The sequence below is a fragment of the Natrinema sp. LJW11 genome, assembly GCF_056135975.1.
In genome coordinates, this window is sequence record NZ_JBWBDM010000003.1 from 111,805 (window position 1) to 163,174 (window position 51,370).

Genomic DNA, 51,370 nt, shown 5'->3' on the forward strand with positions numbered 1-51,370 from the left:
GCTTCTCCTCCCTTCTGCTGTGGAGTGTCACGTCTACTACGAGGGCGACGACGACCCCGAGAAGTGTACCGCGCGTCGCCTCGAGAAGTTCGACAAAGCGACCCTCTATCGATCGATGGGGCAGGTGCCCTACGGGGTCGTCCTCAACCCCCACGCCGAGCAGGCGCTCTCGCCGGCCGATCTCGAGGAGGGGCTGGGAACGCTGGTCGCCCTCGATTGCTCGTGGGAGTCCGCCGAAGCGGCGTCGTTCGAAATGCGCGGCGTCCACCGGGCGCTCCCCTTTCTCGTCGCCGCGAACCCGATCAATTACGGCCGACCGTTCCGGCTGACCACCGTCGAAGCGCTCGCCGGCGCGTGCTGCATCTTCGACGAACGGGAGCGCGCCGAGGACCTGCTCGAGCCGTTCCGCTGGGGCGAGACATTTCTGACGCTCAACGAGGAGCCGCTCCGGCGCTACAGCGAGTGTACGGATTCGAGCGAGGTCGTCGCGGTGCAGGAGGACTATCTGGCCGACGAAGAGACGGAGTAACGGAATAACGGATCGACGCGGTGATCGGTTTCCACCCGCAACTCTCAGGAGACGGTTCATCGGTACCCGTCCGAGACCGTTTCGAGAGTCGATCTCGCCGATCGGATCACAGCGATTAAATGCACCACGAGCGAAGGCCGGGTATGGCCAGTTTCGACGCCGCTGAGAAACGGACGCTCGAGAAGATGATCTGCATGCGCTGTAACGCTCGTAACTCCAAGCGAGCCAACCGATGCCGGAAGTGCGGCTACAAGAAGCTTCGCCCCAAGGCGAAGGAAGCGCGCGCCGCATAATCGACCGCGACGGATCGGCCGTTTCGATCCGTCTTCTTTCGATCCGCTATCGCGCCCGCAGTTGCAACACCGTCCGAGAAGCGGCCGTCGAACAGTCGCTACTCGTCCGGATACTTCGGCTCCCGCTTTTCGGCTCGCTCGAGCGCCGTCGTCACCACGTCGCGCACGTCGCCGTGGAAGACGCCGCCGTGGCCCGCGTACATGTGCTCGACGCCAGCAGACTGACTGCCGTCGGGCATGCGCTCGAGGAGGTCCCGGATGCTCTCGATGAGTCGCTCGCGGGACTGACCGGCCATGTCGGTGCGGCCGAAACTCCCGTACTCGAACGCGCCGTCGTCGTGGACGACCACGTCGCCGGAGAACAGCGACGAGTCGGAGACGAACGAGACGTGGTCGTCGGCGTGCCCCGGCGTGTAGACGATGTCGAAGTCCTCGTCGCCGATCCGAACCGTCTCGCCGTCGTCGATTTCGTGCGTCCGCGTCGGATGATCGTCGTAAGCGTACACCTCGGGATCGAAGGCATCGACGACGGCCTCGAGCTGGGCGACGTGATCGCCGTGCTGGTGGGTCATGACGACGGCCTCGAGGTCGTCGGTGTGCTCGCGGATCTCGTCGACGACGCCGTCCATCGCACCGGCGTCGACCAGCGTCGTTCGATCGCCGACGACCAGATAGGCGTTGCACGTGAACGTCTCCGCGTCCTCGGTAACGTGGTGAACCTCCATACGGGGACACTCGCGGGCCGACGGCAAAAACGGTGCCCTCGATACCGTCGGAGCTCTCCTCGAGAATCCTCTGACGGACGCTCTCGATTCCCGAGCGACGGTCGTCCAGCAGTAGTTGGGAGGACGGATTCTTCCCTTCGAACGGGGCTTCGAATGAGGCTGAAACGCGGAAAGGAAGTTATTTCGGGAACCAGTTGTACCCGTTCGTATGTTACTTTCGGGCACCGTTATCGTCGATGCGTCGACGACTATCGAAGAGGGGGCGGTCGTCACCGAGGGCGATCGTATCGGAGCCGTCGGTGACCGTACCGACCTCATCGAGCGATACCCCGACCACGAGCGTCGCGAGTTCGATATTCTTCTCCCGGGGCTGGTCGGCAGTCACATTCACTCCGTTCAGTCGCTCGGCCGCGGCGTCGCCGATGACACTGCGTTGCTCACCTGGCTGTTCGATTACGTGCTCCCGATGGAGGCGGAGATGGACGCCGACGTGATGTATACTGCGGCAACGCTCGGCTACCTCGAGTGTATCGAGTCCGGGACGACCGCAGTTATCGATCACCTCTCGGTCCATCACGCTGACGCGGCGTTTGATGCAGCCATCGACGTCGGTATCCGCGGTCGCCTCGGGAAGGTTTTGATGGATAAAGAATCTCCGGCGGGGCTTCAGCAGGGGACTCGGACCGCTCTCGACGAAACGGAGGAACTCATTCGGGCGTATCACGATGTGAACGACGGCCGCATTCAGTACGCCGTCACGCCGCGCTTTGCGGTGAGCTGTACTGAGGCGTGTCTCCGCGGGTGTCGTGACCTCGCGGACGCGTACGACGGCGTTCGGATCCACACGCACGCGAGCGAGAACCGCGACGAGATCGCGGCCGTCGAGGAGGAGACGGGGATGCGCAATATCTTCTGGCTCGACGAGGTCGGCCTCACGGGCGAAGACGTCGTCCTCGCACACTGCGTCTGGACCGACGAGGCCGAGCGCGAACTCCTCGCCGAGTCCGGGACTCACGTCTGTCACTGCCCGTCGTCGAACATGAAGCTCGCCTCGGGTGTCGCACCCGTCGTCGACTACCTCGAACGTGGTATCAACGTCGCACTCGGTAACGACGGGCCGCCCTGTAACAACACGCTCGATGCCTTCACCGAGATGCGACAGGCGAGCCTTCTCCAGAAAGTTGAGACGCTCGATCCGACGACGACGGCCGCGGAAACGGTGTTCGAGATGGCCACGCGAAACGGTGCGGCGGCTGCCGGATTCGAGCGGACCGGCGAACTCCGTGAAGGATGGAAAGCCGACATCGTCGGGATGACGACCGACGTGACACGCGCGACGCCGGTAAACGACGTGTTCTCTCATCTCGTCTACGCCGCACACGGTGACGACGTCGAGTTCACGATGGTCGACGGTGAGGTCCTCTACGACGGCGGCGAACACGTCGGTATCGACGCTGCAGGCGTCCGCGAGCGAGCGCGTGAATACGCGACCGAACTGAACGCGACACTGAAGACGTAGTTAGCGCAGTCCGAGTTCGTCGAGCAGATCGAAGCCGACGTCGAGACGTTCGACGACAACGTAGCCGAGATAGATACCGACGATGCCTATCAGGCCGGCGAAATTCGGCGGGACGGGCGACGGAACCCGAACGGTGAACCCCGCTCCAACGACGAATCCCGCGAGGAGCGGGAGACCAACAGCTCTCGTATTCATAGCGTGAGATGCGTTCATACCCGGAAAAACGGCTCGTTTTCTGCGAGCGGCACCCCGTCGATGCGCTCGGTAGACGCACGGTAGTGCTGAAGAAAGAGACCGTGCTACTATCGACTGGTAGCGATTCGGGTATCTCCGAAAGAGATCAATTGCCGCCTTCACAGCGGCTCTTCCTTCCAGTGTTGGATAGACGGCGAGAGCTGTCAGTTGCGCTGAAGACGCTGAGAGCGCAATTACCGTCGAATTTTTCAATCGGAATCCCGTAGGTGACATCGTATGGGATTCGGGAGCTACGACGAATCCGAACAGCAGGATGTCGACGCTGATTTTGACGACGAGGACGCAGTGACATCGGAAGAGAACAGCCACGACGGAACGATCGAATTCGAGAACGGCGCGTCCAGCGACGAGTTGCTCGACCGACTCAAAGCGATCAAAGACGACGACGGCGACGGCGATCCCGACGGCTGATGAAGTCCGGGGTGCGGGCGCTGGGCATCGCCGAATCGTACCGCGAGGATCGGACCGACGGCCGACCCCGAAGTACGCTCGCCGGCGCCGTCGTTCGCGCCGACCGCGTGTTCGACGGGCTCGCGTACGGTTCCTGTCGCGTCGGCGGTACCGACGCGACCGACGCCGTCGTCGACCTGATCGACGAACTCGAGCGACCGGACGTCCGATACGTCCTGCTCGGCGCCGTCGCCCCCGCCTGGTACAATCTTCTCGATCTTTCGATGATACACCGCGCAGTCGAACGAGCGGTACTCGCCGTGACGTTCGAAGCGAGCACCGGCCTCGAGCCCGGGCTCCGTGACGCGTTCTCCGGAGCCGAACTCGAGGCCCGACTCGAGCGCTACCGGGCGCTGCCGGAGCGACGCGAACTGAGGGTCAACGACGAGACCGTCTACGTGAGGTGTGCGGGGCTCGAGCCCGCCGACGCCGACGAGGTCGTCCGAGCGTTCACGCCCGCTGGCGGCCGTCCGGAGCCGATTCGAGTCGCGAGGCAGGCGGCTCGAGCAGCCGATTCGTACGCTCGATCCGTGTAGCAGTCCCTCCCCGAAACGAGCCCTATCAGAGAGCATGTGATCGTCGTTTTCTACTACTGCTATCGGTTTCGCAGCACCGGGTTCCGAATTCTCCTACCAAAAAACTTTCGTCCTTAGAGTCCGAATCTAAGCGATAATGGATACTAGTACAGTTCTCCGTTTCGTCGGTGCTTTTCTCTTCGTCTATATAGGATCCGCAATTTGGGTCGTTCTTTTCACTGACGGAGACAACTGGGTTGGAGTATTGTTCGATCCTGCATATGTGTTAATCGTACTCGTCGCGTTAGGGATAGCTGGGGCAGGATACTGGGCCGGTGAGAAAATGGATCTCGGGGAGTGAACGGCAGAATCGGACCGGCGCCATCCGTCTACCCGTTGGGCGATACGTCCTATAAGTAGGGCTGGCAGTTTTTCACAACCCACGAACAGTTCCCTGACACATAGATCAAAGCGACATTTGGAAGGAGAAAGTCCGCAGCGATGACGAGACAGCCTAGGGAAGCAAGTCCAGTGACCGAACAACCGAGTCCGATAAGAGCGAAATGGGGAGCAGCGGCCAAGATATCGGCAAAGCAATGTGTCCCCGTTTCAACACATCCTGGACCGTGTCCGCTAATTGAGACGCCACCAGAAGCACCGTCAGTACCCTCCTCGATACGTTCGATCTGTTGCAGGTTCTGATCAAGATGGTACGTCGCATCACGATAGACGACCCGATACTCACCGGGCCCCTTATTCTGTGGTCGTATCGCTTCGACAGTCAACGGATCCTCGGATCGATCAATTAGCTCAAGGCTTCGTTTCCGTTCGATGTCCGTTACTGTCCGTACAAAAATGGTGGACTCGAGGGATTCCGAATAGGCTAGAATAGCCTCTGTTCCATCGGGCCAACCCATGTTGCGTGATAGCCGCCGAGTGTTTTGGCCTGATTCGCGATCTAAAAGGATCGCCGCTTTTAGCAGGGTCGAATCGGAATACGTTACGCTAAGTACCCCTTTTTGGGTTGGCAGTTTAAACGAATGGCCAATTAAGCTATCGTCCAAATATATGTCAATTCGAGTTGCAGCATCTTTTTGAAGTTCGGTATCACCGATATCGGCGAGAACACGCTGCACTTCATCAGTTTTCAGAGTAGTCTCAATGGCGTCGGATGAAGCGGGTTGCTCCTCCTTTCGGAGTTCGACTTCCGTTCGCGATCCGCCTGCTGATGCAGTACTAGTTAAGGGTATGGAGCCGGCACCGGCCGCGCCAGCGAGTTTCAAGACGCGACGCCGATTTATATCGTCACTCTCTGTCTTGGTTCCATCCATCTCTCCGTTTTCCGGTTTGTCGTGAATATCTCTCTTCATTTCATATAGCAAATTGAAATAGACTATAATAAATGTTTCTGGTAGTGAGATATTAATCAGACAGAGAATGAATCAATCAATTTCTTACAATTTATAAATAGTTTCTCGTTTGATGTACAGAGTTTATCTCGAAATATTCATTATAAAATAGTGATTCGAGATGTTTTGTCTATTCGCCACCACCGACCGGCATCAAAGGAGAAAGACGTAGTAGGTGGCCGTTCGAGCCCCATATATGGGAGAGATGGAGGATCTCTGCGTCACGGAGTGCACGCGCTGTCCGGCGCTCGTCGACTCTCGAAGCCGGATCGTCAACGGTACCGGACCCGAGGATACCGACCTGCTCTTCGTCGGCGAGGGGCCCGGAGCCAAGGAGGACGAACGGGGCGAACCGTTCGTCGGCCGCAGCGGCACCGTTCTGGACGACGGGCTCCGAGACGTCGGCCTCGAGCGAGGCGATATCCGGATCACCAACTGCGTGCGCTGTCGGCCGCCGGAGAACCGCGATCCGACGAAAGACGAACTCGCGAACTGTCGAGGCTACCTCGAGCGGGAGATCGATCGCCTCGATCCCGAGGTGATCGTCACGCTCGGGAAGGTGCCGAGCGAACACCTGCTCGAGCGGTCGGTCGCAGTGACCAAGGAGGCGGGCGACCTCGAGGAAGTTCGAATTGACGACACGCCACGACGATTGCTGATCTGCGTGCACCCGGCGGCGACGCTGTACGATCGCAGCCAGGAGGAGACGTTCGAGAACGCCCTCGAGCGAGCGGCGGAACTCGCGGGCGTCGCCGACAGCGAGGGCGGGCAGTCGCGACTCGACGGTTTTTGAACTGACGAGCGTAACATCGTCGGGAGGCGTCGATCGATGACCGCAATCGGCGGCGAGACGGCGTACTTCGACGGCTCGCTGGACGAGGGACGACAGTTCATCGAATATATTATAATTCGTTGGGAGGTAGTGCCTGGCTATGTCCCAGTCCTCCGCTCCGGAATCCGCTGCCTCCACCGACCCGTCGTGGCGGTACGGCGTGTATCTGTTCCCGCTCGGGCCCCTCTCGCTGCTCTGTTCCTACGCAGGCCTCTGGCTCTTCACTCGAGCGGCCGACGCGGAGTCGATCGGCGTCGCGATCGCTGCCTTCGCCGCGACCGTCCTCGCGGGATGGCTGTCGTACCTGTTCGCCGCTATCGTTGCGATAGCGCTATCGATGGACGCGCGTGCGCTTCGCGATCACCCGACGTGGAATCCCAACCCGTGGCTCGCGGTCGGGGCCGGACTCGTCCACTTCGCCGGGGCAGTACTGGCGGGTCCGTATCTGCTCTCGGTCCCGGCGATCGCGTACTACGTCTATCGGCGGCGACAGCACGTCGGCAGTGACCGCGAGCGCGGGTCGACCGGGTCGGCCCGTGATCGGCCGACACTCGAGTAGCAAGCGATTGCGCGAACGGTAACGCACTTTAGCGCCCTCCACTAAACACCAGTATGAGCAGCGTCTCCGCTACACAGGAGCAGTCCCTCGCTTCCGTCGTCATCGTCGACTACGGACTGGGAAACCTCCGCAGCGCCACTCGCGGCCTCGAGCGCGCGGGTGCCGACGTCGAGATCACCGACGACCCCGCCGCCTTCGCCGCGGCCGACGGCGTCGTCCTGCCGGGCGTCGGCGCGTTCCGCGAGGGCGTCGAGAACGCCGACCCGCTCCGCGAGGACCTCCTCGAGGTGGCCGACAGCGGTACCCCCCTCTTCGGTATCTGTCTCGGGATGCAGATGCTACTCACGACGAGCGAGGAGGGCGAAACCGACGGCGAGTCGGCCGTCCGGGGGCTGGATCTGATCCCCGGAACCAACGTCCGATTCGCCGAGGGACAGAAGGTTCCGCACATGGGCTGGAACGAACTCCACGTCCAGCGCGATCACCCGCTCGTCGAAGGGGTCGACGGCAACTACGCGTACTTCGTCCACTCCTACTACGCGGCCCCGGACGACGAGAACGCGACGGTCGCGACGACGGACTACGAACTCGAGTTCCCCTCGATCGTGTCCAACGAGGCGGGGAACGTCTTCGGCACGCAGTTCCACCCCGAGAAGAGCGGCGAGACGGGACTGCAGATCCTGCGGAACTTCGTCGAGATCTGCGCCGAAGCGTGATTTTGATCGCGACCGACTACCGGGACTGAGCGGTCCTTTTTGATCCAGATTGTTGCCGTGAGTGGTCGACGAAGCCGACCCGAACGGAAAAAGGTGGGCGAGTGAGACGTGACTGGCCTATCCTCGGTCTTCTGTTAGGTTACCAGATGGCTGGACTGAATCGAGCCAAGTGACGGAGCGACACACCCCGCGGTGCCGCTGTAAGTTCCCGGGACAATAGCCGAGGTTCGATATTTCGCTCGAACTGGACGTATCTCCGATTCGGCTGTCACGTCATCCGAACCGGGAGACGGTGCTGTTAAATACTACTGGTGTGTGACCACCCACTGAGTGTTTTGACCGCAAGTACGTTCGATCGGTTTTGAACGCAGGATTGTCTTTCGAGTCGATTCAAGCCAGTACCGCCATTCGCGGAATCGCTCTCCCAGACCCGTCTTTCAGTCGGTTTGCACGCTCGAACCATCGTTTCCGGTACGCCCCCACCGCCGCGTCGTTACAGCGGCACCACGGGGTGTGTGGCTCCGAATACAGCGGCACCGAGGGGTGGTAAACAGCTGTATCAGCCAATCTATAAACCGTTCCGACGATATACAGCAGAAATCCGGTATACGACTGTAGGTGAACCCGGCGAATCGGTTCTCGAGAGGAGAGATCAAGTACGATACAGCGAAATCGCACAGTCACGGACGGACAATACAGCGGAAATGCGGAGTTCTATTCCGGACATACAGCGGCATTGGGGGGTGAAAATTCCCACCTTCAACACCTCTAGAGCATATTTAGGCAATATACAGCGGCACTGCGGTTCGAATGGGTTAAGTGCTCTCCGACGAACCGTTCGACCAACTGAATGTCCGACTCGATGGATTACTTCGGCAGCGAAAATGAGATCTTCCGGAACAAGGAACTCCTGCAGGTCTCGCATCTTCCGGACGGCGACCGGATCATCGGCCGCGAGGACGAACTGACGAACCTCGCGAACGCGATTAAACCGGCCACGCGCGGGAACACGCCGAACAACGTTCTCGTCTACGGAAAGACGGGCACCGGGAAGTCCCTCTGTTCGAAGTTCATCACGAATCACGCCGTCGAGCGTGCGAAGGACAACGACGTGTCGATCGGCGTCGCCTACGTCGATTGTCTCCAGGAATCGACGGAAACACAGGCCGTACAATCGGCGGGTCATCAACTCAACGAGCAGACGGAAACGGAAATTTCGATCCCCCATTCGGGGTTGAGTACGGCCGAGTATTACCGTCGCCTCTGGCGCATCGTCGACACTCGGTACGACGTCGCGCTGATCATCCTGGACGAAGTGGACAAGATCGAAGACGACGAAATCCTGATGCAACTCTCGCGGGCGGTCGAATCGGGAAAACTCACCGAGAGCACGATCGGCGTCATCGGAATCTCGAACAAAGTCCGGTACAAGGACTCGCTGGACGAGCGGATCAAATCGAGCCTCTGTGAACGGGAGTACGTCTTCTCTCCGTACGACGCGACCCAGATACGGGAGATTCTTCGATCGCGCTCCGACGCGTTCCACGAGAGCGTGCTCGAGGACGGCGTCGTCCCTCGCGTCGCCGCGCTCGCAGCCCGCGAACACGGCGACGCGCGGAAGGCGATCGATATCCTCCGATTCGCCGGCGAGATCGCCGAGGAGAACGACCGCGACTCCGTCACGGAGGACTGCGTCGATCACGCTCACGAGCGCGAGGAGACCAGCCGCCTCGCCGAACTGATCTCCAAGAGCCCGAGTCACGCGAAACTGGTTCTCGAGGCGATGGCGCTACTCACCCAGCAAAAAGAGGGAGACGATGCACCGATAACGACGAACGAAGCGTACGACCTGTACAAACGGTTGTGCGATCGCGAGCAATCCGACCATCTGAAGCTCCGGCGCGTCCGAGACATCCTTTCGGAACTCGAGTTCCTCTCGATCATCGATCAGGAGCGCAAATGGGCCGGCAGGGGGAAAGGGAACTACATGGAGAATCGACTGATCGACGATCCGCAAGTCATCATCGCCGCTTGCAACGAATCCGACTGACGGAAACTGACCGATCGATCAACGATTCCAACCCGAAACGACGGCAGTGAAAGTGCAGTACAACGATGCCAAGCTACAGCGACATCTGAGCACAACAGTAACCGGTTACAGCAGTTCGCGCACCTCAGAGTACCACATATCGTGGTAGTCGACGTGACCGACCCGACGAGCGATCGCGACGGCCAGCGAGTGCCAGCACTTCTCGGTCGGGTCGTCCGCGTCGAGGTTGTACTCGCTGTCCTTACAGGTACAGCCGCCGTCCTCGACGATGTACTCGTCGTCGTAGCCGACGACGATCGTGAAATCGCGGTAGGCCTTCACCCGATTCTCGCCGACCGCCTCGATGGCGCGAACCCCGCGGTCGCCGTGGACCTGCGAGATGTCGCCGACGATCGCGGGCGTGAGTTCGCCGGCTTCCTCGAGGGCGGCCTGCCATCGCTCGACGGGGTTGGCCTCCGACACGTCCGTGACTGTGTACCCAACTGTAAAATCGGTTTGGTTGTGTCACCGCGGGAGTGAGACGAGCGACGGCCCGCCCGCGATTCGGACGCGTCGATCGGTATCCGGTGGTACCACCTCACACGTCGCGTCGCTCGGTGAGACCGAAGACGTGACGGAGAGCGCGAAAATCGGGCGAACTGATCGCTAGCACAACCCAAAAATAGACGCGATGCCGAGCGATACTAATGGTCAACTGGCGTCGAGTCCCGTTTCCTCTCCGAGGGAGATGGGCGATTGCAGCCCTCGGAACCCTCTACGCGGTGCTCGCGTTCGGATGGGCAGTGAGTCAACTGACCGCCGGAAACCCGGTTTCGAACGTCGCGCTCGTCTCGGCGTTCATCGGCGTCCCCGGACTGGTGTTGCTCACCGGGAGCTATCGATTACCGCGGACCGACGTTCGTCCAGAATTCTACCCCACGATCACGAACTGGTGTCTCGGCGGACTCGGACTGTTATTCGGTATCCTCGCACTCTACCAGCTCGAGCCCGCCGAGAGCGTGAGCGATCCGGTCCGGGCCGTCCTCGTTCTCACGGCGTTCGGGAGCGCCGCCGGTTTCGGCGTCGGCCTGCACGATTCATTGGCCAAGACGCGGGCGTTCGAAGTCGAACGCCGCAATCGGGAACTACGGCGAACGAAGGAGCGACTCGATGAAACGGTCGCTCGACTCGAGGCGGCCAACAGCGAGTTCGAGGCGTCGAACGAGCGGCTCGAACAGTTCGCCTACGCCGCGTCCCACGACCTGCAGGAGCCGCTGCGAATGATCACGAGTTACCTCACGCTCGTCGAAGACCGATACGGTGACGATCTCGATCAGGACGGCGAGGAGTTTATCGACTACGCCGTCGACGGCGCGGAGCGCATGCGCGAGATGATCGACGGGCTCCTCGAGTACTCCCGCGTCGAGACGCAGGGCGATCCGTTCGAGCCGGTCGAACTCGAAGACGTGTTCGCGGCCGTCCGGAAGGACCTCGAGGTGCGAATCGCCGAAAGCGACGCCACCGTGGAAATCGAGCCGCTGCCCCGCGTCGAGGGCGACGGCAATCAGTTGCGTCAGCTGTTCCAGAACCTGCTCTCGAACGCGCTCGAGTACAGCGGCGACGAACCGCCGCGAGTGCACGTGACCGCCGAACGAAACGGGTCGAACTGGCTGATCGCGATCGAGGACGAGGGGATCGGGATCGATCCGGACGACGCCGATCGGATTTTCGAGGTGTTCCGGCGCCTCCACGGCCGCGAGGAGTACGAGGGAACGGGGATCGGGCTCGCGCTGTGCAAACGGATCGTCGAGCGCCACGGCGGCGAGATCTGGGTCGACTCCGAACCGGGCAGCGGGTCGACGTTTTCGGTGACGCTGCCGGCTGCCGACGGCCGCGGGAAGTGACCCCCCGTCGATGGTGCCGGCGGTCGACGGCCGCGACGAGTGACGCTCACGTCGATGCACCGCGCGAGACCACACCGCTTTTCGCCCGCTACCGACGAGACGTGGTATGCGCGTCACCGAGGGCGGAGTCGAACTCGAGGTCCCCGGCGAACAGACCGAGGGCATCGAGGAGGCGGTCTTCTACAATCCGCGACAGGAGCTGAACCGGGATCTGACGATCGCGACGCTGCGAGCCTATCGCGACCGCGAGGAGCGCGCCACGTCGTATCTGGACGCGATGACCGCGAGCGGCGTCCGCGGCGTCAGAGCCGCCGCCGACGGCTGGGACGTCACCTGCTGTGACGTCGACGAGGAGGCGGTCGCCCTCGCGCGGGCCAACCTCGAGCGAAACGGCTGCGACGAGCGGGCGCGAGTCGAACAGCGCAACGTCTCCGCTCTCATGCACGAAGAGCCGTTCGACGTGATCGATCTCGATCCCTACGGGACGCCGATGCCGTTCGCCGACGCGGCCTTCGCGAACTGTCGGGACCTGGTCTGCGTCACCGCGACGGATACCGCGCCGCTGTGTGGTGCCCACTTCAACAGCGGCGTCCGCTCGTACTCAGCGATCCCACGGAACACGGACTACCACCCCGAGATGGGCGTTCGGATCCTCGTCTCGGCGCTCGCCCGCAGCGCCGCGCGCGTCGACGTCGGTATCGAGCCGCTCTTGACCCACGCGACCAGCCACTACGTCCGAACCTACCTCGAGCTCGAGCGCAAGCCCACCGCGGCCGACGCCGCGATCGACGAGTTAGGCCACTGCTACCACTGCGAAGACTGCCTCTACCGCGAAACCGATCCCGGGCTGATCGCCGATCCGCTCGAGACGTGCCCCCACTGCGGCGGGAATCGAATGCTCACCGCCGGACCCGTCTGGCTCGGTTCCATACGAAATTCCGAGTTCGTCGCCGCGGTCCGCGACGAAATCCCGTACACGTTCGATACCGCACCCGAAGCTCGAGAGCTCTGCGACGCGCTCACGGCGGAACTCGACGAGCCGACCCACTACGACCAGCACAAGCTCTGTCGGAACTGGGGGCTGCCCGCGAACGCGATGGACGAGTTCCTGACCGACCTGCGCGAGGCGGGGTATGCGGCCTCGAGGGCCCACTACGGGGGGACGACGTTCAAGACGGACGCCAGCGTGGGGGAGATCCGCGCGGCGACCGAAGCGAACCTCGACTGACCGTTTTCGGCTACTCGCATTACTCCACGTCCGCGTACAGGCGGACGAGCCCGCACTCCGGACAGCAAACGCCCCGAAGTTTCGTCGTGTTCTGCAGGCCGATCTTCCCCAGCAACCCGTCGCGTTTCCCCGTCGCGATGGACGGCTTCATGCCTTCGCCATCGCGGACGGTCACCCCTTCCATCGTCACGCCGCAGTCCGGACAGCGCCGTTGCTCCATGCGATCGAATTCGTCCGCTGACAGAAAAACGAGGTGGGTTCGACTCGCTCGACGGGACGGCCACGAACTAATCGACATCATACAACCGCTAACGAAACCGTACGAGCAATCATCGAGAAATCCGGGCGTCGGCGTCGCTCCTGCCTCGAGGAGCAAACGCCCGTCGCACCGTCGTAACGGCCTGTTGCAACGCCGTGCCGTGCGATTACATATTGCGGCCCGCCTCGAAGGGGCGCGCGTGCTCGATCACAGACGGGGACTCGAGGTGACGGGAGAAGCCGTTCGGCTCGCCAGGAACGAACAGTTGACGCTGCTCGCAGCGGGCGTGGCGTTCTACGGCTTCATCTCGCTCGTGCCGCTCATGTTGCTCGCGCTGGGGATCGCGGCGTCGATCGGGGGCGAGGCGCTCGCAACGCGGCTCACGGCGGCGGCGAGCGACGTGCTCACGCCGGACGCTCAGGAGCTGCTCGCCGAGACGCTCGTCGACGACACCGGCAGACAGGGAGCGACCGTCGTCGGCATCCTCGGCCTGCTCTGGGGCTCGAGCCGGGTCCTCCGCGGTCTCGACCGTGCCTTCTCGCAGGTGTACGGCACTGCGGGAGAGAAGTCGCTGCTCGACACCGTCTGGGATGCGACGATCGTCTCCGTCGGCATCACCCTGGGCCTGGTCGTCGTCGGCGCGCTCGAGCTGGCGATCCTGTTCGTCGCCGAATTCGCCGTCTCGATCGTCGGACAGCTGTTCGTCGTTCTCGGGCTGGTCGCGACGTTCCTGCCGCTGTACGTCATCTTTCCGGACGCGAACGTCGGCCTTCGCGAGGCCGCCCCGGGAACGATCGTCGCCGCGGTCGGCTGGTTCGCACTGAGTCGCACGTTCTCGCTGTACACCGGTCTGGCGACCGGATACGCGGTCTACGGCGCGCTCGGGGCCGTGTTCCTCGTCCTCGTCTGGCTGTACATCGGCGCGATCATCCTTATTTTCGGGGCGGTTCTCAACGCTGTCCTCGCCAACCGTGAAGTGGATCGGCAGCTACAAAGTCCCGGACATCGACAGATTTCGACAGAAGCGATGACCGACGACGCCACGGGTGCCGACGAGGGGGCCACGGAGGATCGCGCCAGTGACCGCGCCAGCGCGAGGGCGAGTCGAACGAGCGCTCGGACGCGCGACCGCGCGGACGACCCCGAGGTACTGCGCGAAGAGATCGAGCGGCTGCGCGACCGCGTCGACGCCTTCGAGGACGACGTCGAGGATCGAACCGTCAGAAAGGAGTCCCTCGAGGGGGAGCTCAAACGCTACGTTCGACGGCGACTGCGACGCGGCCACGCCCACGACTGGGGACCCTACCTGGTCTTGCTGTACGGGACGGCGATGTCGATCGCGGCGTTTTACTTCCTCGCGGGCGGCTGGTCGATCCTCGCGATGTTCGTCGTCTGGACCTCGACGCTCGGACTCTACGTGTTGATGGTGCTGTTCGGGTTCGGAATCTCCCTGCTCGGACTTCCCGGCCGGCTGCGCGATGCGATCGGCGATCGGCGTTCGTGAACCGCCGCGGCGGCCGACGCTCGAGCGCACGCGCCAGACGACGATCACCCCCGTTCTGTCTTACCGTTTCGTGGGGACGGTCTGCCGGACGAACCGCCGAACCCGGTCAGTGTACGTCGCCGGTCGGTGGAGGTTACAGATGTGGCCGGCGTCCGCGAGTACTTCCACGCGACCGTCCCGCGCAGCCTCGGCGTGGTCCCGCTCACCGCGGCGCATCAGCTTATCGTTCTCGCCGTTGAGGACGAGCGTCGAACCGGGATACGTGGAGAGTTTCGCTCGGAAGTCCTCGCCCGCGATGTCCGGCCCCGCGTCGCCGAACTGCTTCGGATAGAAGCCGGACTCGATGATTTCTCGCTCGATATCCGGCGGGAGGTCCCGGTTTTGTACCCAGCGCGTCGCGAGCTTCTCGACGGCGCGCTTCCCGACGTCGGGTTTCGTCAGGAGCCGCGACAGCCCCCCGGTCAGCCGCGTGCCGAGTTCCATCGACTTCACCGGGTTCACGCTGCTCCCCGACAACACCAGCGCGTCGACGTCGTCGGGATGTCGGTACGCGTACTCCGTGGCCGCGTAGCCGCCGAGCGAGAGTCCGACGAAGACGGCCGACCCGTCGGCGTGCGTCTCGAAGGCGTCCTCGAGGACGTCGATCGCCGGCTCCATCCGAAACGGCTTGCCGGCGCGAGTGCCGTGGCCCGGTAAATCGGGGGCGACGGTGTGGAACTCTTCGGAGAGGTCGCGCGTTTGTGGCAGCCACATTTTCCGCGTGAACATCGCGCCGTGTACGAACACGATCGACTGTGCGTCCGACGGGCCGGTGACGTCGACACCCTCGGAGCTGCCGCTTTCGTTTGTCCATGTCATAGCCCACGTAGCACCAGGAGGGGCTTAGTAGGCGACCCGGCGAACCACGGCAACGAATCCCGCAGTCGCAGTCGCGCGCGATTCCGCCGTCGCAACCAGACGAAGTCACTCGTCGCCGCGGTCGTCGGCGTCGTCGCCGATATCGACCGCGGCGTCCGTCCGCCGGTCGTCGGCATCGGGTTGCGCAGAGAGCCCGGAATCGCGGCCCGCCAGTTCGGTCGGATCGACTTCCGCACCGGGGGCCCGTTCCTCGACCGGATCCAGTTCGTCGGCCGCACTCGGATCGTCCTCGGGCGCGTCGTCGTCGATCTCCGTCTCTTCGGTCCCGCCCATTCCGCCGACCGGCTCCGTCTCCGGCGTTCGCTCCGACGGCTCGTCGCGCTCTGAATCAAGCTCTGTCGTCGAGTGGTCTCGTATCGGGAGGGCACCCTCGAGTCGAACGGCGTTCGCCGTGATCTCGCGAACCGATTCCCGCTCGAGCACGACCGTCTGCTCGGCCCCCTTCTCCCAGCCGAGCGACGACTTGATCGAGTCGACGACCGTCGGATCCGGCCTGACGTGGGCGACGCCCCCTTCGACGGCGGTGACGACTCCGACCGCTTCGCCGGCGGCGTTCTCGACGGATTTGTCGACGTCGTCGGCCGAAAACGTGACACGCATACCGTTAGCTATCGCGACTCGAGGCAAGCCGGTGGTGCCTGCAACAGCCAGTCGATGCCCAGAGAAGAACGATCGGGAACCGAATCGCCCGCCGGCGTGTTGAGCCGTCGTCGTTCGACCGGCTCCCGCCACCGGGTTCAGTCCTCGCGCTCGAGTTGATCGCCGCCGAACTCGTCGTCGCTCTGGATCCGAGAGGCCTGCGGGCCGTCCTGATCCTGGTACTTCGAGCCGCGCTCGCTGCCGTACGGCCGCTCCGCGGGCGTCTTGAGTTCGGTGAAGGTGAGCTGCGAGATGCGCATTCCCGGGGTGAGCGCGACCGGTGCGGAGCCGAGGTTCGATAGCTCGAGCGTGATCTGTCCTCGGTAGCCGGGATCGCAGAGCCCGGCCGTGGCGTGGACGACGACGGCGAGGCGGCCCAGCGAGGACCGGCCTTCGACGTGGGCGATCAGGTCCGCCGGGATCTCGACGCGCTCGTGGGTCGTCCCGAGCACGAAATCCCCGGGGTGCAAGATGAAGTCGTCGCCGTCCTCGACGAGCGTTTCGGTGACGTAATCGTCGACCTCGTCCTCGGAGTTGGGGTGAATACAGGGGATGTTCGTCCGCTGGAACTCGAGGAACTCCCGACCGAGTCGGAGGTCGACGCTCGCGGGCTGGATCTGCAGCTTCGGATCGTCGAGGGGGTCGACGACGAGGTCGCCGGCCTCGAGGCGCTCGAGGATGTCCGCATCGGAGAGGATCATACCGTGTCAGAGCGAGTACGGGGCCCTAAATTTCCCGGTCCGCAGTCGGGGGTCGACGGGAGCGCTGCGATCGAAGCTCGCAACTCGAGTGTTCCTCAAACGGAGCCGATACCCCGAAATAGAGACGGCATCTCTCGCTCGCGATGCGATCTAGGATCGTGTGAATTATCCGAAAACCATTCTCAGACGGCCTAATCGATTATAACGCTGTATCACGAATGCCGTCTCATGGATGGAGGACGGAACCGATTTAACGGCGACACGGCGATTCTCCATCGGCGCGCGGTCAGAACGCCGCTTCCGGACGAATCGGCCGAGCGAGTCTTCCACGAGAACATGCTTCTCATCGCGGACGCCCAAGATCGGAAGGCGGACCTGCTCGCAGACCCCGACATCCCGCTGTTAAACGCCTACGAACTGGAGATCGATCGAATCACCGAGAGCTTCGAGCGGCGACTCCGTCGGATCGCCGGTGACGATTATCGCGAAGCCGCGATAGCGTATAACCGCGGCGATCGCGACGACCGGATCGGGGCGCTCGCTGCGTACTACTTCGAAGGGCTGTGGCGGATCCAGCAGCGGACCACCGTGACGGACATGCTGTTCTGTCCGCTCATCCTCCGCTACCCCGATAGCTTCACGATAAACATCCGATTCGCTAGCGGACACACCACGGCGAAGTCGGTTCAGTACGAATCGCCCGAACACTCCGCCGAAGAACTGACCGCTGAACACGCGGAGACGTACTACGAGGAAAGCCTGTACTCGCAACAACAGGCGGCGACGTATCTCAGGAAGGCGGCGGATATCATCCGCGATGAGTTCCCCGATCCCGACGAGACCTCGTTCGAGGAGCGCAAGTACGGCGGAATCGTCTCGGCCGGCGGCCGCCGCGGCTCGGTCTTTTCGGCGATGCTCGAACCCCTCGACCCGGATCCGGATCGGTTCGCGGAGCCGGTCGACGAACCGACGCTCGTCGAAGCGGGGCCGGAGGCGAGACGAACGGAACGAAAACTCCGTTTCGACGGCGAAATCGTTTGCTGACCCGTCGCACCGATCTGCGAACTGATCGAAACGACCGTCGAACGGGTTCTCGGCCGTCCCGTCGTGCGCGCCGGTGATCGCTACTCGTTCCGAAGCGACGCTGCGAGGGACTCGAGTTCGGCTTTTCGGAACGGGCGCTCGGCGGAGTCCGGATCGGTCTCGTCCGCGAGACCGGTCCGTCGGCGAACGGCCGCTCGCATCTCCGATTTCGGGGGCAGCGGGGTCGTCTCGATATCGGCGTCCACGGCGTCACAGATCGCGGCGAGCGCTTCCTTGGTAAACGCGGTCGATTCGACGCGTTCGTACCGCCCCACGGCGAGTCGGATCTCGTTTCGGAGGTCGTCGACGGTCGGTGACATACTGTCGGAGAGGAGCCGAGCCGTGCTGTACATTTCGGTCGGCCGCCAACTCTCTTTCACCGTCACCTTCACCGTCTTCGTATTCGTCTTCCGCCATGATCCGCGTCTCCCGCCGTGACGGCGTGCACAGCCCCGCCGTCGAGAGGGGCCGCAGATAGTCAGGGCTAACACCGTCCCCGTCCTCGTCTCGGCCATGAAACAGGCGATCGTCGCTCGCACCGACATCGGCATGGGACAGGGAAAACTCGCGGCGCAGGTCGCGCACGCGTCGCTGTCGGCCTACGAGAAGGCCGACAGCCAGCTACAGGGCCAGTGGAAACAGGGCGGGCAGAAGAAGGTCGTCCTGAAGGGACAGAGCGAGCGGCAACTGCACGAACTCGCCGAGATCGCCAAGAGCGAGGGGATTCCGACCGCTATCATCCGGGACGCCGGACACACCCAACTCGAGCCCGGGACCGTCACCGCGCTGGCCGTCGGCCCGGCGGCGGACGACCGCGTCGATAGCGTGACCGGCGAACTCTCGCTGTTCTAATCGGTCGAGGCGCAGCGCGGAGACGACTCGAGCACGGACGGAAGAGTTAGTCCGAACGGTAGCCGCGCGGTTCATCCCTGACCGCCGACTCGTCGTCGGGAAGCGACGCGTCGGTGAGGCCGTCCGGAAACATCGCGTCGGTGAGGCCGTCCGGAAACATCGCGTCGGTGAGACCGGCCGGAAGCAGCGAGCGAACGTCGATGGACTTGCTGCCGAGCACCGCGAAGCCGGCGAAGATCGTCAGGAAGCCGGCGATCGCGAGGGCGTCGATGGTCTCGCCGAGCAGCGCCCAGCCGCCGAGCGTCGAGACGACGGGGACGACGTAGAAGATTAGATTCGCGCGGATCGCGCCGGCCGTATCGATGAGGCCGAAGTAGGCGATGTACGCGATGACGCCGGCGAAGATGCTGACGTAGGCCAGCGCGAGGACCGCTTCGGCGGACCACGTGATCGCGGCCGCCGACTCGCCGCTCGCCCGGGCTAGCAGATGGCTCAGCGCCGCGGCGAAGGGCAGTCCCCAGGCGACGCGAACCGTACTCGAGAGATCGCTGTCGGCCCGCCGGATGAGGACGGCCCCGAGCGCGGCGGTGATCGCGCCCGCGAAGAGGATTCCCTTGCCGACGGCTCCACCGAGCAGGTTCGCGGGGTCGGGACTCACGACGAGGCCGACGCCGAGCAGGCCGAGTCCCATGCCGGCCGCACCGCGGGGAGAGAGGCGCTCGTCGGAGAGCAAGAAGGCGGCGAACACCGGAGTCATAATGGGATTGAGGCTGTACATGATCGAGGCGACGGCGCTGGTAACGTACTCCTGGCCGACGAACAACAGGGCGTTCGTCAGGCCGATCGCGAGCACGCCGGTCGCGAGGATGCCGCCGACGTCGCCGCGGGTTCGCGGGATCAGTTCCGATCGCGACGACGTCAGGCCGACGTACGCCAGCATAACGACCGCAGCGACGTCGAACCGGAGGGCGACGAACAGCAGCGGCGGGAAGTAGGCGAGTCCGGCCTTCGCGGCGACGAACGTTCCGCCGAAGAACAGACTCGAGAGGGCGAAGAAGACGGCGGTGCGGCGAGAGACCATCTACGCCGTCACCTCCGAACGGACCGTGTGCGTCGAACCGAGAGCGGCCGACGCGCGAATTGCAAAGAGCATCGTACTACACCGTAAGGGAGGCGGGTTTATAGTTTTGTTCAGAAATAATTTCACGGCAAGAAAGGGGCGCGGGCGGGGAAAAAGCTGGAGACCCCGATAGAACGCCAGCCCGTGAAATCCTTTCACGCTACGAAAACGGTTTCCCACGGCGGGCCGGAGTGTCCGTATGGAATCGGCGCTCGAGGAGATCGAGTTCCTCGCGCTCTCGGCGAACCGCGTCGAGGTGCTCGGACTGCTTGCGGAGGGACGACACACGCGCAACGAGCTAGCGGCCGCGACCGGTGCGTCGCAGGCGACGCTGGGACGAATCCTCGGCGATTTCGAGGATCGGTCCTGGATCAGACACGACGGCAGCGAGTACGTCGCGACGGCGACGGGACGTCTCGTCGCGGCGGGGTTTACGGACTTGCAGGAAATCCTCGAGACGGAGGGGAAACTCCGCGATATCGTGGACTACCTGCCGACGCACGCGATGGATTTCGATCTCCGGCGGCTCTCGGACGCCACGATCACGGTCCCCAGCGCCACGCGGCCGAACGCGCCGCTGAGTCGGTTACTCGACTTCGTCCGTGACGGCGACGACGTCCGGACCTTTTCTCACACGTTTAACGGACAGACGCTGCGCGTCGTTCGAGATCGCGTGACCGCCGACGACCAGCGGTTCAGGGGGGTCTTCGGCCGCAGCGCGATCGACGCGCTGGCCGACGAGTCGGAGCTTCGCGACCAACTCGAGGCCTTGCTCGCGGCCGAGGACGCCGAAATCAGAGTCCGCGAGGAGGGCGTCCCGATCGCGATAATGATCGTCGACGAACTCGTCTATCTGCTCTTGCGCGACGAGAACGGCATCCTTCGAGCCTCCGTCGACACCGAGGACGCCGCCGTTCGCTCGTGGGCCGAGGACTCGTTGGACCACTACTGGCGGACGGCGACGCCGCTCGAGGGCGAGACGCTGTCCGACTGAGGATCAGTTGGAGGGACGGGTGTTCGGTCGGAACGCTACGCCGGAACCGGCTTCGTCTGTGCTGGGTCGGCCGTCACCGACTCGAAAACCGGCGCGGGCCGCGCGAGCGCGATCGGATCCGGTCCGACTCCGAGCGGTTCCGATCCAGTCCCGATCGACGCGGGTTCCGGCTGCGTCTCCTCCTCCTCGGTCTGTTCGATGACGTACTTCTGGCCGACCGTCGACGCCTGAAGGCTGTCGACGGGCGCGTGATCCTCGGTCAACACCGGGACGTCGTCGGTCCTGGGTTCGTCCAACGAGGCCTCGATTTCGGCGCTCAGGTCGATTCCCACGTCGCGGCGCTCGTTTCGCTCGGCGAGTTCTGCTTCGGTGAAGTCGGTGTCAGCTTTCGTCGCGACCACTTCGATGTTCTGGACCGAACCCGTGTTCGAGGTGCGGTAGCTGTAGGTCGAGGCGAACGCCTCGTCGATCGTCTTGTACTGCGCCCGGTAGAACTCGGAGCCGGCCCCGCTGGGCGAGGCGATGACGTTCGCGAGGAAAACGCCGTCATCGCTGAGTCGCTCCTCGGCCAGTTCCATGAACCCCAGCTGCGTCAGATGGATCGGGACCTGGTCCTTCTGATAGGCGTCGAGGACGATCAGGTCGTAGGTCTCGTCGGTATCCCGGAGGAACCGGCGTCCGTCTTCCGTGTGGGCGGTCATGTTCTCGCCTTCCTCGAGGCGGAAGTAGTCCTTCGCGGCCTGCGTCACCGCGGGATCGAGTTCGGCGACGTCGACGTTGACGTCGTATTTCCGTTCGAAATCCTTCGGCCCCGTATAGCCGCCCCCGCCGATGAACAACACGTTTTCGACCTCGTCGGGATCGTCGACCATCAACATCGGGAGGTGGAAGTACCGCGTGTACTCGAAGACGTGCCGGTCGGGATCGTCGAGATCCATCGCGCTGTGACGAGCGTCGTCCAGGTACAGCGTCCGGACGTCGTCGCTGTCGTCGATGACCTCGAGTTGCTGATAGGCCGTCTGGGTCTGGTAGACGACGTCGCCGCGATGGTCGAAGGTTACCGGCCCGAGACCGGCCGCGACGACGAGCAAGAGCGCGATGGCGACGCTCGCCGCCGCCGGCTTCGGGGAGAGGGCGGGGAGCGTGAGCGCGAACGCGGTCCCGACGAGGATGAGTCCGAACAGGAGCCCGATCATGTCGATGCCCAGCGTCGGGATCAAGAAGTACGTCGTCGCGCCCGCGCCGACGATGCTGCCGATGGTGCCGAGCGCGTAGACGTGCCCCGACGCCTCGCCGGTCCCCTTCTTCTCGGAGAGTTCGGCCGCGTAGGGGCTGATAAAGCCCAGCAGGTAGGTCGGCGGCCCGAAGAGGATGAGCACGGCCGGCAGCGAAGCGTAGCGGGCCGGGAGCGGCATCGCAGACGCGGAGAGCAACAGTTGACCGCTCCCGTAGACCACGATGGCGACGTAGGCCGCCGTCCCGAGCAGGATCCAGGTCATTCGACGGTTCGATGCCGTCTCCGCTCGCTTCCCGCCCTGCCAGTAGCCCAGGCTCAGCGCGGCGAGGAAGACGGTGATGATGCTCCCCCAGGTGTAGATGCTGCTGCCGAACTGGGGGGCGATAATCCGGCCCGCGAGAATTTCCAGCCCCATACTGGTGACGCCGGAGACGAACACCGCGACGTCGGGTTTCGTCGGTCGGTAGCCGGACGGCTGCCGCATACTCATTATCGGACAGTAGCGATCCCGTAATGAGAACTTGTCGCCTCACTCCGACAGTCGCCGGGACTCGAGCGATGGTCCTCGATCTCAGGGCCGAGAAACGACGTGAGTGAGGAGGAAGACGACGACAGCCACCGCTGCGACGCTCGTGGGCGTGAATACGAGGACGCCGATTCGGCTCGCGCCCCAGACGAACAGCGCGGCGAACAGCGTCGAGAGCACGGCGTTCAGGACGAGCAGGACGCGCGGATCGCCCTCGGACGACTCGAGGCCGGCCTGCAACCCGCTGTCTCGCTCGTCGTCGGGACCGCTCATACGACGAGAGGTGGACGGCTGGCACTTAGCCGTTTCCGTGCATGGCTACCCGAACGGTACCGACTGACGCGATCGAACCCGCCGGCGAGAGCGCCGTCGTGCGCGGGGTTTTATAGCAGCTCGGGCGCAGAAGTCGGGTATGCGCGAGGTGACGGTCGCTCGAGTCGTCGACGTCTCCCGAGAGACGCTCTCGGCGTGGCTCGAGCCCGCGACGATCGTCGAGGCCGAGGGGAGTTTTACGGTCCAGGCCGTCGACGAGCGAGCGGACGCCACGATCGTCGTCGCCAGCGGTCCCGGGCTCGAGTTAGCCCTGCGCTTCGAGGACCGCGACGGGACGTTCTACTACACGCAGGAGGGCGAACACGGCCCCTTTTCGCACATGGAGACGTGGCTCGAGTCCGAGTCGATCGACGCCGAACGGAGCCGGGTGACGATCCGGTCTGCGATCGAACTCGCCGCGCCGCTGCCCTTCGGCGATCGGATCGCGGCGTGGAAACGCCGCGGGGAACTCGAGGGAGCGCTCGACACGATCGAAACGGAGCTCAGCTGATGGGTCCGAAATCGACCGGCTATCAGGGTTCGCGAAGGACGACCGCCTCCTCGTCCTCGCTCGGAAACGGATTCTGCAGATCGTCCGCACGTTCCCACTCCTCGTCGGTGACCAGACTCTCCTCGAGTCGCGAGCGAAGCGTCGGTTCGTGCGTCTCGAGGTCGGTGCCGATGAAGACGAGTTCCGTCCGCCGATCGCCGTGTTCGTCGTGCCACTCGAGGTCGGGCCGGTTGGATCGGTACAGCTCCCGCTGGACCTCGGGGAGGGCGGCGATCCACGGCCCGCGAACGGTCGCGCGGACGGAGGGGCCGGCCTGTGCGATATCGACTTTCACGTCGCGGTCGGCGATCCACGCCGTCCCCTTCGATCGGACGACGTCGTCGGGGAGTTCCCGGAGGACCGACGCCACGCGTTCGGGGTGGAACGGCCGGCGCGCCCGGAACACGAACGAGTCGACGCCGTAGACCTCATCCGGATGGCGATGGGCGTGGTGGTCGTCGTCGTCGGAATCGTCGGAATCGTCGGAATCGTCCCGTGGTTCGTGATCGTGCGCAGTAGTGTCGTCCTCGGACAGCGCTCGCTGCCAGCCCGCCAGTTCCCCCATCCGCTCGGCGTCGAACAGGCCGACGCCCAGCAGGCGGTCCGGCTCCACCGCACTGAACTCCGTTCGAATCGTCTCGGCCGTCGGTTGGAGCGCGCGGACGAGGGCTTCGGCGTCCGCGAGTTCCGCGTCCGTGCAGAGATCCGCCTTGTTACACACGACGAGGTTCGCGACCTCGAGCTGTTCGATCAGCAGGTCCGAGAGCGGTCGATCGGCGTCGCCGTCGTCCCCCCGTCGCTCCGGGACCTCGTCGCCGGCGAAGGTGTCCAGAAAGAGTCGCGTGTCGAGGACGGTCACCAGCGCGTCGAGGTCGTATCTGGCTGCGACCCGCGATGACGTGGTGAAGAGCCGGGCGACCGGCGCGGGTTCCGAAATGCCGGAGGACTCGACGAGCAGGTGGTCGAACTCCCGCTCGCGGGCTAACCGGACGACGGCCGTCTCGAGGTCGTCTTGCAGTTCACAGCAGATACAGCCGTTCGAGAGTTCGGCCACGCCGCCCTCCACGTCGAGGTCGGAGCCCTCCGCGACGAGGTCGGCGTCGACATTGACCGCGCCCATGTCGTTGACCAGGACCGCGAGGTCGCGGTCGGCGGTCCGCAGGAGGTGGTTGAGCAGCGTCGTCTTCCCCGCGCCGAGGCCCCCCGAGAGGACGGTGACGGGAATCGTTGCCGATGACATAGGGGTTTGTTGTGACTCGAGGGGCAAGAAGCGTCGTATCGCGGACCCCGCTCGCGTCGTACGGGTCGCGACATATTTTTGTCTCCGGCACCGACCATGACGGACGATGACACTCGCCGATCGGATCGCGGCGTTCCGGGCCACGCTCGAGGAGTGGCTCCGCGGGCTCTACCACGGAATGATCGCCCATCCGGCCTACGAGAAGATCGAGGCCGAAGCCGAGGACCTCGAGGACGCGTTCATGCTGGCGTGTTTCCCCGACGCCTTCGGCATCCCGTCGCCCGTCTCTTACTACACGGCCGAACTCCTCCCCTACCTCGAGGACGAGTACCAGGCCTGGGAGCGGCGGCTGTGGGATCGGGGATCGATTATCGAGCGGAAGGGCCACCAGTACCACTTCTAATGACCGAGTTCACCTTCTTCGGCGGCAAAGGCGGCGTCGGCAAGACGACCGTCTCGAGCGCGTACGCCCTCGAGTGCGTCGACGCCGGCCTCGAGACGCTCGTCGTCTCGACGGATCCGGCCCACAGCACCGCGGACGTCTTCGATCAGGAGTTCGGCGACGACCCGCGGCCGGTCGAGGGATACGACGGGCTTTCGGCAATGGAGATCGATCCCGAGCGGGAAGTCCAGGATCACCTCTCGGAGCTCAAACAGCAGCTCGGCTCTCAGCTGTCCGCGACGATGGTCAACGAGGTCGACATCCAACTCGAGATGGCCCACCAGACGCCGGGCGCGTACGAGGCCGCCCTCTTCGATCGGTTCGTCGAGGTGATGCGCACCGCGGACGACTACGATCGCGTCGTCTTCGACACCTCGCCGACCGGCTCGACGCTCCGCTTGCTCGCGCTCCCGGAGCTGCTCGAGCGCTGGATCGACCGGCTGATGGACAAGCGCGAGCGCAGCATCGATCTCTTCGAGAAGGCCGCGATCGGCAACAACGAGCCCCGGCGAGTGATGGAGGGCGATCCGATCCTCGCGCGCTTGCAGGAGCGCAAGGAGCGCTTCGAGTTCGCCGGCGAGGTGCTCCGCGAGGACGCCGCATTCTACCTCGTGTTGAACCCCGACGAGCTCTCGATCCGCGAGACGCGGCGATCGGTCGAGACGCTCGCGGAGGCCGACCTCCCCGTCGAGGGACTCGTGGTCAACCGACTCACGCCCGAACCCGAGTCTCACGAGGAGGGGCGCGGTGCAACCTACCTCCGCGATCGCGTCGCGACCGAACGCGATCGCCTCGAGCGAATCGAGCGAGAGTTCGACGTTCCGATCGCCGCGACGATCGAGACGCGCGTCGAGGAGGTTCGGGGAAGCATTCTCGAGGACGTCGCCGCGGCGCTCGAGATCGAAGTGACGGACGACGATCGGACTCCGACGCTGTGAGACGTGGAACGACGATTCCGCTCCGTCACCGTCAGACGCCACAAATGGGTGTCCTTGTCTAGCACGGCATTAGTGCCGTTCGATTCGACCAGAGCGCGCCTTTAAATTGTACACATACGTCATTTAGACTTCAAAACTGAAAATTCGACCAGCGCTAGTCCGAAATGCAATGAATTATATTTATGTTCTTCCCGGGCAAGCCATCGTTAGGGTGCAAATAGCATGGCAGGTGTAATCTGGATCGTCGCACTGGTGTTGATAACGTTTTCCGTCTCGTACGTGGGGTACGGACGGTACCTCTCGCAGTTCGTAGGGTTAGACGATAGTCGGGAGACGCCAGCACACAAGTACCAGGACGGGCAGGAGTACGTACCGGCGAAGAAGCCGGTGCTACTGGGGCATCACTACTCGAGTATCGCGGGCGGGGCACCCGTCGTCGGCCCGATTACGGCCGCACTGGTCTGGGGTTGGGTGCCGGCCGTTCTGTGGGTCGCGATCGGTAATCCGCTGCTGGGTGCGGTTCACGACTTCATTTCACTGTCCAGCAGCCTCCGACACGAGGGGAAGTCGATCGGGTATATCATCGGAGAATACGTCGGGGAGCGCGGAAAGAACATGCTGCTATGGTTCGCGTTCTTGCTGACGATTCTGGTCGTCGCGGTGTTCGCGCTGGTCATCGGGGTCGTGTTGAACGCGTATCCGTCGGCGGCGACCGCGAGCCTGCTGTACGTGACGCTCGCGTTCGTCTTCGGGATCTGGCTCTACCAGCTAAACCTCCCGTTCTCGGTCGGAACGGTCGTCTTCGTCGGCGGCGTCTTCGCGTCCGTCTGGATCGGCATCCAGTACCCGCTCGCGATCGTTCCCGGCGATTATCCCGCCGGGACAACCGTGTTGCTCGATTCCGCGTCGTTCTTCCCGGTGTTGCTCGAGAGCGCGAACATCGGCGCGTGGGTGCTCGTGATACTCCTCTATGGGGGAGCCGCGAGTGTCCTGCCAGTGTGGATGCTGTTGCAACCGCGGGACTACCTCTCCTCGTTCCTCCTGTACGCGGGGGTCGGCGGGTCACTGCTCGCAGTCATCGTCGGGACGTTCATCACCGGACTGGGAAGTGACGCGGTCCATCCCGATACCGGTGCACAACTGAATCTCGACATCTCGACCGGCGCCTGGTACGGGTTCTTCGGGCAAGGTGGACCGCTCGCAGACGAGATTCTACTGATGCCACTGTTTCCGCTGTTGTTCCTCACGATCGCATGTGGAACCATCAGCGGCTTCCACTCGCTGGTCTCGTCGGGGACGACTGCCAAGCAACTGAACAAGGAAACCGACGCTAAACTGATCGGCTACGGTGGGATGCTCGCCGAAGGGCTACTCGCGGCAGTCGCACTCTGTGCCGTGACGATCATCGCCATCACGCCGTCGGGCGTCGACGGCGGTATCGGCCTCGCCTTGCCAAACTTCGCGACCGGTGGCGGCGCGATCCTAACCAGTCTCGGCATCCCGTTCGAGTACGCTGCGCCGTTCATGGCTCTCGTACTTGCGAGCTTCCTGCTGACCAGCATGGACACGGCTGTCCGACTGGGTCGGTACATGTTAGAGGAGATCGTCGGCACGCCCGAGACGACCATCGAGGAATACGCGGCCAACCGCTACGCCAACACGACGTTTATCGCCGTCGTCGCGTTCTTCCTGCTCGGCAGCGGTCGGTGGGCGGACCTCTGGACGCTGTTCGGCGGCGCGAACCAGCTGCTGGCGTCGCTGGCGCTGCTGACCGGCACCGTTTGGCTGGCGAACTGGAGCAAGTCCAAGCAGCTGCTTTCCACCGGCGGTCCGATGGCGCTGATGGGCTTTATCACGCTTATCGGTCTCAGCTGGGTCGGGATCTATCAGATCCTTGGTGGGCGGCTGCTCGGAATGACCGGCGATGCAGAGACGGAACTGCTCGCCCAAGTGTCGGCCGTCGTGCAGCTCGTGATCATCGCCATCCTCATCGGGCTGGCACTGTCACTGTTCAAGATCGGCTACGACAACATGAAGTCGGCCCGGAGAACGGACGACGGCGTCGCGGCCGATGTCAGTTCGGACGACGACTGAGTCGGATCGCGACTGCGGATGGCGATTTTCGACCGCGGAACTCGTTTTTGCGACGACTCGAGCCCACAAAAGTCGGTAACGCACAGCTGTTTCGCTACGGTTCACTCTCGAGTGACGCGTCTGCGGCTGGACGGCGTCGGGCTACAACTGTAGCCGCCGCGAAAGCAGTCCGAGCAGCCCCAGGTCGTCCGTCTCGATCGGCTCCCAGAGCCGGAAGGCGGTCGCGACATCGGCGTTCTCGCTCGTGACCAGATCCTTCGTGTCGGGCGAGACGACGGCCAGGTTGATCTCGTAGTGACCGTGATACCCGTACTTCAGCAGCGCTCGTCCGTCGAAGTTCGCAATGCGATCGCGAACTGCCTCGGGGATCGAGGGCGCGATCGCGACGAACGTAAAGTCCGTCGAGAAGTGCTCCTCGTCGGGTTCGATCCAGTCGTCGGCCAGTCGCTCGCCGAGGTCGACGAACCGATCGAGCGTCCGATCGTCGACGCGGTCGACCCGCCGCACGAACAGGTATTCGGTCGACTCGTGTTCGGCCAGCGAGAGCGCGGGGTGGAGGAAGTGCTTCTTGCTCACCAGTTCCATCCGACCGTAGAGCGTGAACCGCTCCCCGTCGACGGCGTAGTCCTTCTCGAGGTCGTAGTTGTGAAACAATCGGTCGCTCACCCGGTCGACGTACTCGTCGTCCCAGCTGGGAACGTTCTCGAGGGACGACGGAGAGTCCGGTCCGTCGCGACTATCGCGTTCGGGCCCCGAATCGCGATCGGCACTATCCATGGTTCGTTTTACCATGGAGACGAGAAAAGTGCGTCGGCACGGGCTCCACGACGACGGTCCGCTAACGGGAACCGGAATCCCCTCACAGTGTCGACGTTCACTTGGCGTGCACCGCCGACACCCCTCGATAGCCTACTGGGGCGTAGCTGTCGGACGACCGTCGCAGTCGTCCGAGTCGTCATTATTGCGTCCCTTCCGGCCCCTGTTGTCGCCATTCGGGACCCGCTCCGACGACGCAACGCGGACCGCGGAACGGGTGTCGAACTGTCTCCCGATGGTGGACCAGGAGACCGGAGGGAGCCACGAACCACCTACTCCTCGACGGTAACGACCACGTCGTGTGATTGGGAGAACTCCCCGTGTTTGTTGAATCCCGGATTATACATGCCCGTGCTCATGAGTCCGGCGTCAGCTTCACAGGTAACTTCGAATTCCCAATCGCCGGTCGGCACTGTTCCCCCCTCGACGTAGAAATCCAGTTCCCACTTCATTCCGACGCTCGTTCTGGAACCGAAATCTGCGTCGATATACGATTCGGCGTAGTTCTGCGAGACGTCCGGCCCGTCAGATCGGATCAGTCCCCAGGGGTTCGGTATCGGGAGCACTCGACCGACCGATGCGCTCCACGCGGTATCTATCGCGTATTCGACGACGTCGTCGAGATCCGTGCGTTCGCTCTGTTTATACGTCGTTACGTTCTGCAGATCGTAGTCACCGGGAGTGCTCACCGGTTCGACCGATATCGTGACGTTGTCGACGCTCGGTGTAACGTGATCCTCACTATTGAGCGAAATCGGGAACGCGACGGCGAGGTTCACCTGGCTGATCGAGCTGTCAACGACTTTCGGTCCCGTTACTGACGAGTGCGCTTCAGCGATAGTCGAATCCATGTGATCGTGGTCGACGACCTCCGCTGGAACCGTATCGTAGGGATCGTCTCGAGACGCGCTCGATCCCCCACCTCCACCCGGTGTAATATACCTCGCCGTCGTCGTCCCCGTACTCGCCAGGAGCCCACTACTAGCGGCAATCGTACCGGCGACCCCGCCGCTCATCGTTTTCACGAGTCGCCGTCGGTTCGTCTCCGTAGTGTTCTCCTGGTCGGTATCCGATTTCCGATCCATATTTCGAAAGGGTATATTCAACGACTTATAATTAACCCAGAAGGGACTAATTTCTACCGAACGGATCGCGTATTTCGGGCGACTTCGAGATCTCACTGATGGCATTGCACATTCGACCGTGTGACGGCCCGGTGTTGGGCGGACGCCGCTTCGATTAGTATCCGATCGCCGGCACCGACTGCGAGTGAGTCGGGGGCGTGTCTCACGCCAATACTTATGCGTCGAGCGAACCTAACGTGTGCCAACGATGGCCAATGACCGCGAGGCGTGTGGCCGCTGCTCGACGTCGGTCGCGGTGGGTGTCGCGAACCGCGATCGAGACGCCGAAGACCGAGCCGAGCGGGACCCCTACGGCGAGGAACGAATCGAGGTTAACGAAACGACGATACGTCTCCTCTCGCCCGACGGTTGGATGTCGAGGCTCTCGAGTCGACTCGACGACGTCGCGCAGCGACTCGTCTGGCACCAGCAATAGGGCGCTGTTCCGGATACCAACAGCGATACCGAACGAATCGGCACCAAACCGCTTCTCTGGTGGAGGGGAGGGTACTATCAGGAGTCCATTCGAGCCGACTCACACGGGCTTCGACGAGTCGATCCGATCGTTCCGGAGTACGAAGATAGCGATCCGGCCTGCGAGAACCTCCAGACCCTGCTGGTACCGCTCGAGACGAAACCTGTCACGTTGCCACTGCTGTCCGTTCTGAGTCGGTCACCGTTTCCTGAAACAGTGGTAACGGCGGGACGAAGAACAACGGTCGTTCAGAACGCGGCCGTTTCGAATACGAACAGCGCCGTGATGATCACACCGAGGATCAACCCGGGAAGCTGGAGTATCCCACCGCGGACACGAGGAGAAGGCTGAGACTGACGCCGAAAGCGGCGTACGGTCGGTCGTCGACGCTCGTCTCGGTAGTGTCCTCCTTCACGTCGTGTTTGTCGTAGTCGATGATGTTCGCTTCGTCGAGTTTCGGCAGGTGCGACTGGTAGAGCGGGATGTAGACGCGCTGGCGCTCATCCGACATCAATTGCTCGACGGTCGTCTCGTGCTCCTTCGCGACAACGTGTTCGGCGACATCGCGCATCTTGACGCGGTCGCCCGCCTGCAGCATGTACCGGATTATCTCTCGACGGCGAAAGGTCTGCAGAATGTGAAACACGTCGTCGAGAGAGAGACCCGTCGTTTCTTCGGTTAGCGATTTACTATCGCTCGAGCCCGGAGCGGCCGCTCAGTTCGTCGTGATGACCTCGATCACGTCCCGCGACTCGACTTCGTAGTCGCTGCCCAGCTGGCGGTTCGAGCGGCAGTCGATCGCGTGCAGGAAGCCGTCGCCGATGTCGGAGTGGAGGCTGTAGGCGAAGTCCTCCGCAGTCGAGTTCGGGGGGATCAGATAGCAGTCGGGTAGCACCTCGCCGCGTTCGTTCCCCAGCCCGTTCGCGCCGCCCGGGAACACCGGCGTCACGCCGAGGACGTCGAACAGCGCCGTCTCGAGGGCCGCCTGGACGCCCGTCGCCCCGAACTCGTCGAGGAAGTCGCGGATCTGCTCGAGTCCCTGTTCTTGCTCGCCCGAGACGTCGCTGACGATCTCGAAGTCAGCGTCGCCGGGTCGGTAGTCGACGACGCCGGCCTGCTCGGCCGACTTCAGTGCCTTCTCGGCGTGGGCGCTGCAGGGAACGATCGTCAGGTGATCGTAGTCTGGATCGCCGGTGATCTCCTCGTAGTTCGCCTGCGCCTCGGGGGTGTCCATCTTGTTCGCCGCGATGACCATCGGTTTGGTCTCTTTACGGATCTCGCGGGCCAGGTCCAGTTGGTCGTCCGCGTCCCACGCCGCGGGGTCGAAGCCGACGCCGACGCGCCGGATGAGGCGTTTGATCTCGTCTTCGCTGGTCTTGAACGCGCTCATCTGCTCGGCGAGTTCCTCCTCGATGGCGTCGTCCTCGGTGGTGTAGCCCGTCTCGTAGCGAGTGATTCCCTTCTCGAGGACGCCCAAGTACCACTGGTCGAGTTCCTCCTCGAGGAACGCGATGTCGTCCCGGGGATCGTGACCCTCCGTCGCTTCGCCTTCGGCGTCCGTCTTGCCGGAGAAGTCGACGACGTGGACGAGCACGTCGGTCTCGTTGAGATCGGAGAGGAACTGGTTACCCAGCCCGTTGCCCTCGTGTGCGCCGGGGATCAGCCCGGCCACGTCGACGAGTTTCGTCGGGACGAACCGCGTGCCGTCGGCACAGTAGCCGACGCTGGGGGTACACTCCTCGTCGAACTCCGGCGCCGCGCAGTCGACGCGGGCGTAGGCCTCGCCCACGCTGGGATCGATGGTCGTGAACGGGTAGGCCCCCTCGGGCACGTCGTTCATCGTCGCCGCGTTGAAGAAGGAGGACTTGCCGACGGACGGTTTGCCGACCAGTCCGATCCGGTAACTCGTACTCATTATCCCGAGTGGGTGAGCGGCGCCTAAACGGGTTTCTGTCCGGTGCGACAGTGATACGGGCTGACGTATCACGCCAGCGAGAGCCTCCGGTCGGTGCGAGCGCCGCGCGGAACCCGTCGCTCGAGCCTACTCGAGGACCGCTTCGAGCGCGTCCATCGTCCGGTCGACGCGCTCGAGGCGCGCGTTGTGTCCCATGTGACCGATCCGGATGAGATCGTCCTCGAGGTCGCCGAGGCCGGTCGCGAGGACGATATCGTGGTCGTCCGCCAGCGTCCGCTGAAGGCCCGCGGCGCTTCGCTCGACCTCGAGTGCGGTCACTGTCGGCGACGATTGCGCCTCGTCGGGGAACGGCGAGAGTCCGAGGTCGGCCGCTCGCTCGCGACACCGGGTCGCGGCCGCTTCGTGGCGTTCGAAGACGCTCTCGAGGCCCTCCTCGAGCAACAGGTCGATCGCCGTCTCGAGGCCGTACAGGTTCGCGGCGAGGTGCGTGTAGGGGAACCACTCCTCGTCGGCGGCGTCGCGCCACGGCTCGAGGTCGGTGTACAGACTCGCCGTCTCGAACGACTCGATCTTCGCCCAGGCGCGGTCGCTGACCGAACAGACCGTCAGTCCCGGCGGGGCGCTGAAACACTTCTGCGAGGCGCCGAGGCAGATATCGATTCGCTCCGTCGGGACCGCCACCCCGCCGAGCGAGGAGACCGCGTCGACGACGCTGAGGACGTCGTGCTCGTCGAGCACCTCGAGGACCGGTTCGATATCGTTGAGCGCGCCCGTCGGCGTCTCGCAGTGGACCAGCGTCGCCGCGTCGAACGAACCCTCCTCGAGGTGAGATTTGATCGCCTCGAGGTCGAGGGGCTCGTTCCACGGCGCATCGCAGACCACCGCTTCGCCGTCGGCCATCTCGACGAAGTCGGCGAACCCCTCGCCGTAGAGGCCGTTCGCGATACAGAGCACGCGGTCGCCCGGTTCGACCAGCGAAGCGACGGCGGCCTCGAGGCCGAGGATGCCCTCCCCGCCGAGGATCGCGACGTCGTCGTCGCCGTAGATCGCCTCGAGTTCGGCCGTGAGGTCGCGGTAGAACTCGAAGAACGCCGGCTCGACGTCGGGGTTCGGCGTCGGCTCGCTCATCCGCTCGCGGACGGCCGCCGGCACCTCGGTCGGCCCGGGCGTCATGCGCAGTCGATCGTCTGTCATACGGTGGCTACCGGCGCGTTCGAGCATAAAACCACTCGAGTCGACTGCAGTTATATCGGGTCCAGCCTCGAGAGCGCTTTTCCGTTCGGCGCGCGTATCCCCCTCCGAGATGAGCGAGCGCCGACGGCTCACGACCCTCGAGACGGTCCACGAGAACCGGTCGTGGCTGTTTACGATCCGAGATCAGTACGGCGAACCGGACGAAGCGATCCTCGTGCCGTGCGACGACAACGTCGAGCACGGCTCGACGAGCAGTCGGCCTGCGGCCGACAACGGTGTCGAGGCGTGGATCAATCGCTGCACCCACGAGGCCCAGCGGCTCGATACGGGCCGCGGGGCTGCGATGCGCGACGGGCAGATCATCTGTCCGAAACACGGCTCGATGTTCGACTCCTGCTCGGGCTATTGCGACAACGGCGAGGCGGCCGACACGACGCTCCCGGCCGTCGACGTCAGCGTCGACGACGGCGTCGTCTATCTGACCGACGACGACCTGACCTTCGCCCACGAGGGCGGGATCGACGAGGGCAAGGATGATGACGATGACGACGGTCCCGCGTCGACCTCCCACATCGGATTCTGATCGGCCGCGACGGCGAGCGACGCTCGGGAGGGTATGCGCGTCTCGAAAACGTATTCCGCGCGCTGCGACTACGACCGCCTATGCTCACCTTCATCGGCCTCGGTCTCTACGACGAGCGCTCGATCACCGTCGAGGGCCGGGACGCCCTGCGGGCGGCCGATCGCGTCTACGCCGAGTTCTACACCAGTCAGCTGATCGGGACGACGATCGACGACCTCGAGTCCTATCACGACCTCGAGATCGAGGTCCGGGACCGGGCCGGCGTCGAACAGCATCCCGACGACATGCTCGCAGCGGCCGAGGACGAAGACGTCGCCTTCCTGACGGCGGGCGATACGATGATTTCGACGACACACGTCGACCTCCGACTGCGCGCTCACGACCGCGGGATCGAGACGCGGGTGATCCACGGCGTCACCGCCCAGACGGCCACCAGCGCGTTGACCGGGCTGCAGAACTACCGCTTCGGCAAAGCGACGACGCTGCCGTTTCCGTACGCCCACGGGGCCGAGGGTCTCCCGGCGAGCGTCACGGAGACGATCGACGACAATCGTTCCGATGGCCTCCACACCGTCGTCTACCTCGATATAAAAGCCGAGCGCGAGGAGTACATGACCGCCGACGTGGGTGCCGAACTGCTCGCCGAGGAGTACCCCGACCTCGCGGGCGTCGTCGTCGCCCGCGCGGGGAGCCCCGATCCGCTCGTCGAGGCCGGAACGATGACCGAACTGGCGGCCCGCGAGTTCGGCGATCCGCTACACCTGCTCGTGATCCCCGGAGAGTGCCACCTGCTCGAGGCCGACGCGCTGGTCGAACTGGCCGGGGCGGACCGGGACACCCTCGAGATCGCCTGACTACGGGTAAGGATCGGTGACGACGGCCGGTTCAGGGGCCGGTAACAGCCTCTCGACCGACCGCGTTTCGATCGGAAACGGACGCCGGGGGATTTACGGTCGGTGCGGGAAAGGATGGGCCATGAGCGGTCCGGCGGTCACGGACGGTGGGGTCCGCCCCGAGGGGTCGACGGGAGCCGGCGACCGGCACGACCTCGATCGGGAGACCATCGAGTTGGCCCGGGAGGAACTTCGGACGACGTTCGAGTATCAGGTCGAACGGGTTCAGGAGATCGACGAGAAGGCGATCGAGATCCTCAAGGCGAATCTCCTGTTGATCGGACTGGTCGTCACCGGCGGCTCGATCGTCGTCCAGACCGATATCGACGTCGCGGCCTTCGTGAACCCCTTTACGATCGCCAGCGCGCTCCTGTTGCTGGGCTCGACGGGACTCGCTGGGGTGACGTATACGGCCTCCAACCTCCGGGGCGGCATCGACGGCGACGCGGTCGAGACCGCACTCGCGACGGCGCGAGCCGAGACGGCGGCCGACGCGGACCGGTTCGAGGTGCGACTGCTTCGCAGCTACGGCCGGTGGATCGAGTACAACGCGCGAGTGACCGCCGTCAACGATATGTTCGCGACGATCACCGTTCTCATGGTGATCGCCGCCTTCGTCTACGTGGTCGCGGGAATCGGCGTCGGCGCGCTCGGCCCGTCGACGCTCGTCTCGGCGGTCGTCTTCCTCGCGCTCACAGCCGCGCTGCTGTGGCTCGGGGCCTTCGCGTACTACATGGACCACCTCGGCGCGAGCGACGAGCACTGGGAGGGCACGTTCGACGGCGTCAGGATCTCGAAGGGCGTCACCCGGAAGCGCGGACTGTCGACGCTGCGGTCGATGCGCAGCGAGGGCGCGACCGACGAACGGGAGGAAGAAGCGGCCGCGGAGGGAGTCTCGGAGCGAAGCGCGAAGCGCTGAACCGCTCGCGGCACCGTCCCTACAGGACGGACTCGAGCCGATCCAGAAAGTCCCCCGGAACCTCGACGTGGGGCGTGTGACCGACGTTTCCGAAGACGACTTCCTCGAACTCGCCGCCGCGGTCGGCGTAGCGCTCGAGGACGGCGCGGGTCTGATCGACCATCGGCTGGGGCGGGAAGACGTCCTCGCCGGGCCACTCGGGCAGTTCGTCCATTCGGCCGAGCGTCCCCAGATCGAAGAGGGAGGCGTTCGAGACGATCTGGTCGGAATCGCCGCGGATCCACAGCACGGGCGGTTTCTCGTCGGAATCGATCCCGGTGATCGCCTCGAGTTCGCAGTACTTCGGCGAGATCGCGTTGTTCACACCGGTTTCGCCCGGGGCGACGCCGGGCCAGTTGTCGCTCGGCTTCGAAGCGCCCGGATAGTTCTCATCACCCGTCGCCGTATCGAGCATCCCCGTCAGATACGATTCCTCGCGCTCACCGTCGAACTCGTGAGTCGGGTCGACGTAGTAGGTTCGCAGCACCTTTCGCGGGGAGGTCCGCCCATCCTCGCTTCGGTCGCGGTCCTCGATGCCCGCGACGAACGCGTCGTTGCCGATCCCGCCGCCGGAGCCGGCGTAGTCGTCGAAACACGGCGTTCCGTCCGTATCCTTCGTCCCGCCGAAGCCGTACGGCGAGAGCGGATTGACCAGTACGAGCGAGGCGACCGCCTCGGGGTGGTCGATCGCGTACCGCATCGCGACCCCGCCGCCGTTCGACCAGCCGACGATGACGAGCGGCTCCGCGAGCTCGAGTTCGTCGACGAACGCTCGGAGATCCGCCGCGAAGTCGCCGAGGCCGTTCGTCGCGTCGACCGGTTTCGTCTCCGAGTCGCCGTACCCCCGCAGATCGGGTGCGATCGCGCGGTGGCGGGCGGGTAAGTCGGCCATTACGTCCTCGAAGAATCGGGAGGATGAGACGTTGCCGTGGCAGAAGAGAACGGTCTCGCCCTCGTCGGTGGCCCGATCGGAGCCCCCCGACTCGAGGTAGTGCGTCTTGAGTCGGTCCGTTTCGACGGTTCGCGAGTCGACGCCACCGAGGGTGTCGTCTCGAGGCATAACGAGGCGTATCACGGCGAGTGTGATAGCTGTCAGTGTTGCAGAACCCGTCGCCACGGGGAGATACGACGGGCGGTGACGGGTCGAAGCCGGTCAGGAGAGGAGTCGCTTGAGTCTGGCGAACAACCCCTTCGAGGGATCGCCGCCGCGACGCGGGGCCTCGGACTCGGCGGCACCAGCCGCGTCCGCCGACGCCGCCCCCGCCGACCCGTCGGTCGACGCCTCGCCGTCGGCTTCCGCGACGGCTCGATCGACGAGCCCCTCGGCGTCGTTGACCGCGCCCTTCACCGGTGCCTTGACGAGGGGCTTGTCCTCGAAGCGGTCCCGGTTCACCGACGTATCCGCGGCGATGATTACCGCGTCCGCCTCGGCGATCGCGGCGCTCGAGAGTTCGTTCTCCTGGCCCATGGCTCCCTGGACCTCGACGTCGATCTCGTGACCGAGATCTGTCGCGGTCTGCTCTAAGTTCTCGGCCGCCATCTGGCTGTGTGCGATACCCGTCGGACATGACGTTACTGCGACGAATTTCATTGGTCGTACTCCGTGATGTGTTCGTAAACGGTCGTTTTCGCGGTCGCGTCGGTCGCCCGATCGGCGAGCAATTCGGCCGCGTCTGTCTCGAGGTCGGCGACCGCGGCCTTCACCGCGGGGATCGTCACGGCGCTCATGCTGAGTTCGTCGAGCCCCAGCCCGACGAGCAGCGCCGTCAGGTCGGGATCGCCGGCCATCTCGCCGCACATCCCGACCCAGGCGTCGCCCGCCTCGGCGGCCGCCACGGTGCGCTCGATCGCTCGAAGGACGGCCGGCTCGCAGGGATCGCGGAGGTCCGCGACCCGGTCGTTCTCCCGCGCAGCGGCCATCACGTACTGGGTGAGATCGTTCGTCCCGATGCTGAGGAAATCGACGCGCTCGGCGAGCGCATCGGCGACGAACGCGGCACTGGGCGTTTCGATCATCACGCCCAGTTCCGGCGTCTCGTGCTCGACGCCCTCCGCGTCGAGGGCTGCGGCGACGTCCTCGACGGTCTCGAGGGCCGCCTCGAGTTCCGGAACGGCCGACACCATCGGGAACATCACCGAGAGCGTCCCCGATTTGACGGCGGCCGCCCGCAGCAGTGCCCGAAGCTGGGTCTCGAAGAGGTCGGCGTCGGGCCCGAGCGAGCGCCTGATCCCCCGCTGGCCGAGGAACGGATTCTCCGCGTCGGGCGTCTCGAGGTACGGGATCGGCTTGTCGCCGCCGACGTCCAGCGTCCGCACGACGACTCGACTCTCGGGAAAGGCCGCGAGCGCCTCGCAGTAGACCTCGAACTGTTCGTCCTCGCCGGGCGGCTCCTCGCGGTCGAGAAAGAGGAACTCGGTTCGGAAGAGGCCGATCCCGTCCGCACCCGCCTCGACGGCACCCTCGAGTTCCGCGGGGGTACCGACGTTGGCCGCGACCTCGACGCGTCGGCCGTCGGCCGTCGCGACCCGCTCCTCGCGGACGGTCACGTCGTGACCGCCGGCCGCGCGCTCCCGTCGGTCGTCGCTCGGGTCGACGATCACCGCGCCGTCCTCGCCGTCGATCAGAACGGGATCGCCGTCGCCGATCCGCTCGAGGCCGTCGCCGACGCCGACGACGGCCGGAATGCCGAGCGAGCGGGCGAAGATCGCGGCGTGGGAGGTCCGCCCGCCCTCGACCGTCGCGAAGCCGGCGACGCGCTCGGGATCGAGCTGGGCGGTGTCGCTGGGCGTCAGCCGCTCGGCGAGCAGGACCGAGCCGTCCGACAGCGAGGCGAGGTCCGCGCGCTCACCGTCGGTCAACAGCCGCAGTAGTCGGTCTCGAACGTCGCGAAGGTCGTCGGCGCGTTCGGCCATCCGGCCGTCCATCCCCTCGAACTGAGCGATGGGGTCCTCGAAGGCGGCCGCGACCGCGCGCTCGGCGGGGCGGCCGTCGTCGACGGCCGACTCGACGGCGTCGGTGATCTGCGGGTCGTCGAGAAACTGTCGGTGGGCGTCGAACACCGCAGCCTCCTCCTCGCCGACGCGCTCGGCGGTCCGCTCGCGCTCGCGCTCGAGTTCCGTTCGCGCGCGGTCGCGGGCGTCCTCGAACCGCTCGCGTTCGGCGTCCGGATCGACCGCGTCGGTCGCCGGCGTCTCCTCGAGTTCGAGGTCGGCGTTCGGATCGTACCAGACCGCGCTACCCACGCCGGACAGCGGCGTGACGCCGGTCCCCTCGTGCGATCGCGGTGCTGACTCGTTGGCGGCCATCGGTTCAAGTCTCCGAACTCGATTCGGCTGTGGTCTCGGGCGTCGAAAGCAGCTCCTCGAGGTCGTCGAGCGCCGCCGCGGCGTCGTCGCCCTCGGCAAGTAATCGGACGTCCTCACCGCTGGCGACGCCGAGGCTGGTCACGGCCAGCATGCTCGCCGCGTCGACCGGCTCGTCGTCCCCGTCGACCGGGGCCACGCTGACGTCGGCGTCGAACGCGGTCGCCGTCTCGACGAACGTCGCGGCCGGCCGCGCGTGGAGTCCGTCTGCGGGCACCACGGTGACGGTGCGCTCCATCACGCGACCGCCTCCGTGATCGTCTCCTCGACCGCCGCCTTCGAGTCGGCCTCGCGGAGGCGCTCGCGGACGTCGTCGTGCATCAGGGCCCGCGAGAGCGAACTCAGGAGTTCGAGGTGCTCCTCGCCGCCCTCGGCGGGGACGAGCAGCATGAACAGCAGCGTCGCAGGTTCGTCGTCCATCGCGTCGAAGTCGATACCGGCCGAGGAGCGCGCGAAGACGATGGTCGGCTCGGCGACCGCGTCGGACTTGGCGTGCGGGATGCCGATCCCCATCCCGACGCCGGTCGTCGTCTCTTCTTCGCGGGCGAGCAGGGCCTCGAGGGCCGCCTCGCGGTCGGTGACGCGGCCGGCCGCGACCGCGCGGTCGAGCAGGAACTCGATCGCGGCTACCTTCTCGGCGGGCGGTTCCTCGAGCGTGATCAGTTCGGGGGACAGTACGGCCTCGATTGCGGGTTCGGTCACAGTCATCGTAGTATGGTCTCCAGAGTATTGAGCGGTGAGGGGAGCGTCGAGTAGCTAGTCGTTCGTCTGGCCGGCGTTCGTCTGTCCCGCGTCCGTCGCGGATCGAGCGGGCTCGGCGCCGGCGACTCGTTCGTGGTAGTCGGGTTTGATCAGCGTGGCGATCGTCGCCGTGACCGCCGTGCCGAGCGCGAGACAGGCCAGGAACAGCAGCGGGCTGTTCGAGAGGATCACGACGAAGATACCGCCGTGAGGCGCGGGCATCGTCACGCCGAGCCAGAGCGCGGCCGCACCGGCCGTCGCGCTGCCGAGGACGGCCGACGGAACGACTCGGAGCGGGTCGGCGGCGGCGTACGGGATCGCTCCCTCCGTGATAAACGAGAAGCCAAGCGGGAGGGCCGCCTTCGCGTTCTCGTACATCTCTGCGGAGTACTTCTGCGGAGCGATGAAGTTCGAGAGCGCGAGTCCCAGCGGCGGTACCATCCCGCCGATCATCACAGCGGCCATCGGCGCGAAGATCTGGTCGGCGACGAGGACGGTTCCGAATACGTACGCGACCTTGTTGACCGGGCCGCCCATGTCGACCGCCATCATCCCGCCGAGTATCGCGCCGAGCAGGAGGGCGTTCGACCCCTGCATGCCCTCGAGCGCGGACGTCAGCGCGTCGTCGACGATGGCGATCGGGACGCCGAGCCCGAGGATAACGATCGGGGCGAGAAGTAGCGTCGTGAAGACGGGAATCACGAGGATCGGCATCATCGGATCGATCATCGACGGTACCGACCACCCCTTCATCCACCGGGCGACGTAGCCCGCGAGCAGGCCGGCGACGATCGCTCCGAGGAAGCCGGCGACGGCGCCGTCGGCCTCGAAACCGATAACCAGCCCGGCGGCTTCGATGAGCTGTTCCTGCTGGATCGCCCACGTCAGGATGAACCCGGGTGCGAGGCCGGGTTTGTCCGCGATCGCGTACGCGATGTACCCCCCGAGGATGGGGATCATGATCGTCAGCCCCAGCACCCCGATTTCGGCCAGGTACCACGCGAGCGACCCCGTTTCCTCGAACACCGTCTCGGTATCGCCGGCCGTCACCGGCAACTCCGCGACCATGAACGCGAGCGCGAGGAAAATCCCGCCGATCGTCACGAACGGAATCATGAACGACACCCCCGTCATCAGGTCCTCCTTTACCGAGAGGAGGTGGCCTCGCAGCCGTGATTCCACATCGTCTTTCATGCTATCTCTGGCGAATTCCTTCACCATCGGCTGCAAAAGTGCTTTCGGATATGTTTGTTTTAGCCAGATATTATTCGAAATGTAGTTTCGAGCGGATACTCGGGTCGGCGACGGCGGTCAGTACGCGGAGACGGCGATCGCCTCGCGCTCGTCGGAGACGCCCGCAAACGACGGCGCCCGCGTCCCCGACACCGAGACGACGCGGGAGGCGACGGCGACGCCGAATCTGAGCGCCGCCGCGTCCGATTCTTGCCTGGCACGGGCGGCGAGCACGCCCGCCAGGAGGGCGTCGCCCGCGCCGACGGTGTCGACCACGTCGACGTCCGCCGCCGGCGCGTGCAGGGTCCGGTCCGGCGCCGCCATGATCGCACCCTCGGCGCCCAGCGAGGCGACGACGCGGTCGAAGCCGGCGGTCCGAAGCTCCTCGGCGGCCGCGATCGCCGACCGGACGTCGTTCACTCGCCTCCCCGTCGCCGCGGCGAGCTCCTCGTGGTTGGGTTTGCAGAGCGCGTACTCGGCCTCGAGGTCGGCGAGCATCGCTCCACCGACATCGACGACCGTCTCCCAGGGGCCGGCCTCGGCCACGCGGTCGATCGTTTCGGGACCGGCACCGACCGGCAGACTGCCGGCGATCACGATCGTATCGGGGTCGTACTCCCGAAGCGTCTCGACGACGTTTTCCACCGTCGGCGCGGCGATCCGGGGGCCGTTCTGGTTGATCTTGTACTCGCCGTCGGGTCCGAGCACGGTGGCGTTGAGCCGCGTCTCGCCGTCGATCTCGACGAAATCCGCGTCGATCGCTCCCCGCGAGAGCCGCTCGAGGAGATAGCGACCGAGAAACCCGCCGGCGACGCCGGTTGCGACGGTCTCGACGTCGAGTTCGACCAGGTACTTCGAGACGTTGATCCCCTTGCCGCCCGCGTCGTAGCGGTACTCGTCAGTGCGGGCGACGGCTCCGTCGGTCAACGGCTCGGAGAGTTCGACCGTGTAGTCGATCGCCGGATTGAGCGTCACGCTAGCGATCATTCGGCACCTCCACGCCGACGGTCACGTCGGCCGCCGCGACGGCCTCCGCGACCTCGCCGGTCGGCTCGGCATCGGTTATCAGCACGTCTACGTCGGACAGGGCTGCGAACTGGACGAAACTCTGCTCGCCGAACTTGGTCTCGTCGGTGACGAGGACGACTCGCTCCGCGCTCTCGACCATCAGCTCCTTTATCCGCGCTTCGTCCTCGTTCGGCGTCGTCAGACTCCCGTCACCGGTGATGCCGTTCGTCCCCAGAAAGAGCAGATCGAAGTTCGTCCGGTCCAGAAACGTCTCCGCGCTCGGACCGACGAGCGCCCGCGTGCGGTGGCGGAGCGTTCCGCCGGTAAGCTTCACGTCGTTTGCGTCTTTCCCCAGTTCGAGCGCCAGCAGTGGCGAGTTCGTCACCGGAATGAACGCGACGTCGGTCGGTGACCGCTTCGCGACCTGCATCGTCGTCGTCCCAGAATCGAAGAAGACGACCTGCCCGTCGTGGATTTCCGTTGCGGCCCGTTCGCCGATGGCGGCCTTCGCCTCGAGGTTCTGGACTTCCTTCTGGACGTAGGTCTGTTCGCGGCCGACCGCCGTCACCGGGACGGCGCCGCCGTGGGACCGCTCGACGAGACGTTCCTCCTCGAGATCGTCCAGATCCCGCCGGATAGTCGCCTTCGATACGTCGAGTTCGGCGGCCAACTCCTCGACCGAGCAGCCGTCCCGATCCGAGACGAGTTCGACGATCGTCCGTTTGCGCTGTTCGGGTAACATGTCACTGGAAGGGCGTTGGACCCATCTGCGTTCTGCACGGTTTTATTTGTTTATGCTGCTTCTGGTGATCGTTTCTGTCCGTTTCAGATGGATTGAATAGTGTCAGTACTAAAGCGGTGGTCGACGGCCCCGATACTCGAGCGACGGAGACTACCGACGATGCGCTGAGATCGAATCGACCGTCGGTTCGACGCGGCGGAGGGACCGATCTCGTGAGGCGTCGGGCGCGGCCGGATCAGAGGCGATCGATGATCGCGTCGGTCACGTCCTCGGTCGAGGCGTCCCCGCCCAGGTCGGGCGTCCGCGGCCCGTCGGCGAGCGTCGCTTCGACGGCCACGTGAACGGCGTCGCTCTCCTCGTCGTAGCCGAGGTACTCGAGCAGCATCGCGGCGGAGATGATCGTCGCGGCGGGGTTTGCGACACCCTGTCCGGCGATGTCCGGTGCGGTGCCGTGGACGGGTTCGAACAGCGCGCGGTCGGGGCCGATGTTGGCCGAGGGGAGCAGTCCGAGACCGCCGACGAGGCCGGCGGCGAGGTCCGAGAGCACGTCGCCCGCGAGGTTCGGGCAGACGACCACGTCGAACTGTTCGGGGTCGAGACAGACCCGCGTCGCGAAGGCGTCCATCAGCACCTGATCGGTCTCGACGCCGTTCTCGTCGGCGACCGATTTGACGGTGTCACGGAAGAGACCGTCCGTCTCGCGCATGACGTTCGCCTTGTGCACGATCGAGAAACCGTCGTGGTCGTCGCCGGCGACGTAGTCGCAGGCGAACTCCGCGAGCCGTTCGGAGGCCGACTCCGTGACGACTCGAGTCAGCGTCGAGACGTCCTGGGTCAATCGATTCTCGTGGCCCGCGTAGACCCCCTCGGTGTTCTCTCGCAGGAAAATCAGATCCGTCTCGGGGCGCACGGCGTCGATCCCTGGATACGCTTTCGCGGGCCGAACGTTGACGAACGAGTCCACCGCCGTCCGAAGCGGCAGGATGACGTCCGCGGCCGTCTCGCCGGCCGCACCGAACAGCGTCGCGTCCGCCGACGCCGCGAGGTCGTAGGTCTCCTGGGGTAAGGCCTCGCCGGTCTCTTCCTTTACCGCATCGCCCGCGTCGGCTTCGACGAACTCGAAGTCGATCGCGAGGGCCTCGAGGACCTCGACCGCTGCGGGCGTCACTTCCTGTCCGATCCCGTCGCCCGGAATGACGGCGATTTCGTGAGTCATGCCCTACCTTCTACCGCACGCTGAAAAGAGGGTATCGATGTCTCGGAGCGGTTCGGGACCCGTCTCGGAGAGCATCGACACCGGATCGAAGTCGGGTCGGAGACCGTCTGGGAGGGGCGGCTCACGCCTCGAACGGATCGTAACCGGCGGACCGACCGATTCCGAACGTCACGGCGGTGACCTATCGGTTCGCGCGAGGAGCAATCCCGCGAGCACGGTGAGCGCTATCACGGCCACGATCGTCGCCGTCGCGAATTTCGATAGCGATATCGGTAGCGGCGCCGAAAGCGCCACCGTCACGGCCGCCGTCTCCTCGCTTTCGACCGCACCGGTCGCCACGCTCGACGATTCGAACGCCGGAGCGGACGCCGCGACCGTGTACGATTCGCCGGTGCCGGGAACGGTCACAGTGAGCCCCCCCGCGTCGTCGGTCGTCGACGCGGCCTCGAACGCGGCCTCGTCGCGCGTGACCGAAACGGTCGCGTCCTCGATCAGTTCGCCGTCCGCCGTTTCGACCACGACCTCGAGGACGGCGTTCCCCCGTAGCGCGATCGATTCGACGCGCTCCTCAGCCGTCGACGGAGAGACGGTTCGCCGGTCGTCGACGTAGCCTGGAGCGCGCACGCGGAGTTCATAGTCGCCCCGAGACGGAACGTTCTCGATCCGGTACGTTCCGTCGTTGATACGGACGCCGGAGTACGTGCCACGGGCCCCGGTCGCATCGACCGTCGCCGATTCGATCGGCTCGTGGAAGTGGGCGTCCGCCACCGCGACTGCGATCGTTCCGGCCCCGGCGAGCGAGACGTCGACTGCGGTCGTCTCGCCGGCCGGAACGGTCCTCGTTTCGGCGGTCGGTTCGTAGCCGCGTTTCTCGACGGTCACGGCGTACTCCCGATCGCCCGGGAGACCGGTGAGTTCGAACGCTCCGTCCGAATCCGTCGTCGTCTCCTCCGTTTCGCCGTCGCCGATGACCGAAACCGTGGCGTTCGAGATCTGTTCGCCGGTCTCCGCGTCCGTTACCGTCCCTCCGATCGCCGCCTCGTTGCCCGCGGATTCGTCGCGGGTCGGCGTCAGTGTCGACGATCGGGGATCGTCGTCGCCGGCAGCCCCCGGCTGTGAGGCGGCCGCCACGGAGACGCTCGAGGCGACTGCGCCGGCGACGACGAGCGCGAGTGCGATCAACACGACCCCCACCCGGAATCGGGATCGATCCCTGGCCCCGATTGACATTACGAGAACCAAACGGACCGGTGCGGTTAAACGTAGTTATCGGGTCCCGCTTCGGGATAGCGCCGCGACCATCCCGAACGGCCGCGTCTCGGTCTCAGGGGCTGCTGACGCCAGTCGAAAATCCGATCGCGTCGGCGAGGGCACGCCGCTTGAGCAGGACGAAGCCGACCGCGACCAACCCGAAGCCACCGATCGTCAGGACGCCGATCTCCTCGCCGAGCAGGAAGACGCTCGCGACCGTCGCCACGATCGGGACCAGGTAACCGATCAGCGCCGCCTCGAACGCGCCGTGTTCCTCGAGGATGGAGAAGTAGATCATAAACGCGACGGCGGTCGCGAAAACCCCGAGGTAGAGCAGGGCGCCCACGGAGACGGGGCCGAGCACGTCGGCGCTGGGAAACTCGCCGGCACCCAGACTGACGGCGTGCAAGACCAGTCCGCCGACGAGCATCGACCAGCCGACCAGCGGCAGTCGCTCGAGCGTCGGCCCGGCCCGCTGGATCAGGACGCCCCCGAGCGCGACGCTACACACCTGGCCGACGATGAGCATTCGCGCGGCGGTGTCGCCCGCCAGCAGGTTCCCCGGATCGGGCTGGACGACGAGGCCGACGCCCAGAAAGCCGATGGCGGCACCGACGGCCCCGAGCGGCGAGAGCCGTTCACCCAGCAGCGGGATCGCCCACAGTGCGGTCACGATCGGAACCAGTCCCTGCAAGATCGCGGCGACGCCGCTCGGAACCGTCTGCTGGCCGAGGAAGAGGAAACCGTTGCCCGCGATGAGGAAGACGCCACCGCCCGCGACGGCCGCCAGATCGTTCCGCGCGGTCGGCCGCCACGTCTCGACCCGGACGACGGCCGCGGCCAGCAACAGGACCGCTGCGATGTCGTACCGGGCGGCGGCGAAGAGCAGCGGCGGGAGGTACTCGAGGCCGATCGAAATCGCGGGAAAGGAAAAGCCCCAGAGAACGGCCAGCAACACGAAAAGCGACGCATCGAGAGCGCGAGACATGGGGGAACGTAGCCGTCAGACTCCGAAATATCTCGCGCTTTCGGTGGGTTCCTGCCGCTTCCGGTGTGACAACAGGGTGCAAATCGGGTGCTCGAGACCGAGGCGGACGACTCGATTCGAATAGCCGAAACGATCGAACGCGACGGACGTCGAAAACGGGTCGCAAAAACGAAAGCCCGCCTATTCGGCTTCGGGAATCGCCGCGTCGTCGACGTACGGCAGTTCTCGAGCCAATTCGGTGACTGCGCCGGCGTTGGACTTCATCAGCGCCGTCGTGTCCCAGACGCCGTCGACGAGCGCCTTGCGCTGGGCGTCGTCGACGGTGACGGCGATGGTTTCGCCGCCGTAGGTGACGGTTTCGGCTTCGATATCGATGTCGATCTCGCCGTCGGGGTTCGCGTCGACCCAGTCCTGGAGGTCCTCGATCGTCTCGCTGTCGGCGGTCACGGTCGGGATGCCGAGCGCCAGGCAGTTGCCCGCGAAGATCTCGGCGAAGCTCTCGCCGACGACCGCGTCGATCCCCCAGCGCATCAGCGCCTGGGGGGCGTGCTCGCGCGAGGAGCCACAGCCGAAGTTCGAGTTGACGACCATCACCGAGGAGTCCTGGTAGCGGGCCTCGTTGAACGGGTGCTCCTTTTGATTGTCGTCGTCGTCGAAGCGCAGATCGAAGAACGCGAACTCGCCCAGTCCGTCGAAGGTGACGACCTTCATGAACCGCGCGGGGATGATCTGGTCGGTGTCGATGTCGTTACCTCGAATGGGGATGCCGGAGCCGGAAACGTAGTTGACTTCCGGAATTTCGACTTCGTCTCCGCCGTCGGTTCGGACCTCCCGAACCTCGGCGTCGCTCGCGGGCATCCGCCCGCTCGCTCGTTGCGAGGACTCGCTTCGCTCGTCCTCGCGGGTCACGCCAAATTCACCTCCTTCAGGTCGCGCACGTCAGAGACTTCGCCGGTGATCGCCGCCGCGGCGACCATCCGCGGGCTCATTAGCACGGTGCGGCCATCTTTCGATCCCTGTCGGCCGACGAAGTTCCGGTTCGAGGAGGAGGCACAGGCCTCGTCGCCCTCGAGTTGGTCCTCGTTCATGCCGAGACACATCGAACAGCCCGCGTTTCGCCACTCGAAACCGGCTTCCTCGAAGGTGTCCTTGAGGCCTTCCTCCTCGGCGGTCCGCTGCACGCGCTGGCTGCCGGGGACGACCATCGCGCGGACGTCGTCGTCGACCTGGCGGCCCTCGACGATCCGAGCGGCGCGTCGCAGGTCCGGCAGGCGAGCGTTCGTACAGGAGCCGAGGAAGGCGACGTCGATGTCGTAGCCCTCCATCGTCTCGCCGGGCTCGACGCGCATGTGTTCTTGCGCGCGTCGGGCGGTGTCTTGCTTCTCTTCCGGCAGCGCCTCCGGTTCCGGAATCGGATCGGAGATGCCGACTCCCTGTCCGGGCGTGGTCCCCCAGGTGACGACCGGCTCGAGTTCGTTCGCGTCGATGTGGACGACGTCGTCGTACTCGGCGTCCGCGTCGGAGCGAATGGACTCCCAGTAGGGTTTGAGTTCGTCGAACTTCTCCGGGTTCTCCTGGAAGTAGTCGGTCTCTTTCATCCACTCGTAGGTAGTCTCGTCGGGGTTGACGTAGCCCGCGCGAGCGCCGCCCTCGATGGACATGTTACAGATCGACATCCGCCCTTCCATGCCGAGGCTCTCGATGGCCTCGCCGGCGTACTCGTAGACGTAGCCGACGCCGCCCTCTGTTCCCAGGCGACGGATAATCTCGAGGATGACGTCCTTCGCCTCGACGCCGTCGCCGAGTTCGCCGTCGATCTGGATCTTGCGGACCTTCTGTTTCTCCATCGCGACGGTGCCCGTCGCGAGCACGTCGCGGATCTGGGAGGTCCCGATACCGAAGGCGAGCGCGCCGAAGGCACCGTGGGTGGAGGTGTGAGAGTCTCCACAGACGATCGTCTTGCCGGGTTGGGTGATGCCCTGCTCCGGTCCGATGACGTGGACGATCCCCTGATCGCCCGTCGTCGGGTCCGAGAACTCGATGCCCGCGTCGCGGACGTTCTCCTCGAGTTCGGCCATCATTTCCTCGGCCGCGTCCTCCGTGTAGGGACGGGACTGATCTGCCGTCGGGACGATGTGGTCGACCGTCGCGTGGGTCAGCTTCGGAAAGGCGACCTCGAGGTCGCGCTCGCGAAGCATTCCGAACGCCTGCGGGCTCGTGACCTCGTGGATGAGGTGGAGCCCGACGAACAGCTGATCCTGTCCGGTCGGCAGCGTCGTGACTTTGTGGCGATCCCAGACCTTGTCGTACAGTGTGCCCTTGCTCATTCCTCTCCCACCGTGTCGCTATCGGACTGCCGTCCGTGTTCGGTCCCGCGCTCGAAGACGCGGTTCGCGTCGTCGGCCCGCTTCGGCGGCGTGTGGTCGACGTCGCTCATCGTTCCGTTCGTGTCGGTACGTTCCTCCGCTCCGTCGGCCTCGGTCGTCTCCGACGTGCCGCCGTCGGCGGCGACGATCGGCCCGCGGCTGAACAGCCGGCCAGCCGTCTCCCCCGTGTGGGGGTTCGTATGGCTGATCTCGCCCATCGTGTCCGTCTTCGTGTCGTTTTCGCTCATGATTGCTCGGATTCCGGTGTTAGTCGTCCGCCTGCACCTTGGCGGACTCCTCCTCGTCTTCGGTTTCCCCTTCCTCGGCCCAGGTGAACAGGTCGCGGAGCCGTTCGCCGACTTCCTCGATCTCGTGGTCCTTCTCGGCCTGGTTGAGCTGCGTGTAGACGGGCCGGTTGGCCTGGTTCTCCGAGATCCACTCGGTCGCGAACTCGCCGTTCTGGACCTGCTCGAGCACTTCCTCCATGTTCTCTCGAACGTGATCGTCGATCACGTCGTCGCCCCGGGTGAGCCCGCCGTACTCGGCGGTGTCGGAAACGGAGTCCCACATCGCGCCGAGCCCGCCCTCGTACATGAGGTCGACGATGAGCTTCATCTCGTTCATGCACTCGAAGTAGGCCATTTCGGGGCTGTAGCCGGCGTCGACCAGCGTCTCGTAGCCCGTTTTGATCAGTTCGGCGATGCCGCCACAGAGGACGGCCTGCTCGCCGAAGATGTCCGTCTCGGTTTCCTCGCGGAAGCTCGTCTCGACGACGCCGGCGCGAGTACAACCGATCCCCTTCGCGTACGCGAGCGCACGCTCCTTCGCATCGCCGGTTTCGTCCTGGTAGACCGCGAGCAGTCCGGGGGTTCCTTCGTCGTTCTCGTAGTTGCGGCGAACCAGATGGCCCGGCGATTTCGGCGCGATCATCGTCACGTCGATCCCCTCCGGGGGCTGGATCTGGTTGTAGTGAATGTTAAAGCCGTGGGCGAACTGCAGCGTGTCCCCCTCCTCGAGTTCCGGTTCGATGTCCGCGTAGACCGCCGGCTGAACCGTATCGGGCACCAGCACGGAGATGACGTCGGCTTGCGAGGCTGCCTCGACCGGTGTCGCGACGTCTAACCCGTCGGCCTGGGCCGCGTCGCGCGAGGACGAGTCCTCCCGCAGGCCGACGACCACGTCGACCCCGCTGTCGTCGAGGTTCAGCGCGTGGGCGTGTCCCTGGCTCCCGTAGCCGAGAACGGCTACTGTCGCGTTTTCGAGATGCGATCCGTCCGCGTCGTCGTCGTAGTAGATATCGGTGTTGAATTCGTCAGTCATTGGTAGCTGTCTCTGTGTATTGTCCGTCGTAGTTCGCCTCGTCGGCGGGCTGTCCCGTCGAATCGGACGCGGCGGTCCGATCGGTGCCGCGGGCCAGCGCCGTCGTCCCGGTCCGGGAAATCTCTCGGATCCCGAACTGGCTGAAGGTGTCGATCGCGGCCTCGATCTTCTGGCGCGCGCCGGTCACTTCGATCGTCGCCGTCTCCGGACTCGAGTCGACCGTCTTGGCGTTGTACATGTCCGCGACGGCGGCGACCTGGCCGGGTCGATCGGCGTCGACCTTGATCAGCGCCAGTTCCCGACGCATCGCGTCGGGCTCGAGTTCGCGCACGGAGATGACCGGCACCAGTTTACGCAGTTGCTTTTCGACCTGATCGATCCCCGGGTCGGGTTCCTCGACGACGATCGTGATTCGCGCGTGATCGTCGTTTTCCGTGGGGCCGACGGTCAGGCTCTCGATGTTGAACTGCCGGCGCGAGAACAGTCCCGAGACGTCCGAGAGAACGCCCGGTTCGTGTTCGACCAGCGCCGAGATGACGGTACGCCGGGGCTCGTGGGTCACTTCGACCTCCGGGTCGATGCGAATACCCTGTTTGTTGCGCCGTCCCGCGGGGGTCGGGCGCGTTTCGGGTTCGGGCCCCTCGAGTCCGCGTTTCATAGCTGGTCCTCCGCCAGTGCGAACTGGCCGTTGTCGCCGCCGCTTGGCACCATCGGGTAGACGTTGGCGTCGGGATCGATATGAACGTCGATCACCGACGGCCCGTCGTAGGCGATCGCGGCCTCGATCGTGTCGGCGACGTCGTCGTAGTCGT

The 51,370-nt window shown here is 64.8% G+C and carries 59 protein-coding genes; 24 read left to right on the top strand and 35 right to left on the bottom strand.

What is annotated here, in order from left to right; translation table 11 throughout:
- Positions 1-19 precede the first annotated feature (19 nt).
- Together AC0QDI_RS09475 and AC0QDI_RS09480 are read left to right on the top strand one after the other, a co-directional pair.
- Positions 20-529: a DUF367 family protein gene (locus AC0QDI_RS09475; protein WP_474667530.1), complete on the top strand. Its 510-nt coding sequence runs from the start codon at positions 20-22 to the stop codon at positions 527-529.
- A 143-nt stretch (positions 530-672) separates the two neighbouring features.
- Entirely contained in the window at positions 673-822 is a 150-nt protein-coding gene (locus AC0QDI_RS09480) for a 50S ribosomal protein L40e (RefSeq protein WP_098727401.1), read from the top strand.
- Between the two features lie 98 nt (positions 823-920).
- Here the strand turns inward: AC0QDI_RS09480 and AC0QDI_RS09485 are convergent, their stop codons facing one another.
- Entirely contained in the window at positions 921-1,547 is a 627-nt protein-coding gene (locus AC0QDI_RS09485) for an MBL fold metallo-hydrolase (protein WP_474667531.1), read from the bottom strand.
- Between the two features lie 208 nt (positions 1,548-1,755).
- On the opposite strand from AC0QDI_RS09485, the gene AC0QDI_RS09490 reads away from it, so the two are divergent.
- On the top strand, positions 1,756-3,066 hold the full coding sequence (locus AC0QDI_RS09490; RefSeq protein ID WP_474667533.1) for a 5'-deoxyadenosine deaminase: 1,311 nt from the start codon (positions 1,756-1,758) through the stop codon (positions 3,064-3,066).
- On the opposite strand, the gene AC0QDI_RS09495 is transcribed toward AC0QDI_RS09490, so the two are convergent.
- Complete coding sequence (locus AC0QDI_RS09495) at positions 3,067-3,261, bottom strand: XapX domain-containing protein (protein ID WP_474667535.1); 195 nt, start codon at positions 3,259-3,261, stop codon at positions 3,067-3,069.
- 276 nt (positions 3,262-3,537) lie between these two features.
- Between AC0QDI_RS09495 and AC0QDI_RS09500 the strand changes: the two genes are divergently transcribed.
- From AC0QDI_RS09500 to AC0QDI_RS09510, 3 genes are all read left to right on the top strand, one after another.
- Positions 3,538-3,732, top strand: coding sequence for a DUF5786 family protein (locus AC0QDI_RS09500; protein WP_474667536.1), 195 nt, complete (start codon positions 3,538-3,540; stop codon positions 3,730-3,732).
- Entirely contained in the window at positions 3,732-4,307 is a 576-nt protein-coding gene (locus AC0QDI_RS09505) for an endonuclease dU (RefSeq protein ID WP_474667538.1), read from the top strand. The genes AC0QDI_RS09500 and AC0QDI_RS09505 overlap by 1 nt, the downstream gene beginning before the upstream one ends.
- Before the next feature lie 136 nt (positions 4,308-4,443).
- Positions 4,444-4,647 carry a hypothetical protein gene (locus AC0QDI_RS09510; protein ID WP_474667540.1) on the top strand — a complete coding sequence of 68 codons (204 nt, stop codon included), beginning with the start codon at positions 4,444-4,446 and terminating at the stop codon, positions 4,645-4,647.
- 49 nt (positions 4,648-4,696) lie between these two features.
- On the opposite strand, the gene AC0QDI_RS09515 is transcribed toward AC0QDI_RS09510, so the two are convergent.
- Positions 4,697-5,656, bottom strand: coding sequence for a hypothetical protein (locus AC0QDI_RS09515; RefSeq protein WP_474667542.1), 960 nt, complete (start codon positions 5,654-5,656; stop codon positions 4,697-4,699).
- Positions 5,657-5,891: 235 nt separating this feature from the next.
- Between AC0QDI_RS09515 and AC0QDI_RS09520 the strand changes: the two genes are divergently transcribed.
- The 4 genes from AC0QDI_RS09520 to AC0QDI_RS09535 all read left to right on the top strand — a co-directional run bounded on the left by AC0QDI_RS09520 (position 5,892) and on the right by AC0QDI_RS09535 (position 9,852).
- Entirely contained in the window at positions 5,892-6,488 is a 597-nt protein-coding gene (locus tag AC0QDI_RS09520; protein WP_474667544.1) for a uracil-DNA glycosylase, read from the top strand.
- Between the two features lie 139 nt (positions 6,489-6,627).
- Positions 6,628-7,086, top strand: a complete 459-nt coding sequence (locus AC0QDI_RS09525) for a hypothetical protein (RefSeq protein ID WP_474667546.1) — start codon at positions 6,628-6,630, stop codon at positions 7,084-7,086.
- A 53-nt stretch (positions 7,087-7,139) separates the two neighbouring features.
- Positions 7,140-7,802, top strand: a complete 663-nt coding sequence (hisH, locus tag AC0QDI_RS09530) for an imidazole glycerol phosphate synthase subunit HisH (RefSeq protein ID WP_474667547.1) — start codon at positions 7,140-7,142, stop codon at positions 7,800-7,802.
- Between the two features lie 850 nt (positions 7,803-8,652).
- Positions 8,653-9,852, top strand: a complete 1,200-nt coding sequence (locus tag AC0QDI_RS09535) for a Cdc6/Cdc18 family protein (RefSeq protein WP_474667549.1) — start codon at positions 8,653-8,655, stop codon at positions 9,850-9,852.
- Between the two features lie 105 nt (positions 9,853-9,957).
- On the opposite strand, the gene AC0QDI_RS09540 is transcribed toward AC0QDI_RS09535, so the two are convergent.
- The gene (locus tag AC0QDI_RS09540) at positions 9,958-10,314 is read right to left on the bottom strand and encodes a hypothetical protein (protein ID WP_098726071.1); all 357 of its coding nucleotides are present in this window, start codon (positions 10,312-10,314) and stop codon (positions 9,958-9,960) included.
- A 224-nt stretch (positions 10,315-10,538) separates the two neighbouring features.
- Between AC0QDI_RS09540 and AC0QDI_RS09545 the strand changes: the two genes are divergently transcribed.
- Both AC0QDI_RS09545 and AC0QDI_RS09550 read left to right on the top strand, forming a co-directional pair.
- The gene (locus tag AC0QDI_RS09545) at positions 10,539-11,735 is read left to right on the top strand and encodes an ATP-binding protein (RefSeq protein WP_474667550.1); all 1,197 of its coding nucleotides are present in this window, start codon (positions 10,539-10,541) and stop codon (positions 11,733-11,735) included.
- Between the two features lie 106 nt (positions 11,736-11,841).
- Entirely contained in the window at positions 11,842-12,963 is a 1,122-nt protein-coding gene (locus AC0QDI_RS09550) for a tRNA (guanine(26)-N(2))-dimethyltransferase (RefSeq protein ID WP_474667552.1), read from the top strand.
- A gap of 19 nt (positions 12,964-12,982) precedes the next feature.
- On the opposite strand, the gene AC0QDI_RS09555 is transcribed toward AC0QDI_RS09550, so the two are convergent.
- Positions 12,983-13,183 carry a hypothetical protein gene (locus AC0QDI_RS09555; RefSeq protein WP_474667554.1) on the bottom strand — a complete coding sequence of 67 codons (201 nt, stop codon included), beginning with the start codon at positions 13,181-13,183 and terminating at the stop codon, positions 12,983-12,985.
- Positions 13,184-13,421: 238 nt separating this feature from the next.
- On the opposite strand from AC0QDI_RS09555, the gene AC0QDI_RS09560 reads away from it, so the two are divergent.
- On the top strand, positions 13,422-14,726 hold the full coding sequence (locus tag AC0QDI_RS09560; RefSeq protein ID WP_474667556.1) for a YihY/virulence factor BrkB family protein: 1,305 nt from the start codon (positions 13,422-13,424) through the stop codon (positions 14,724-14,726).
- 60 nt (positions 14,727-14,786) lie between these two features.
- Here AC0QDI_RS09560 and AC0QDI_RS09565 read toward each other — a convergent pair whose 3' ends face one another.
- From AC0QDI_RS09565 to dcd, 3 genes are all read right to left on the bottom strand, one after another.
- A complete protein-coding gene (locus AC0QDI_RS09565) occupies positions 14,787-15,584 on the bottom strand; it encodes an alpha/beta fold hydrolase (protein WP_474667558.1) in 798 nt (265 codons plus the stop codon).
- 105 nt (positions 15,585-15,689) lie between these two features.
- Positions 15,690-16,244 (bottom strand): hypothetical protein, encoded by a 555-nt coding sequence (locus AC0QDI_RS09570; protein WP_474667560.1) that lies wholly within the window; start codon positions 16,242-16,244, stop codon positions 15,690-15,692.
- Positions 16,245-16,381: 137 nt separating this feature from the next.
- Positions 16,382-16,984, bottom strand: a complete 603-nt coding sequence (gene dcd, locus AC0QDI_RS09575) for a dCTP deaminase (protein ID WP_474667562.1) — start codon at positions 16,982-16,984, stop codon at positions 16,382-16,384.
- 228 nt (positions 16,985-17,212) lie between these two features.
- Here dcd and AC0QDI_RS09580 point away from each other — a divergent pair, with 228 nt between their 5' ends.
- Positions 17,213-18,028: a hypothetical protein gene (locus AC0QDI_RS09580; protein WP_474667564.1), complete on the top strand. Its 816-nt coding sequence runs from the start codon at positions 17,213-17,215 to the stop codon at positions 18,026-18,028.
- Between the two features lie 80 nt (positions 18,029-18,108).
- On the opposite strand, the gene AC0QDI_RS09585 is transcribed toward AC0QDI_RS09580, so the two are convergent.
- Entirely contained in the window at positions 18,109-18,387 is a 279-nt protein-coding gene (locus AC0QDI_RS09585; RefSeq protein ID WP_474667566.1) for a hypothetical protein, read from the bottom strand.
- Positions 18,388-18,580: 193 nt separating this feature from the next.
- Between AC0QDI_RS09585 and pth2 the strand changes: the two genes are divergently transcribed.
- Positions 18,581-18,919: a peptidyl-tRNA hydrolase Pth2 gene (gene pth2 / locus AC0QDI_RS09590; protein WP_474667568.1), complete on the top strand. Its 339-nt coding sequence runs from the start codon at positions 18,581-18,583 to the stop codon at positions 18,917-18,919.
- A 46-nt stretch (positions 18,920-18,965) separates the two neighbouring features.
- On the opposite strand, the gene AC0QDI_RS09595 is transcribed toward pth2, so the two are convergent.
- Positions 18,966-20,000 (bottom strand): DMT family transporter, encoded by a 1,035-nt coding sequence (locus AC0QDI_RS09595; protein WP_474667570.1) that lies wholly within the window; start codon positions 19,998-20,000, stop codon positions 18,966-18,968.
- Positions 20,001-20,238: 238 nt separating this feature from the next.
- On the opposite strand from AC0QDI_RS09595, the gene AC0QDI_RS09600 reads away from it, so the two are divergent.
- Positions 20,239-21,033 (top strand): helix-turn-helix transcriptional regulator, encoded by a 795-nt coding sequence (locus AC0QDI_RS09600; protein WP_474667572.1) that lies wholly within the window; start codon positions 20,239-20,241, stop codon positions 21,031-21,033.
- A gap of 35 nt (positions 21,034-21,068) precedes the next feature.
- Here AC0QDI_RS09600 and AC0QDI_RS09605 read toward each other — a convergent pair whose 3' ends face one another.
- Both AC0QDI_RS09605 and AC0QDI_RS09610 read right to left on the bottom strand, forming a co-directional pair.
- Positions 21,069-22,760 (bottom strand): spermidine synthase, encoded by a 1,692-nt coding sequence (locus tag AC0QDI_RS09605; protein WP_474667574.1) that lies wholly within the window; start codon positions 22,758-22,760, stop codon positions 21,069-21,071.
- A gap of 81 nt (positions 22,761-22,841) precedes the next feature.
- On the bottom strand, positions 22,842-23,069 hold the full coding sequence (locus tag AC0QDI_RS09610) for a DUF8107 family protein (RefSeq protein ID WP_474667576.1): 228 nt from the start codon (positions 23,067-23,069) through the stop codon (positions 22,842-22,844).
- A 139-nt stretch (positions 23,070-23,208) separates the two neighbouring features.
- On the opposite strand from AC0QDI_RS09610, the gene AC0QDI_RS09615 reads away from it, so the two are divergent.
- The gene (locus tag AC0QDI_RS09615) at positions 23,209-23,619 is read left to right on the top strand and encodes an SRPBCC family protein (protein WP_474667578.1); all 411 of its coding nucleotides are present in this window, start codon (positions 23,209-23,211) and stop codon (positions 23,617-23,619) included.
- 22 nt (positions 23,620-23,641) lie between these two features.
- Here the strand turns inward: AC0QDI_RS09615 and AC0QDI_RS09620 are convergent, their stop codons facing one another.
- Positions 23,642-24,898, bottom strand: coding sequence for a CobW family GTP-binding protein (locus tag AC0QDI_RS09620; RefSeq protein WP_474667580.1), 1,257 nt, complete (start codon positions 24,896-24,898; stop codon positions 23,642-23,644).
- Positions 24,899-25,004: 106 nt separating this feature from the next.
- Here AC0QDI_RS09620 and AC0QDI_RS09625 point away from each other — a divergent pair, with 106 nt between their 5' ends.
- The 3 genes from AC0QDI_RS09625 (at position 25,005) to AC0QDI_RS09635 (ending at position 28,372) form a co-directional block, all read left to right on the top strand.
- Positions 25,005-25,301, top strand: a complete 297-nt coding sequence (locus tag AC0QDI_RS09625; RefSeq protein ID WP_474667582.1) for a DUF7990 family protein — start codon at positions 25,005-25,007, stop codon at positions 25,299-25,301.
- Positions 25,301-26,278: an ArsA family ATPase gene (locus AC0QDI_RS09630; RefSeq protein WP_474667584.1), complete on the top strand. Its 978-nt coding sequence runs from the start codon at positions 25,301-25,303 to the stop codon at positions 26,276-26,278. The genes AC0QDI_RS09625 and AC0QDI_RS09630 overlap by 1 nt, the downstream gene beginning before the upstream one ends.
- Before the next feature lie 222 nt (positions 26,279-26,500).
- Positions 26,501-28,372: a carbon starvation CstA family protein gene (locus tag AC0QDI_RS09635; protein WP_474667586.1), complete on the top strand. Its 1,872-nt coding sequence runs from the start codon at positions 26,501-26,503 to the stop codon at positions 28,370-28,372.
- Positions 28,373-28,513: 141 nt separating this feature from the next.
- Here the strand turns inward: AC0QDI_RS09635 and AC0QDI_RS09640 are convergent, their stop codons facing one another.
- On the bottom strand, positions 28,514-29,149 hold the full coding sequence (locus tag AC0QDI_RS09640) for a DUF8052 family protein (protein ID WP_474667588.1): 636 nt from the start codon (positions 29,147-29,149) through the stop codon (positions 28,514-28,516).
- Positions 29,150-29,460: 311 nt separating this feature from the next.
- Complete coding sequence (locus AC0QDI_RS09645) at positions 29,461-30,273, bottom strand: hypothetical protein (protein ID WP_474667590.1); 813 nt, start codon at positions 30,271-30,273, stop codon at positions 29,461-29,463.
- 247 nt (positions 30,274-30,520) lie between these two features.
- On the opposite strand from AC0QDI_RS09645, the gene AC0QDI_RS09650 reads away from it, so the two are divergent.
- A complete protein-coding gene (locus tag AC0QDI_RS09650; protein WP_474667592.1) occupies positions 30,521-30,748 on the top strand; it encodes a DUF8007 family protein in 228 nt (75 codons plus the stop codon).
- Positions 30,749-31,088: 340 nt separating this feature from the next.
- On the opposite strand, the gene AC0QDI_RS09655 is transcribed toward AC0QDI_RS09650, so the two are convergent.
- The 3 genes from AC0QDI_RS09655 to AC0QDI_RS09665 form a co-directional block, all read right to left on the bottom strand.
- Positions 31,089-31,385, bottom strand: coding sequence for a DUF7344 domain-containing protein (locus tag AC0QDI_RS09655; RefSeq protein WP_474667594.1), 297 nt, complete (start codon positions 31,383-31,385; stop codon positions 31,089-31,091).
- A gap of 117 nt (positions 31,386-31,502) precedes the next feature.
- The gene (locus tag AC0QDI_RS09660; protein WP_474667596.1) at positions 31,503-32,702 is read right to left on the bottom strand and encodes a redox-regulated ATPase YchF; all 1,200 of its coding nucleotides are present in this window, start codon (positions 32,700-32,702) and stop codon (positions 31,503-31,505) included.
- 126 nt (positions 32,703-32,828) lie between these two features.
- On the bottom strand, positions 32,829-33,896 hold the full coding sequence (locus AC0QDI_RS09665; RefSeq protein ID WP_474667598.1) for a pyridoxal-phosphate-dependent aminotransferase family protein: 1,068 nt from the start codon (positions 33,894-33,896) through the stop codon (positions 32,829-32,831).
- A 109-nt stretch (positions 33,897-34,005) separates the two neighbouring features.
- On the opposite strand from AC0QDI_RS09665, the gene AC0QDI_RS09670 reads away from it, so the two are divergent.
- The 3 genes from AC0QDI_RS09670 (at position 34,006) to AC0QDI_RS09680 (ending at position 36,291) form a co-directional block, all read left to right on the top strand.
- The gene (locus tag AC0QDI_RS09670; RefSeq protein ID WP_474667600.1) at positions 34,006-34,479 is read left to right on the top strand and encodes a Rieske (2Fe-2S) protein; all 474 of its coding nucleotides are present in this window, start codon (positions 34,006-34,008) and stop codon (positions 34,477-34,479) included.
- An 80-nt stretch (positions 34,480-34,559) separates the two neighbouring features.
- Positions 34,560-35,333, top strand: coding sequence for a diphthine synthase (gene dph5, locus AC0QDI_RS09675; RefSeq protein WP_474667602.1), 774 nt, complete (start codon positions 34,560-34,562; stop codon positions 35,331-35,333).
- A 121-nt stretch (positions 35,334-35,454) separates the two neighbouring features.
- Positions 35,455-36,291 (top strand): hypothetical protein, encoded by an 837-nt coding sequence (locus AC0QDI_RS09680; RefSeq protein ID WP_474667604.1) that lies wholly within the window; start codon positions 35,455-35,457, stop codon positions 36,289-36,291.
- Positions 36,292-36,310: 19 nt separating this feature from the next.
- Here the strand turns inward: AC0QDI_RS09680 and AC0QDI_RS09685 are convergent, their stop codons facing one another.
- The 17 genes from AC0QDI_RS09685 to AC0QDI_RS09765 all read right to left on the bottom strand — a co-directional run.
- Complete coding sequence (locus AC0QDI_RS09685) at positions 36,311-37,390, bottom strand: alpha/beta fold hydrolase (RefSeq protein WP_474667606.1); 1,080 nt, start codon at positions 37,388-37,390, stop codon at positions 36,311-36,313.
- 93 nt (positions 37,391-37,483) lie between these two features.
- Complete coding sequence (locus AC0QDI_RS09690; protein WP_474667608.1) at positions 37,484-37,921, bottom strand: PTS fructose transporter subunit IIB; 438 nt, start codon at positions 37,919-37,921, stop codon at positions 37,484-37,486.
- Positions 37,918-39,636 carry a phosphoenolpyruvate--protein phosphotransferase gene (gene ptsP, locus AC0QDI_RS09695; protein WP_474667610.1) on the bottom strand — a complete coding sequence of 573 codons (1,719 nt, stop codon included), beginning with the start codon at positions 39,634-39,636 and terminating at the stop codon, positions 37,918-37,920. The genes AC0QDI_RS09690 and ptsP overlap by 4 nt, the downstream gene beginning before the upstream one ends.
- Before the next feature lie 4 nt (positions 39,637-39,640).
- Positions 39,641-39,931: an HPr family phosphocarrier protein gene (locus AC0QDI_RS09700; protein ID WP_474667612.1), complete on the bottom strand. Its 291-nt coding sequence runs from the start codon at positions 39,929-39,931 to the stop codon at positions 39,641-39,643.
- Positions 39,931-40,401: a PTS sugar transporter subunit IIA gene (locus tag AC0QDI_RS09705; protein WP_474667613.1), complete on the bottom strand. Its 471-nt coding sequence runs from the start codon at positions 40,399-40,401 to the stop codon at positions 39,931-39,933. The genes AC0QDI_RS09700 and AC0QDI_RS09705 overlap by 1 nt, the downstream gene beginning before the upstream one ends.
- A 48-nt stretch (positions 40,402-40,449) precedes the next feature.
- The gene (locus AC0QDI_RS09710) at positions 40,450-41,628 is read right to left on the bottom strand and encodes a PTS fructose transporter subunit IIC (RefSeq protein WP_474667615.1); all 1,179 of its coding nucleotides are present in this window, start codon (positions 41,626-41,628) and stop codon (positions 40,450-40,452) included.
- Positions 41,629-41,745: 117 nt separating this feature from the next.
- Positions 41,746-42,654, bottom strand: coding sequence for a 1-phosphofructokinase (gene pfkB / locus AC0QDI_RS09715; protein ID WP_474667617.1), 909 nt, complete (start codon positions 42,652-42,654; stop codon positions 41,746-41,748).
- Positions 42,644-43,417 (bottom strand): HTH-type transcriptional regulator GlpR, encoded by a 774-nt coding sequence (glpR, locus tag AC0QDI_RS09720; protein WP_474667619.1) that lies wholly within the window; start codon positions 43,415-43,417, stop codon positions 42,644-42,646. The genes pfkB and glpR overlap by 11 nt, the downstream gene beginning before the upstream one ends.
- 235 nt (positions 43,418-43,652) lie before the next feature.
- Positions 43,653-44,633, bottom strand: coding sequence for a 3-isopropylmalate dehydrogenase (gene leuB / locus AC0QDI_RS09725; RefSeq protein WP_474667621.1), 981 nt, complete (start codon positions 44,631-44,633; stop codon positions 43,653-43,655).
- Positions 44,634-44,801: 168 nt separating this feature from the next.
- Positions 44,802-45,863: a carboxypeptidase regulatory-like domain-containing protein gene (locus AC0QDI_RS09730; RefSeq protein ID WP_474667622.1), complete on the bottom strand. Its 1,062-nt coding sequence runs from the start codon at positions 45,861-45,863 to the stop codon at positions 44,802-44,804.
- A gap of 94 nt (positions 45,864-45,957) precedes the next feature.
- The gene (locus AC0QDI_RS09735) at positions 45,958-46,872 is read right to left on the bottom strand and encodes a DMT family transporter (RefSeq protein WP_474667624.1); all 915 of its coding nucleotides are present in this window, start codon (positions 46,870-46,872) and stop codon (positions 45,958-45,960) included.
- Between the two features lie 180 nt (positions 46,873-47,052).
- Positions 47,053-47,781 (bottom strand): 3-isopropylmalate dehydratase small subunit, encoded by a 729-nt coding sequence (gene leuD / locus AC0QDI_RS09740; protein WP_474667625.1) that lies wholly within the window; start codon positions 47,779-47,781, stop codon positions 47,053-47,055.
- On the bottom strand, positions 47,778-49,199 hold the full coding sequence (gene leuC / locus AC0QDI_RS09745) for a 3-isopropylmalate dehydratase large subunit (protein ID WP_474667627.1): 1,422 nt from the start codon (positions 49,197-49,199) through the stop codon (positions 47,778-47,780). The genes leuD and leuC overlap by 4 nt, the downstream gene beginning before the upstream one ends.
- Entirely contained in the window at positions 49,196-49,486 is a 291-nt protein-coding gene (locus tag AC0QDI_RS09750) for a DUF7989 family protein (protein WP_474667629.1), read from the bottom strand. Before AC0QDI_RS09750 ends, leuC begins: the two co-directional genes overlap by 4 nt.
- A gap of 19 nt (positions 49,487-49,505) precedes the next feature.
- The gene (gene ilvC, locus AC0QDI_RS09755) at positions 49,506-50,558 is read right to left on the bottom strand and encodes a ketol-acid reductoisomerase (RefSeq protein WP_474667631.1); all 1,053 of its coding nucleotides are present in this window, start codon (positions 50,556-50,558) and stop codon (positions 49,506-49,508) included.
- Positions 50,551-51,216: an acetolactate synthase small subunit gene (gene ilvN, locus AC0QDI_RS09760; RefSeq protein WP_474667633.1), complete on the bottom strand. Its 666-nt coding sequence runs from the start codon at positions 51,214-51,216 to the stop codon at positions 50,551-50,553. Before ilvN ends, ilvC begins: the two co-directional genes overlap by 8 nt.
- A partial coding sequence (locus AC0QDI_RS09765; RefSeq protein ID WP_474668339.1) for a hypothetical protein occupies positions 51,213-51,370 on the bottom strand: 158 nt, incomplete at its 5' end. The genes ilvN and AC0QDI_RS09765, both read right to left, overlap by 4 nt.

Bases quoted from the DNA above. Each gene is read 5' to 3' on its own strand.
- AC0QDI_RS09480 (WP_098727401.1), top strand. From the start codon at position 673: ATGGCCAGTTTCGACGCCGCTGAGAAACGGACGCTCGAGAAGATGATC.
- AC0QDI_RS09485 (WP_474667531.1), bottom strand. From the start codon at position 1,547: ATGGAGGTTCACCACGTTACCGAGGACGCGGAGACGTTCACGTGCAAC.
- AC0QDI_RS09490 (WP_474667533.1), top strand. From the start codon at position 1,756: ATGTTACTTTCGGGCACCGTTATCGTCGATGCGTCGACGACTATCGAA.
- AC0QDI_RS09495 (WP_474667535.1), bottom strand. From the start codon at position 3,261: ATGAATACGAGAGCTGTTGGTCTCCCGCTCCTCGCGGGATTCGTCGTT.
- AC0QDI_RS09500 (WP_474667536.1), top strand. From the start codon at position 3,538: ATGGGATTCGGGAGCTACGACGAATCCGAACAGCAGGATGTCGACGCT.
- AC0QDI_RS09505 (WP_474667538.1), top strand. From the start codon at position 3,732: ATGAAGTCCGGGGTGCGGGCGCTGGGCATCGCCGAATCGTACCGCGAG.
- AC0QDI_RS09510 (WP_474667540.1), top strand. From the start codon at position 4,444: ATGGATACTAGTACAGTTCTCCGTTTCGTCGGTGCTTTTCTCTTCGTC.
- AC0QDI_RS09515 (WP_474667542.1), bottom strand. From the start codon at position 5,656: ATGAAGAGAGATATTCACGACAAACCGGAAAACGGAGAGATGGATGGA.
- AC0QDI_RS09520 (WP_474667544.1), top strand. From the start codon at position 5,892: ATGGGAGAGATGGAGGATCTCTGCGTCACGGAGTGCACGCGCTGTCCG.
- AC0QDI_RS09525 (WP_474667546.1), top strand. From the start codon at position 6,628: ATGTCCCAGTCCTCCGCTCCGGAATCCGCTGCCTCCACCGACCCGTCG.
- hisH (WP_474667547.1), top strand. From the start codon at position 7,140: ATGAGCAGCGTCTCCGCTACACAGGAGCAGTCCCTCGCTTCCGTCGTC.
- AC0QDI_RS09535 (WP_474667549.1), top strand. From the start codon at position 8,653: ATGTCCGACTCGATGGATTACTTCGGCAGCGAAAATGAGATCTTCCGG.
- AC0QDI_RS09545 (WP_474667550.1), top strand. From the start codon at position 10,539: ATGGTCAACTGGCGTCGAGTCCCGTTTCCTCTCCGAGGGAGATGGGCG.
- AC0QDI_RS09550 (WP_474667552.1), top strand. From the start codon at position 11,842: ATGCGCGTCACCGAGGGCGGAGTCGAACTCGAGGTCCCCGGCGAACAG.
- AC0QDI_RS09555 (WP_474667554.1), bottom strand. From the start codon at position 13,183: ATGGAGCAACGGCGCTGTCCGGACTGCGGCGTGACGATGGAAGGGGTG.
- AC0QDI_RS09565 (WP_474667558.1), bottom strand. From the start codon at position 15,584: ATGACATGGACAAACGAAAGCGGCAGCTCCGAGGGTGTCGACGTCACC.
- AC0QDI_RS09570 (WP_474667560.1), bottom strand. From the start codon at position 16,244: ATGCGTGTCACGTTTTCGGCCGACGACGTCGACAAATCCGTCGAGAAC.
- dcd (WP_474667562.1), bottom strand. From the start codon at position 16,984: ATGATCCTCTCCGATGCGGACATCCTCGAGCGCCTCGAGGCCGGCGAC.
- AC0QDI_RS09580 (WP_474667564.1), top strand. From the start codon at position 17,213: ATGGATGGAGGACGGAACCGATTTAACGGCGACACGGCGATTCTCCAT.
- AC0QDI_RS09585 (WP_474667566.1), bottom strand. From the start codon at position 18,387: ATGTCACCGACCGTCGACGACCTCCGAAACGAGATCCGACTCGCCGTG.
- pth2 (WP_474667568.1), top strand. From the start codon at position 18,581: ATGAAACAGGCGATCGTCGCTCGCACCGACATCGGCATGGGACAGGGA.
- AC0QDI_RS09595 (WP_474667570.1), bottom strand. From the start codon at position 20,000: ATGGTCTCTCGCCGCACCGCCGTCTTCTTCGCCCTCTCGAGTCTGTTC.
- AC0QDI_RS09600 (WP_474667572.1), top strand. From the start codon at position 20,239: ATGGAATCGGCGCTCGAGGAGATCGAGTTCCTCGCGCTCTCGGCGAAC.
- AC0QDI_RS09605 (WP_474667574.1), bottom strand. From the start codon at position 22,760: ATGAGTATGCGGCAGCCGTCCGGCTACCGACCGACGAAACCCGACGTC.
- AC0QDI_RS09610 (WP_474667576.1), bottom strand. From the start codon at position 23,069: ATGAGCGGTCCCGACGACGAGCGAGACAGCGGGTTGCAGGCCGGCCTC.
- AC0QDI_RS09615 (WP_474667578.1), top strand. From the start codon at position 23,209: ATGCGCGAGGTGACGGTCGCTCGAGTCGTCGACGTCTCCCGAGAGACG.
- AC0QDI_RS09620 (WP_474667580.1), bottom strand. From the start codon at position 24,898: ATGTCATCGGCAACGATTCCCGTCACCGTCCTCTCGGGGGGCCTCGGC.
- AC0QDI_RS09625 (WP_474667582.1), top strand. From the start codon at position 25,005: ATGACACTCGCCGATCGGATCGCGGCGTTCCGGGCCACGCTCGAGGAG.
- AC0QDI_RS09630 (WP_474667584.1), top strand. From the start codon at position 25,301: ATGACCGAGTTCACCTTCTTCGGCGGCAAAGGCGGCGTCGGCAAGACG.
- AC0QDI_RS09635 (WP_474667586.1), top strand. From the start codon at position 26,501: ATGGCAGGTGTAATCTGGATCGTCGCACTGGTGTTGATAACGTTTTCC.
- AC0QDI_RS09640 (WP_474667588.1), bottom strand. From the start codon at position 29,149: ATGGATAGTGCCGATCGCGATTCGGGGCCCGAACGCGATAGTCGCGAC.
- AC0QDI_RS09645 (WP_474667590.1), bottom strand. From the start codon at position 30,273: ATGGATCGGAAATCGGATACCGACCAGGAGAACACTACGGAGACGAAC.
- AC0QDI_RS09650 (WP_474667592.1), top strand. From the start codon at position 30,521: ATGGCCAATGACCGCGAGGCGTGTGGCCGCTGCTCGACGTCGGTCGCG.
- AC0QDI_RS09655 (WP_474667594.1), bottom strand. From the start codon at position 31,385: ATGCTGCAGGCGGGCGACCGCGTCAAGATGCGCGATGTCGCCGAACAC.
- AC0QDI_RS09660 (WP_474667596.1), bottom strand. From the start codon at position 32,702: ATGAGTACGAGTTACCGGATCGGACTGGTCGGCAAACCGTCCGTCGGC.
- AC0QDI_RS09665 (WP_474667598.1), bottom strand. From the start codon at position 33,896: ATGACAGACGATCGACTGCGCATGACGCCCGGGCCGACCGAGGTGCCG.
- AC0QDI_RS09670 (WP_474667600.1), top strand. From the start codon at position 34,006: ATGAGCGAGCGCCGACGGCTCACGACCCTCGAGACGGTCCACGAGAAC.
- dph5 (WP_474667602.1), top strand. From the start codon at position 34,560: ATGCTCACCTTCATCGGCCTCGGTCTCTACGACGAGCGCTCGATCACC.
- AC0QDI_RS09680 (WP_474667604.1), top strand. From the start codon at position 35,455: ATGAGCGGTCCGGCGGTCACGGACGGTGGGGTCCGCCCCGAGGGGTCG.
- AC0QDI_RS09685 (WP_474667606.1), bottom strand. From the start codon at position 37,390: ATGCCTCGAGACGACACCCTCGGTGGCGTCGACTCGCGAACCGTCGAA.
- AC0QDI_RS09690 (WP_474667608.1), bottom strand. From the start codon at position 37,921: ATGAAATTCGTCGCAGTAACGTCATGTCCGACGGGTATCGCACACAGC.
- ptsP (WP_474667610.1), bottom strand. From the start codon at position 39,636: ATGGCCGCCAACGAGTCAGCACCGCGATCGCACGAGGGGACCGGCGTC.
- AC0QDI_RS09700 (WP_474667612.1), bottom strand. From the start codon at position 39,931: ATGGAGCGCACCGTCACCGTGGTGCCCGCAGACGGACTCCACGCGCGG.
- AC0QDI_RS09705 (WP_474667613.1), bottom strand. From the start codon at position 40,401: ATGACTGTGACCGAACCCGCAATCGAGGCCGTACTGTCCCCCGAACTG.
- AC0QDI_RS09710 (WP_474667615.1), bottom strand. From the start codon at position 41,628: ATGAAAGACGATGTGGAATCACGGCTGCGAGGCCACCTCCTCTCGGTA.
- pfkB (WP_474667617.1), bottom strand. From the start codon at position 42,654: ATGATCGCTAGCGTGACGCTCAATCCGGCGATCGACTACACGGTCGAA.
- glpR (WP_474667619.1), bottom strand. From the start codon at position 43,417: ATGTTACCCGAACAGCGCAAACGGACGATCGTCGAACTCGTCTCGGAT.
- leuB (WP_474667621.1), bottom strand. From the start codon at position 44,633: ATGACTCACGAAATCGCCGTCATTCCGGGCGACGGGATCGGACAGGAA.
- AC0QDI_RS09730 (WP_474667622.1), bottom strand. From the start codon at position 45,863: ATGTCAATCGGGGCCAGGGATCGATCCCGATTCCGGGTGGGGGTCGTG.
- AC0QDI_RS09735 (WP_474667624.1), bottom strand. From the start codon at position 46,872: ATGTCTCGCGCTCTCGATGCGTCGCTTTTCGTGTTGCTGGCCGTTCTC.
- leuC (WP_474667627.1), bottom strand. From the start codon at position 49,199: ATGAGCAAGGGCACACTGTACGACAAGGTCTGGGATCGCCACAAAGTC.
- AC0QDI_RS09750 (WP_474667629.1), bottom strand. From the start codon at position 49,486: ATGAGCGAAAACGACACGAAGACGGACACGATGGGCGAGATCAGCCAT.
- ilvC (WP_474667631.1), bottom strand. From the start codon at position 50,558: ATGACTGACGAATTCAACACCGATATCTACTACGACGACGACGCGGAC.
- ilvN (WP_474667633.1), bottom strand. From the start codon at position 51,216: ATGAAACGCGGACTCGAGGGGCCCGAACCCGAAACGCGCCCGACCCCC.